The organism is Paraburkholderia sp. A1RI-2L (assembly GCF_048957375.1).
Taxonomy (GTDB): Bacteria; Pseudomonadota; Gammaproteobacteria; order Burkholderiales; family Burkholderiaceae; genus Paraburkholderia.
The window spans coordinates 973,939-1,031,609 of the sequence record NZ_JARBTA010000002.1 but is presented as its reverse complement, the minus strand read 5'-3'; the positions used below and the strand labels follow the sequence as shown (position 1 = coordinate 1,031,609).

The following is a 57,671-nucleotide window of genomic DNA, read 5'->3' as shown; positions in this document are numbered from 1 at the left end:
GGCGCCGCCTTGTCGTGATGAAACTGCACCGGCACGCCAGCAAGCACGAGCCCATCAGTGAAATCGGCGGCGCTGCGCGCAGCGCCGCGCGGCGCGCGCGGCAAGACGCGCTGCGTGCGGCTGCTGTCGTCGATGCGGTAGCAGCCACGCGCGCGGCCTGCGTTCTGCGCGAGATAGCTGCGCGCGGCCACTGCGAGTGCGCGCGCCGCCTGCGGCTGCGCAGTGTCGCCTTCGCGCTCGACCACGCGCGCGACATAGTCGTTCATGCCAAAGCGGCCGACGATGCTCGGCTTGCCGTTCTCGTCCCGCTCGAGCAGCAACTCGCCATGGCTTTCGATGGGCAGCCAGTTGCCGTTCTCGAATCTCACGCTGAATTTGCCGTCGAGCAGACCGGGCTGCGCGGGTCGTCCGCCCGCGCGCATATCGATCACGTTTCGGATCGGATAACGAGAAAAAAAGTCGACGACCACACAGGCACGGTCGTCAGGCACGGCGCTCTGCGCGACCAGCGGCGCAATACGCGGCGCCGCAGCGGCCAGCACGCGCACGCTGCCCCCGCGCCCGCCAAGCCAGACCGGCGTGCCATCGGCCAGCCAGCCGGCCGCGCCGCCTTCGTAGCCGCCGGAGTTCGCTGGATCGGGCATGGTCCAGGTCTTGGCTCGCAACAGGCTGCCATAGAGCGATACGGTGCCCTCGCCGCGCCCGCTCGTGACGACCGACACCAGCGTGCCCCCCGTGTCGTCGCGGGCGCGCGCCGGCACGGCCTGCAAGGCATCGAGCAGATCGGCCACACGCACGCGGCGCTCCGGGCGCAGTGCGTACAGATCCTGCAGCCATGCGGGCGCCTTCCGGGCGCGCCAATACTGGCGCCAGCCCGCCGAATCGAGCTGCAATCTGTGCGGCTCGAAAAAGAGGCCGCATGACTGCACCAGCGCGCGATCGCGGTCGATATGGCGGCCGGTCATGCAGCAGTACACCTCCTCGCGATCTCTGCCATCGCATTGATAGTCGGGTGCGGGAATCCGCTGGTCGACGAGATACGCATATACGAACAGCTTCCAGACGCTGCCGAGCTGCGTCTCGAGCGTCGGCGGCAACGGCGTGCCGGGACCCGGTGCGCTGGCCTCGGCCGCGGCATCGAATGTCCATAGTCGCGCGCTGCCATCGTGCAGCCAGGCAAAGCGCAGGGCCGACGGCGCCGCAGCCTGCGCAGGTCGCGGCAAACTGATTGCAAACGCAACCATTGCGAAGACGAGCGCCGCGCTCAACCCGGCAATACGCATCCTCACGCCGGCCTCACTCGATGCGCAGCGTGACCATGCGGTCGCTGCGGCCGCCTTCATACGCCTTCTGCTCCGGCTGGTACATGCGGAAGTAGCGTGCGGGCGGCATCGTGAACATGCCAGGCAGAGCGAAGCGCACGAGTTGGCGCAGCGCCAAGGGACGATCGAGCAAAGGCACGGGCTGGTGATAGCCGAGCTCGCCCATATCGTAGCTGGCCGCGCGCGCGAACGGCTGCGGACCGCTGCCGCCCTCGCCTGGGCCGGGCAGCCCGGCAATGCTCACGCCCCAGCTCGTCGCCTCCACGGACCCGCCCGGCGGCAGCGGCACGTCGAGCAAGCCGTAATGCAGCGCCGATTTGTCCTGCGGCGTGAGCGTGACTTCGTCGACGTAGAGCGCGTTGCTATCGATGGCGTCGCCGGTCTTCATGCGATGCGCCTCGAACGTGGCGCGACCCGCCTGCTTTTCAGCGTCGCTCGACGGCGCGATCGGATCGAGCCGATAAAGCGTGCGCTCGATCTTCACGGGCAGGCGGCTCGCGTGGCCCGCACGGCTGCGGTACGAAACCAGCGCCGAAACATCAGGATTTGCGCCACCCACGTCGAGCGAAGTTGGCAAAGCCGCGCCCGTCCACTTCCAGAGGGTTGCGCCCGTGGGCGTCGTCGTGCGCGCCCAGCCACTGCCGTGCAGTGCGGGCAACGGCTGTGCCGCATCCCGCGCGCGCGCGCCGCCCAAGGCCTTGCGCAGCCACAGCAACGTGAGCGCGCGGTCGACGGTCGGATAGGTCGCACTGCTCTGCGCGAGCACGGCGTTTGCATCCACGGGTGTGCCTGCGTCGCCGGCCATGGCCAGCAAGCCCTGGATCAGCGGCGTCGGATTCGTCATGAGCGACGCGCGTGCGCGCGCGGCCAGCGCATCGAAACCTTCAGGCAGGCTCGCGTTCGTTGCACGTGCCGTCCACGCAGTCAGCACCACGGCCGTTTGCAGGCCGCGCGGCGAATCTGGCGCGGCAAACACGAGACTGTCTTCCACGCCGTATGCGTCGCGAGATGATTTGGCATCCTGATCGAACATCGACGACGCCCGTTGCGCGAGCTGCCCTGCGACGCCTGACACGGGCGTCGCCACGGGCTGCCCCATCTGCTGCAGCAGCCAGAGCGCCAGCGCACGATGCAGCAACGGCTCTTTCGCGCCGCTGTCGCGATAGATTTCGAGCGCGTGCTGCCAGTTGCTGTCCGGCAGCGAGATGCCGAGGCTGCGGCTCGCGAGCCAGTCCGCGTAGTACGCGTAGGCCGTAATGAACGCGCTGCCCCCTGTGGTGTCGCCCCACCAGCCGAACGCGCCATTGATGCCTGCAAGCAACGCGAGCCGCTGGCGCTGATTACGCAGACGCGCCTCGAGACCCAGCGCCGTGCTCTGAGGCGTAGCGACGCCCGCCGCTGAACCATCGGCATCGCTGCCCAGCGCATCGTGTGCAAGTGCGAGCGGAATCAGACGGCTCGAGGTCTGCTCGGCGCAGCCGTATGGGTAAGCGATGAGATCGTCGGCCACGCGCGCAAACTGGCTCGTTCCCGTCGAAACGATGCGCACACGCACGTCCTGCGCATCGGGTGCGAGCGCGAGCGGCTTCGGATTGGCGTCTAGCGCGACGGGCATTTCGCGTAGATCGAGCCAGCCCGGCGCGCCAAGGCTCACCGAAGTCTGCAGGCGGTCCATCTCCTTGCCGCCCACGCGCAGGCTCGCATCGACGAGCCCCGGCGTGAGCGCCACGCGCGGCAGTGCCAGGTAATTCGCGCCGGGCTTGAGCGTGACCTTGCGATCGAGCGCGAGGCCCGCGCCGTCGACCGTCCATTGCGCATCCACATCGGACGAGCCCTGGTTGAACGCGAGCATGTCGATCGCCGGCTGGTCGCCGCTGCGGAAGCTCGCAGGGCCACTCCATTTCAGATAGAGCGGTTTGTCCGAGTGCACATACGCAGTGCGCTGCCCCACCGTGCCGTCCGCGGAAATCGCCCGCACGGTAATGCGCCAGCGCGCGAGTGCATCGGGCATGCGGAAGGTCATGCGCGTGTGGCCGCTCGCATCGGTTTGCAGATCGGCCTGCCATGCTGCCGTGTCGATGTCGTCGCGACGCGGGCGCTCCAGCACCTTTACGCCGCGTTCGTTGTACTGCCCGCGCTGCGGGCCACCCGGCGCGCCGCGCATCGCCGAAAGCGCGAGGTCGTAGGTAATGAACGAAAGACTCGACGTCGTGCGCACATTGTTGCGGCGCGGATGATAAAAGAAGTCCACGATGTCAGGCGCAATTTCGGGTTGCAGCACGTACACCATTTCGTCGACCACGCTCACGGTGAGACGAGCGGGCAGCGCCTTGCCGCCAAGCGTGCTGCCCAGATCGAGCGTCACGGTTTCGCCCGGCGCGTAGACGGACTTGTCGCTCTTCACGGCGAGATCGATCGACGGCTTCGCGACCACGATGCCAGCGTTCTGGAATACGTATTCGCCGTCGTGCACGTAGAGCACCGAGAACGTCATGTTGGGAGCGAACTCCGGGCCGACCTTGATGCGCGCTTTCCATTGCGCGGGGGCAACGCGCTTGAGCGTCAGCCAGTCCGCGCCCGTCGAAAGCAATGCGCGCGCTTCCACGCTGTCGCGTTCGAGCGTGAGCAACGCATCGTCCACGGCATACGGGAACGTGATGAGCGCTTCGGCCGTATCGCCGATCTTGTAGCGGTCCCGGTCGAACACCACTTCGACGCTGCCGGGAATCGCCTTGAGGCCATCCCCCGCCACCCAGTGGCTGACCGCTGCGAGCAGGTTGCCCGCGTCGTCCTTTACCGAGAGCATGTACGAGCCCGGTTCGTCGAATTGAATCGGGAAGCTCACGCGGCCGTCCGGGCTCGCTGCGGGTAGCGTTGCGTCGGCCTTCGTCTGCGACTCCAGACGCACCCATTCCCACTTCGCCGGTTTGTGCGCCGGCACCGCGTTCGTGTTGCTGCCTGGGTTGGCGCTGGCACTCGCCGCCCCGGCCGACCCAGCCGCTCCGGCCAGCGTGAACGTCACGCGCTCGTGCGGCTGCGAGAATGATTTGGCCGTGTTCAAGCGATACGGCGTCGCGCCGCGCGCGATCAGCACTTCGCGCGTCACGCGCACGCGATACGCGGCGCCGTCCTGCGCGAACAGGGTGAGCGCGTAGCGGCTCGGCTCCTTCGCGGCGGGCAGTGTGAGCGTGACGTTGCCGTCGCTATCGGTCTTCAGTTCCTGCTGTTCGAGCTTCACGGGAAAGAGGCCCGAATAGCGCAACTCGCCGTCCACGATCGCCACTTTCTGTGCGCGCAGCGTGACCGACACCTTGCCGTTTTTCACGGGCTTGCCGTCCGGGTAGCGCAGCTCGATCTTGCCCTTGGGCGCGTCGCCGGTCGCGTAATCGGACTTGTCCATCGTGAGATTGACGTCGAAGTGCGGCTTCACGTACTCCGCTACGCGGAATGCACCGCCGTAGCTATTGCCGTTGTAGTCGAAGCGCAGCGTATAGCCGCCGCCCTGCGCGGTCGCCGGCAGCGTGAAGGTCGTTTCGCCGCCGCTTTCCGATGCGAAATCCACGTTGCGCGTCGCGATCGGCGCGCCGTTCGGATCGAGCACGTCGAGCTTGAGCTGCGCGGGCGCGGCGGGCGTCGACTGATTCGCACTCTGAAACGTGCGGCCGATGAACTTCACGTGGACAGCGTCACCAGGGCGATAGAGCGGCCTGTCCGTTACCGCGTAGATTTTGGTGTTGTAGATCTCGCTGTCGTAGTAGAAGTTTTCCGATACGAAAACACCGCCCTGCGGATCGCTGCCGATCACGTAGCTGCGCTCCGGTGAGACGTGCTGGAGCATCAGCGCGCCATCCGCGCCGGTGGAGCCGCTTTGCAGCACGCCCACGCCATCGGTCCAGCTCACTTCCGTGCCGGCAACCGGCTTGCCGTTGTCGTGCCGCGCCGTCCACACCAGCAAACCGCTCGACGCAGCCTTCACGACCGCGACCGTATCGGAAACGAACAACAGAGTATGCGCGCGGTAATTTCCGATCATCGCCTCGACGAGATAGAGCCCCGGCTGCAGCTTGCCGACCGGAATCATCACGTTGCCCGACTGCGCCTCCAGGAAGTTGCTACTACTGCCTGCGAGGTTCACGCCCTTGGGTGGCTGAATCGTCTTCGCGTTCCAGATCGGATAGCGGAAGCGCGTGACAAGTTCGTAGCCCCGCAGCGGCGCGAAGCGCGCTTGAGGCTCGAAATGCGTGGGCGCGTTCGGTTGCTCGCCGAGCTTGAATTCGGGCTTCGCCTCGGTGACCTTGCTGCGCGTCGCGAACGAAAGTACGCGCTGCCACGCGCGGCGCGCATCGCTGAGCCAGCGGTCCCACAGGTACGAGAGCGTATTCGCGAGACCCTCGCCCTGATAGTTCGGCTTGATGTTCAGTCGATGCAGGTTCTTCTGCGCCTTTAGAAACTCGAGTGGATTCGGCACCCTGTAGACGACGATATCAGCGCCGCCATAGCTTTCGAGCTCCGACTGGAATTCGCGGCCCGGTGCTTCCAGACGCACCTGCGCGAGCTGGTCGCTGCCGTAGCTCGCATCGGAAAGCAGGAAAAACGGCTGGCCCTGCACGACCTGACTGTCGTAGCCGCTGGGCGGCGGCGCGCCCAGCGTGGGATTCGCGTCGATGCTCTGCTGTGCGGCGTTGTCGCCCTCGTCAGCCCAGGCGGGCGCCGCCCCCAGGCCCAGACACAGCGCAAGTAACGCGATCAGTGCTGCAAGCAGCGCCGCAGCGCCCGAACATGCGCCGTATTTCGTATAGGAAATCCGTGCCTGTGCCAAGAATTTCGCATTGGAAACGCGCGGGAAATACGGCGCGGCGGAACGCAGAGAGAAGAGCAGACGTTGCATGGCGGCACTCATGGCGTCAGGAACGAGAAACGAAACACCCCGACGAAGTTCGGATTGCCGTCGAACGGCTGCCAGCGGGAATCTTTCCATTGCATCAGGTCGGAAACGGCGACGGCGCGCAGACCGCTATCGGTCGGCGTGACGGTGCCCGTGTGATAGGCGATGTAGCGGTCCAGCCAGATCATCAGATGCTGGTCGTCGCCTTGATCGAAGAACAGCAGGTCGCCAGGCAGCGCCTGATTGACGTCGCGCGAAACGAAGCGGCTATTGCGTTGAATGAGCGCAATAGCCGAGGCATAGGCGCCCACGCTGCCATCGATGCGCGTCCAGCGGCTCGCGAGCGCGCGCTGCTGCGGGCTCAGTTGCAGTTCGGGCGGCAGCCGGCTTGCGTCGCCCGCGCCGTTCATACCGTTGGCCTTGAGCCAGCGCGCGTCATGCTCGCGCAGCGCCTCAACGGCGGCAAAGCGCACGAGGCCGGCGCAGTCACGCTGGGTCCAGCGCGGCGTGGGACCGCGACGCATCTGCTGATCGACGATGCGCACGAACCACGCACGAAATATCGTCGACTGACCGGGCGTGAGTGCGTCGGGGTCGGGCGCGGATTGCGTTGGCATGAGCGCTCGCACCGGGCCCGCAAGCGCCACGCCGAGCGCGGCCGCTCCGGCCGCCGCGCATCGATGGAAAAAGCGGCGGCGCACGATCAGTCGCCGCTCGCGCCGGGCTGCGCCGGCTGGTCTTCGGCATGCTGTGCGGAGTCTGTGCTGGCGTCGCCGAGGGTGGCTTTGGCGGCATCGTTGTCCGCGTCTTTCGGGCCTGCGCCCAGCGGATGCCCCGCTGCCGCGTCGCCGCGCGGTCCCACGCCCGCTCGCGGCTCGACATGCCACTCCACGGGCACCCAGCCCGCCGACGAAGGCAGCGAGCCCGGCAGGCTCAACGCCAGCGGCGGGTAGCTCGCCACCGCGTGCAGCTTCGGCAGCAAATGCGTGCGCGCGGCGTTGCGGAAGATCGCCTCTTGATCGGCCGGCAATGCACGCCCGGCCTCGCGCTCCACAAGCGCCGCCGCGGTGGACGGCGTGATCGACACCATGGTGGTCGACAGGCGCTGCGGCGAGAGCGTATCGGCAATGGCCGGGTAGCGCTTGTCCAGCACGGCGAGCGTGTCGTCCACGAGATGCGCGTCGGGCGAGAACACCACATAGCCGTGCGCGAGCGCGAGCGTCACCGGAAAGTAGCGCGGCGCGGAAAGCTGCGCCGCGTAGGACGAGCCGGCGCTCTGCGCCGTGCCTGAGCGCGCGCTCACCGCGCGCGTCCACAGCGTGACGCCAGCAGACGGCTCCTTCGTCATCACCGGCAAACGCCGATAGCCTGCCTCATTGGCCGCCTTCGCTTCATACGCGCCAATGGCGTCACCAAAGACGCTCGCAAGCGCGCCTTTGACCACTGCCAGTTGGGCCGGATCCTGCGCCGCCCCGGGTTTGAGGCGCGCCACGAACACGGGCGCCACGACTGTCGACTTCGCATACCAGCACACGCCCGCGGGTCCGGCGAAGCGTTCGCGCAAAACTTTCGACGCCACTTGTTCGCCCTCGCCCAGCTTGCCGAGTAATTCGGCAGCATCGTTCCAGTCGACCGGCAGGCTCGCGCAGGCCGCCGCGTTCGCGGGCAACGCACGCCAGAGATCGGCGCTGTCCCAGTGCTGCGGCAGATGAGCGGGATCGACGAGCGCGGCCGTGCTCCACGCGCCGCTCGCGCTCGCATCGTTCTTGCCCGACGCGCCGAAATCGAAACGCAGCGCATTGACGCCGGAGAAAAAAGCCTGATATCCGAATGAAAGATAATTGACCGAGACGATCAGCCGATGCCCGTTCACCCCGGCAGGCGCGCGTTCGAGACGATACGTGCGCAGAGCATCGTCGCCGCCGTCATCGAGCATCTTCGCAAGCGCCTGCGCGCGCGCGCCGATCGTCTTGCCGTCCGCGTCGAGCAAAATGCCTGGCTCCGACATGATGATGAGCCGCTCGCCCTTCGCCGCGAACAGCAGCGTATGGCCGACCGCGAGCTTGAGCGCGTAGACCGGCACGTCGCCGGAAAGCGTGGCCGCCTGGTTCAACTGGCTGTCGCCGGTCGCGACGTTACCCACGGCCTGCATCACCTTAGCGAGGCCGTTGCGACGCATCGTCATCACCCAATAACCGAGGCGGCCGTCGGGCGAGCGCCATAGCAGCACACGCGAGGGTTCATCGAATACACGCTTGATGAGTTCGTCGCGCCAGTCGAGATCGTGTTCGAATGCGAGCCGCCGGACAGCGCCTTCTGCAGAAAGACGCGTGGAATTGGACTCGTAATAGTCGACAAAATCGCGCGTGAGCAGCGTATGCAGCAACGGCACGCGAATCATGTCGCGCGGCAAACGCGAAAGGGCCGCGCTGTCGATAATGGCGTCGGGATAATGAATATCAAAAGCGACTTCGTGAGACCGAAATGTCGATCTTCCACCGAATGGACGCCAGATCGCCTGAATGGCGACCAGTGCAACGATTAAAACCGCGGCTGTTAGCGCGGCCTTTTTGCGCGTCAACTTCATCGAATCAATCGCCCTGAACTGGAGTATCGGTTTTCTTCTGTACCGGCACCCCTCATTGGCAGGGCGCACGGCCGCTTGCTTGCCGCACGCCGGTTCTCTCTCTGCGAGCGACTATTTTCAGTTGCCAGCGATACTACCGTAAAAATTATCTAAATGCCGCGAATGATTCCGGGTGCGTGAAATATCCATATATTTTCACGTTTTATCGTCGTGCACGTTGCATGACGCATTATTGATTGCCCGAATTGCGGCGCTGAATTGAGTCGATGTGCGCCGTGTGGCAGCGCACTAGAATGAGTTCATCAACAGGGCAAACAGGAGGCGTCATTCACGACAACGCAGCAAGACGACCTTCACTTCGGTCCCACACGTGCTCGCGCGCCGCAATTGCATGGCCTTCGCCGGCGCGACCGCAGAAACCAGGTCGCCAGGCTTCTCACCTCAAAGGTCGTGGCCGCTACCGTATAGAGTCCAGCCATTCTCTGAGTAGTCCAGCAAACTCGCCCACGAACCCAAGGCATGACGCCCGCGCAAGGCAACGGCACCATGCTTCTTTTTGTTGGTGGACACTCGAGGGCTCGAGTAGAGCAAAAAGCTACGCGGATTTGCCCACGCCGTCCCGGGCATACTTGCATTGCGATCAAGTCCGGCAAGGCACTCGAGATCAAGTACGTTCCCGCCGGCAATGCGGTGCGTCAGTCATCCTGCACATGCGCACTGCGCCGGCTCTGCTATTTTCCACGCACGTAAACGCCAGAACCCCGGCGCTCATTCTGAGCCACCGGGGTTCTGGACATACTGCATAAGGAGCCTGACGATTACCTACTTTCACACGGGCAATCCGCACTATCATCGGCGTGGAGCTGTTTCACGGTCCTGTTCGGGATGGGAAGGGGTGGGACCAGCTCGCTATGGTCATCAGGCATGACGGGTTGCTGCGTCGCACGGGTTTGGGTCAACCTGGCGCCACAGCCAATCGGGAAGAAGCGTAAAGAGGTGCTGTTTCTTGGGGTTGTGTTGTTTCCGGCACAACACCGATCTCTCAACCGTGCGTCTGTTCTCAAGACACACCTGTTATAGGATCAAGCCTTACGGGCAATTAGTATCAGTTAGCTTAACGCATTACTGCGCTTCCACACCTGACCTATCAACGTCCTGGTCTCGAACGACCCTTCAAGGGGATCAAGTCCCCGGGGAAGTCTCATCTTGAGGCGAGTTTCCCGCTTAGATGCTTTCAGCGGTTATCTCTTCCGAACATAGCTACCCGGCAATGCCACTGGCGTGACAACCGGTACACCAGAGGTTCGTCCACTCCGGTCCTCTCGTACTAGGAGCAGGCCCCCTCAAACTTCCAGCGCCCACGGCAGATAGGGACCAAACTGTCTCACGACGTTTTAAACCCAGCTCACGTACCTCTTTAAATGGCGAACAGCCATACCCTTGGGACCGGCTACAGCCCCAGGATGAGATGAGCCGACATCGAGGTGCCAAACACCGCCGTCGATATGAACTCTTGGGCGGTATCAGCCTGTTATCCCCAGAGTACCTTTTATCCGTTGAGCGATGGCCCTTCCATACAGAACCACCGGATCACTATGACCTGCTTTCGCACCTGCTCGACTTGTCAGTCTCGCAGTCAAGCACGCTTATGCCATTGCACTATCAGCACGATTTCCGACCGTACCTAGCGTACCTTCGTACTCCTCCGTTACACTTTGGGAGGAGACCGCCCCAGTCAAACTGCCTACCATGCACTGTCCCCGACCCGGATCACGGGCCAAGGTTAGAACCTCAAACAGATCAGGGTGGTATTTCAAGGACGGCTCCATGCAGACTGGCGTCCACACTTCACAGCCTCCCACCTATCCTACACAAACCGGTTCAAAGTCCAATGCAAAGCTACAGTAAAGGTTCATGGGGTCTTTCCGTCTAGCCGCGGGGAGATTGCATCATCACAAACACTTCAACTTCGCTGAGTCTCGGGAGGAGACAGTGTGGCCATCGTTACGCCATTCGTGCAGGTCGGAACTTACCCGACAAGGAATTTCGCTACCTTAGGACCGTTATAGTTACGGCCGCCGTTTACCGGGACTTCAATCAAGAGCTTGCACCCCATCATTTAATCTTCCGGCACCGGGCAGGCGTCACACCCTATACGTCCACTTTCGTGTTTGCAGAGTGCTGTGTTTTTATTAAACAGTCGCAGCCACCAGTTTATTGCAACCCCTTCACCCTCGGAGCGCAGGCTCCTCAAGCTACCAGGGCGTACCTTATCCCGAAGTTACGGTACCAATTTGCCGAGTTCCTTCTCCCGAGTTCTCTCAAGCGCCTTAGAATACTCATCTCGCCCACCTGTGTCGGTTTGCGGTACGGTTAATGTTGAACTGAAGCTTAGAGGCTTTTCCTGGAACCCCTTCCAGTTGCTTCGCTTCCGAAGAAGCTCGCGCCACACCCTTGAATTGCGCGCCCGGATTTGCCAAAGCGCCTTCTCCAATGCAGCGACCGGGACTTCCAACACCCGGACAACCTTCCGCGATCCGTCCCCCCATCGCATTCAACACTAGTGCAGGAATATTGACCTGCTTCCCATCAGCTACGCATTTCTGCCTCGCCTTAGGGGCCGACTCACCCTACGCCGATGAACGTTGCGTAGGAAACCTTGGGCTTACGGCGAGGGGGCCTTTCACCCCCTTTATCGCTACTCATGTCAGCATTCGCACTTCCGATACCTCCAGCACACCTTCCGGTGCACCTTCGCAGGCTTACGGAACGCTCTCCTACCATGCACATAAATGTGCATCCGCAGCTTCGGTATATGGCTTAGCCCCGTTACATCTTCCGCGCAGGACGACTCGATCAGTGAGCTATTACGCTTTCTTTAAAGGGTGGCTGCTTCTAAGCCAACCTCCTGACTGTTTTAGCCTTCCCACTTCGTTTCCCACTTAGCCATATTTGGGGACCTTAGCTGGCGGTCTGGGTTGTTTCCCTCTTGACACCGGACGTTAGCACCCGATGTCTGTCTCCCGTGATTGCACTCTTCGGTATTCGGAGTTTGCTATGGCGACGTAATCCGCAATGGACCCATCAACCATGACAGTGCTCTACCCCCGAAGGTGATACACGAGGCACTACCTAAATAGTTTTCGGAGAGAACCAGCTATTTCCAGGTTTGTTTAGCCTTTCACCCCTATCCACAGCTCATCCCCTAACTTTTCAACGTTAGTGGGTTCGGTCCTCCAGCACGTGTTACCGTGCCTTCAACCTGGCCATGGATAGATCACCTGGTTTCGGGTCTACACCCAGCGACTGGACGCCCTGTTCGGACTCGCTTTCGCTACGCCTGCCCTATTCGGTTAAGCTTGCCACTGAATGTAAGTCGCTGACCCATTATACAAAAGGTACGCCGTCACCCCTCGCGAGGCTCCGACTGTTTGTATGCATGCGGTTTCAGGATCTGTTTCACTCCCCTCCCGGGGTTCTTTTCGCCTTTCCCTCACGGTACTGGTTCACTATCGGTCGATCACGAGTATTTAGCCTTGGAGGATGGTCCCCCCATCTTCAGACAGGATTTCACGTGTCCCGCCCTACTTGTCGCATCCCTAGTTCTTCCGTTCCGTTTTCGTCTACAGGGCTATCACCTGCTATGGCCGCACTTTCCAGAGCGTTCGACTAACGGTACAGATAAAGAATGCAGGCTGATCCCATTTCGCTCGCCACTACTCTGGGAATCTCGGTTGATTTCTTTTCCTGCGGCTACTTAGATGTTTCAGTTCGCCGCGTTCGCTTCACGTGACCTATGTATTCAGTCACGGATACTCCATTCGGAGTGGGTTTCCCCATTCGGACATCCCCGGATCAAAGCTTGTTTGCCAGCTCCCCGGGGCTTTTCGCAGGCTACCGCGTCCTTCATCGCCTGTGATCGCCAAGGCATCCACCACATGCACTTGTTCGCTTGACCCTATAACGGGTGTGTCTCGCCGCGGCTTCCCGCTCCGGACTCACTCGCTACAGGCTGAGTTTTCGCGTTGTGCCGTATTCCAAAGCCCTCTTTCGAGGAACTTAAAAATACATCGATACAATCACAACCCTGATTCACCTACTCCACACCCATCTCTAAGTGTGTTTCAGATAAATCTCTTTACTACTTCTTCCTGATTGTTAAAGAACGACAGCCGATATTTTCATACCGCTCTGACTGGCTCAATCGCCAATGCAAAAGGCTCTGCTGAACTTCAGCAGAACGCTGTGCATTAGGGATTGGTGGAGGATGACGGGATCGAACCGACGACCCCCTGCTTGCAAAGCAGGTGCTCTCCCAGCTGAGCTAATCCCCCAGTCACATACTCAAGGGATTGCCTCCGCCTCTGGCAGACAAAGTGGTGGGTCTGGATGGATTCGAACCATCGACCCCCGCCTTATCAAGACGGTGCTCTAACCGACTGAGCTACAGACCCCTGAGTCTGTCTTTTCTACAGCCGACAAGTGTGAGCGCTTCAATGTGCTTCGCAATGAGCTCTGGAAAGGAGGTGATCCAGCCGCACCTTCCGATACGGCTACCTTGTTACGACTTCACCCCAGTCATGAATCCTGCCGTGGTGACCGTCCTCCTTGCGGTTAGACTAGCCACTTCTGGCAAAACCCACTCCCATGGTGTGACGGGCGGTGTGTACAAGACCCGGGAACGTATTCACCGCGGCATGCTGATCCGCGATTACTAGCGATTCCAGCTTCACGCAGTCGAGTTGCAGACTGCGATCCGGACTACGATCGGTTTTCTGGGATTGGCTCCACCTCGCGGCTTGGCAACCCTCTGTTCCGACCATTGTATGACGTGTGAAGCCCTACCCATAAGGGCCATGAGGACTTGACGTCATCCCCACCTTCCTCCGGTTTGTCACCGGCAGTCTCCCCGGAGTGCTCTTGCGTAGCAACTGGGGACAAGGGTTGCGCTCGTTGCGGGACTTAACCCAACATCTCACGACACGAGCTGACGACAGCCATGCAGCACCTGTGTGACGGCTCCCTTTCGGGCACTCCCGGCTCTCACCAGGATTCCGTCCATGTCAAGGGTAGGTAAGGTTTTTCGCGTTGCATCGAATTAATCCACATCATCCACCGCTTGTGCGGGTCCCCGTCAATTCCTTTGAGTTTTAATCTTGCGACCGTACTCCCCAGGCGGTCAACTTCACGCGTTAGCTACGTTACCAAGCCAATGAAGGCCCGACAACCAGTTGACATCGTTTAGGGCGTGGACTACCAGGGTATCTAATCCTGTTTGCTCCCCACGCTTTCGTGCATGAGCGTCAGTATTGGCCCAGGGGGCTGCCTTCGCCATCGGTATTCCTCCACATCTCTACGCATTTCACTGCTACACGTGGAATTCTACCCCCCTCTGCCATACTCTAGCCTTGCAGTCACCAATGCAGTTCCCAGGTTAAGCCCGGGGATTTCACATCGGTCTTGCAAAACCGCCTGCGCACGCTTTACGCCCAGTAATTCCGATTAACGCTTGCACCCTACGTATTACCGCGGCTGCTGGCACGTAGTTAGCCGGTGCTTATTCTTCCGGTACCGTCATCCCCCCGGGGTATTAACCCAGAGGTTTTCTTTCCGGACAAAAGTGCTTTACAACCCGAAGGCCTTCTTCACACACGCGGCATTGCTGGATCAGGCTTGCGCCCATTGTCCAAAATTCCCCACTGCTGCCTCCCGTAGGAGTCTGGGCCGTGTCTCAGTCCCAGTGTGGCTGGTCGTCCTCTCAGACCAGCTACAGATCGTCGGCTTGGTAGGCCTTTACCCCACCAACTACCTAATCTGCCATCGGCCACCCCAATAGCGCGAGGTCTTGCGATCCCCCGCTTTCATCCACAGATCGTATGCGGTATTAATCCGGCTTTCGCCGGGCTATCCCCCACTACTGGACATGTTCCGATGTATTACTCACCCGTTCGCCACTCGCCACCAGGTGCAAGCACCCGTGCTGCCGTTCGACTTGCATGTGTAAGGCATGCCGCCAGCGTTCAATCTGAGCCAGGATCAAACTCTTCAGTTCAATACCTGTTACTGTTTTCTGTCCCTCTCGAGACAGGTCGCTCACTCAAAGCTGACAGGTTCTGAATAAATTCAAAAACCTGACTTACTTTTGTGTGAGACTCTTGATACTTTCGCTACTCCCGGTCACTCCCGAAAGAGTCACCAGGTCACGAAACCCATCAAGCGCCCACACTTATCGGCTGTAAATTTTTAAAGAGCAATTCGTCTTAATCGCTTCGTTTTCGTTCGCAGCGATCAGCGAAGGAGGCGAATTATGCGGGTCATTCGCGGGGCCGTCAAGCGTCTTTTTGAAAATTTTTTCAGGGCCTATTTTTCCCTCGTTCAACCCGACGGCAAACGCCGCCACGGCCCCTGGCAGCAAACTCGCGGTGCGAAGCCGTCTGAGATCGGGCATGGCGACCGTGCGTGCGCCTCACCTCAACTGACCTGACGCGGCCCAGCCGTTGCATGGGAGCACCCCAGCCGGCAGCATGCGCGCCTGGGGCGCCGCATTGCACACGGCTCTGCTTGTGGGGGCGCTAGTGCGGAGTTTCGAACTCGCCCTGCAGTACGGCAACGACCGCACGCAATTCGGCCGGTCGATCGGCAAATTCCAGGCGATCCAGCACCCGATCGCGACGATGGCCGAACACGTGGCCGCCGCGCGCATCGCCACGGTCAGCGCTTTTTCCCCAAGGTCTTCCGTGCCTTCCTCCTCGCCGCCATCGCCAAAGCGCGCGCCAGCGAGGCGGCGACCCTCGCGGCCTCGGTCGCTCATGCGGTGCACGACGCCATCGGCGTCACGGGGAATACCACCTGCAGCTGTACCCCCGTTGCCTGCACTCGGCGTCTCGCTCATAGCTCGGAGACGCGCTGGCACGAGGTCATCGGTCGGGCGCTGCTCGATGCAAAAGATTCGACGATCGGCGATTTCGTGCGGGGCGTGTGGAGACGCGTCGCGCCAAAGTGGGCTCGCAACTATTCTAGGGAGCCTGGCTAAGGCCACGCGCACCGCACTATTCCACCGTCACCGACTTGGCAAGATTGCGCGGTTTATCGATATCGGTCCCGCGCAAGCACGCCACGTGATACGCGAGCAACTGCAGCGCCACCACGTGAAGCACCGGCGAAAGCGCCCCGAACCACGCCGGCATGTGAATCAGGCGCTGGCCCGACTCCGCCGTCAAACCCGTGTCCGAATCGGCGAGTATGAAAAGGCGCCCGCCTCGCGACCGCACCTCCTCCATATTCGACTTCAGTTTATGCAGCAGCGTATCGTTGGGCGCGGTCACGATCACAGGCATCGCGTCGGTCACGAGCGCGAGCGGCCCGTGCTTGAGTTCTCCGGCGGGATAGCCTTCCGCGTGAATATAGGAAATCTCCTTGAGCTTGAGCGCGCCTTCCAGTGCAATGGGATAGTGCGTGCCGCGCCCGAGAAACAGCGCGTGATCGGATTGATACAACGCTTCTGCCCACGCCATGATCTCCGGCTCCCGCGCCAGCACATTGCGCATCGCGTCCGGCAGCGCAGCGAGCTGGCGCAGGTAGTTCGCGGCTTCGCTCTCGCTCACATGTCCGCGCTGTTTGCCCATCTGGATTGCAAGCATGAACAACGCGACGAGTTGAGTCGTAAAAGCCTTGGTCGAGGCCACTCCCACCTCGGGGCCTGCCTCTGTGATAAATGCCCAGCGGCACTGCCTGACCATCGCGCTTGCCGCGACATTGCAGATCGCCAGCGTTCGCTGCTCGCCCATCGACTGCGTATAGCGCAGCGCCGCAAGCGTATCGGCCGTCTCCCCCGATTGCGAAACCGCGACCACCAGCGTGTTGCCCGGCGATACGTAGTCGCGATAGCGGTATTCGCTGGAGATCTCCGCTCGCGCGGCAACGTTGGCAAAACGCTCGAACCAGCCGCAAGCGGTCAGCGCCGCGTAATGGCTGGTGCCACAGCCGAGCAGCATCACGTTCGTCACGTCGGCCAGATCCTCCGGATTCGGCATGCCTGCCTGATGCGGTTCGCGATCGTTGACTGTCGCGATCGTGCGCGCGACCGCCACCGGCTGCTCGAAGATTTCCTTCTGCATGAAGTGACGGTAAGCGCCCAGCTCCGCATCCGACGCATGGCGCACGAAGGTAATCTCGCGGCGCGCAACCGCCTGCCCTGCCTTGTCGATAATCTTGACGTCCCTACCTTCGATATCGACGAGATCGCCTTCCTCGAGATATACGAATCGTTCGGCACAGCCCGCGAGCGCGAATGTATCCGAGGCAAGAAATACGCCTTCCGCACCGATGCCGACCACCAGCGGCGACCCCTGCCGTGCGCCGATCACCCGTCCGGGCTCGTCGCGGCACATCACGGCGATCGCATATGCGCCTTGCAACAACTGTGTCGCATCGCGTACCGCCGCGAGAATGTCGCCGCGATAGTGTTCGTGAACGAGATGCGCGATCACTTCGGTATCGGTTTGACTCGCGAACTCATAGCCTTTTTCTCGCAGCGCCTGGCGCAGCTGCTCGTGGTTCTCGACGATGCCGTTATGCACGACCGCAATCTGCTCGCCGGAAAAGATGGGATGCGCATTGTCGATCACCGGCATGCCGTGCGTCGCCCAACGGGTATGCGCGATGCCGGTCGCGCCATCGAGGTCGACCGCACGCGCATCGGCCTCCAGCGTGCACACGCGCGAAAGGGTGCGCACCCGGCGCGCCTGGCCGCGCTGGAGCACCGCCACTCCACATGAGTCATACCCGCGGTACTCGAGCCGCTTCAAACCTTCCAGCAACGAAGGAACGATGTTGCGCTGGGACACGCCCGCAACGATTCCGCACATGATCGCCTCCTTTACTCGTTCGACACATTCGATTGTGTGTGCGCGCCTTCGGGGCGGCAGCGATCCGATGCGGAAGGCGCCACTTCGTTGCGCGCGTTAAAGTCCGCTTCACGCAAGCCAACCGGCGAAAGCGAAACAAAATGAATCGTTCCGGGACCGTACGGAATACCGATCGCCCCTGTGTTGCCCCATGCAAACGGCGCACGCATCACGCCGCGCAAGTCGATCGAGTCGCCGGTCAATGCAAGCGCCATCAAGCGGCCATCGCGCGCAGGCACATAGGCAACGTCGCCGTTCACCGCAATGCTCGCTTCGCGCACCGAGGCGGGCAGGCACGCGAGTTTTGCCGTGACGTGTCCCGCTTCGTCGATCAACAGCATCGAAGAGCGTCCGCTCTCCAGCGTTGCTTCGACAATGAAGCGCTTCACGTCCGGCACCCACGCCGCGGCATACGTGTAGTACTGCACGCGGAAAACGTCGACGCCATCATCGGGCCTCGTGAGCTTGCCGCTCACTGGGTCGTACACGGCAAATTCCAGATCTGCGACGAGCTTGCCAGGAATGTACTTCTGCCATACGAGCAGCGCCCGCGTGGGCGAACCCGCGATCATGGGCCACCATTCGCGGACATGCGCCGCCACGTTCTCGCGCCGCAGCAGCTTGCCCGAGCCGTTGTAAACCTTCACATAGACGCCGTTGCCAGTGCCGAGATTGTCGACGCCGCCGCCATTTATCCAGTCTTCCGAATAGAACACGACAAAGCGCTCCCCCACGGCAGCCACATGACCGGAATGCCCCCCCGATTCGACATCGTTCGGATAGGGCTTGATGGGCGTAAGGTTCGAGCGATAAACGCCATAGCGCTGGCTGACTTCGTTTGGCGTATTCCAGCCGTCCTCGAAGCTGACAAAGATATTGCCCTGCGTGTTTTGCGCAATCGATACGGGCTCCTGTGCTTCCGGTCGGCTGATGAATAGGTGAACGTTGGAAATGCGCGCGTGCGCTGGCGACCATTCGCCGACATAAACATCGTGAGGCCAGCTGCCATCACGATGCGCGCCGCGCGGCGGCAACCCGGAACTGCTGAAGAAAACCCAGCGCTTGTCGTCCGCGTCGCTGGCCCAGCCGATGCCGTGCATGAAGCGCCGCTCGTCGCCCACGCCCGGCGCAGGCACCGCAACAACCGCTCCGGCCGGCGCCCGCCGCATGCTGATCATCTGCGCGCCAGCATCGTCGCTATCGCCGGTCGCCGGGTACGCCGCGACCAGCAAAGCAAGTCCGAGCGCCGCCAGCCAGCCGAAGCGGCGCCAGCGATAGAAGCCGCGCCCGGCACGCGCGATGGTGCGATCCATGTCGGCGTCCTGGTCGCCCTGCAATGCACTCGTGTGGCGCGAGCCGCGCTCACTCACTGCCGCGGCGTCCGGCGGGGGGATACGACCGGCGGCGAATACACCGGCGGCTTTGCGTGACCATATGCGCCGCTGCTGGATTGGCGGCCGCCCGCACCGCTTGCCACGTTTGCGCCGTCTGCGGCCGGCCCCGTCACGGACAGCACGCGCAGCGCTGCAATGAGCCCATTGGCATCGTGCGAGGCCACGAACACCCGCGCTACCGCGTTCAATTCGCGAGAAGCCGCACCTGCAAACGGCCCCGGTTCGACCGTCAGCCCGGCTTTGCGGCGCAGCAGCCGCTGCGTACGCGACTTCGAAGCAAACGGGTGCGCCACGCGCGCGAGAATCATCCACATCGTCAAGACCGAAGCGATGGCCCCGATGGCCGCGAAATACGACACCAGCTCGGGCCAGGAGAGATCGCCCTGCTCGAACGGCAACAGATACCGGTATGCGTAGATCGTGATGCCCGCCCACATCGAGCCGACGCAAGCCGGCCGCAGCAGCCGGAACCACAGCAGCAGCACGACGCCGCGCGCGATGCCCTGGTCCGAGATGATTTGCTGCGGAGCGTGAAGTGAGAGGTCAATGACGGGCGTGTTGTTCATGTTGAATTCCTCGATCGGGGCTAGTCCAGACTGCGCGCTTGCCACGGCGCCCGAAGGCGATGACCGGCAGCGCCACGACAGTGGTGACCATGTTGATCAGCCAGAACGCAAGCGGATACCAGACGGTGTCCATCACGTAGAGCAGCAGCTTCTCGTCATAGCGCCGGTCGATCACGCAGCCGACGATGATCTGCAGCACGCAGGTCGCCACCAGCAGCATGCCGTGCCAGTGCGGCAGCAGCGATACGTGCCAGTCCGGCGGCAACGTATAGACAGCATTGAGAAGCGAGAGCAGCAAAATGAATGCCATCGCATAGGCCCATGCGATACCGAGCGCGTACTCGATGAAGAGCGGCCACATCATCACGCGCGGCCCGAACAGAAGTCTTCCCGCGTAGCGGAACAAAACCTGAATCCCACCCTTGGCCCATCGCAAGCGCTGCTTGTAGAGCCCCTTGATCGTCTCGGGCATGAGAATCCAGCTCAGCGCATGCGGCTCGTAGGCAACGCGCCAGTCGTTGCACTGCAGCTTCCAGCTGATATCGATATCTTCGGTCAGCATGTCGGAGCTCCAGTAGCCGACATCGGCGAGCGCGCTCTTGCGAAACATCGTGATCACGCCCGACACCGTGAAGATGCGCCCATAGACCTGCTGCGTGCGCTTGATCAGCCCGACGATCGACGAAAATTCTCCCACCTGCATGCGTCCGAGCAGCGACGTGCGCGTGCGGATACGCGGATTGCCGGTGACCGCGCCCACGTTCTGATCCGAAATGAAGTGCTCGAGCATCCATTCGATCGCATCTTCGCCAAGTAGCGAGTCGCCGTCGATGCACATGAGGAAGGGCGCGTTGGTGATCGCCGCGGCCGTGGTCAGGCCAATCGCCTTGCCCTCGTTCTTCGAATGATGAATCACGGTCAGATGCGCAATCTCGGTGGCAAGCTGGTTCAGGACCTCGCCGGTGCGGTCGCGGCTGCCGTCGTTGACCGCGATGATTTCGTAGTTGGGATAGTTGAGCGTCGCCAGATGACGAAACACGCGGCGCGCATTCATCTCTTCATTGAAGCACGGCACAATGACCGCCACCTTCGGCATCCCCGACATTCTCAGTGCGCTGGGCGAGCGCGACCGTCCGTTCTCCAGCGCGAGGAAATGGACTGTTCCCCCGATCATCCACAGATACGACATGAAGAACGGGTAGAAGAAAACAAAATCCTGCAGCCGGTTGATCACGAGGTGCATCATCGCTGCACTCCTGCGCCAGGGGCGCCCTTGAGCAGAGCATTGATCGACGCGGGATCGAGACGCTGGCGTGTCGACATGACATCGCGTAACGCGACCGCATTCGGCAAGTCGTGCTGGAAGTTATCGGGGTAGTACCCGTAGCTGACCATTCCCACCTCGCGCAGATGACGCATTTGATCAACAAGGCGCGTGCCGGGCACGCTCTCGCCCGTGCGTGAATCGGTTGCTTCGAGCAAAAAGACCGTCCGGCGCGGTCCGTCCGGCGCGGCTTGCACCACCCGGCCGAGCTTGTCGAGCCAGCTGTCCACGGAAGTGATGCCCTGTCGCGACGGCATGGCGAGCAGTCCGACGAAGTCGTATGCGCGCACGAAAGCTGGATAGCTTTGCGCATAGCGCGGCTCGTTGCCGGGGTCGAGCACGGCATCGGGAAAGATCGTGCGCACGGTCAGCACTTCATCGCTGTTCTGGCTGTCGAGCACGATCTGCCGAAGCTCCTTCGTGAAGTCCAGCAAATAGCGGGTTTTCTGCGCGCTCCAATGCTTCATCGCCTCGGGATTGGCGCGAATCTGCTCGACGCCCGCTGGCAAACTCCAGCTCGCGTAGGTTTGACGCGCGTGCCGGCCGTCATCCTCGAAATCGCTGAGCGTCGCGTCCTCGCCGAACAGCACGCCGTTGAATGCGGCGTATTTTCCGAGGTCCTCATAAAGCTCGCGCACATAAGCGCGCGCAGCCGGATCGAAAGGACTGAGCCGCCGCACGCCCGAGGCGCCGGGCGGCAAGGTGCTGCCCGCAGCCGCCGTGACGAACTCGACGCGTCCATTGAGGGCATCCGGTACCGCGAATGCGAGCACCGGCATCCACGCATAAACTTCCACGCTCGCGCGCGTGTTCAGTTGCCACGCCGCGCGGCAGAACAGATCGGAGCGCATCGGCAAATGCCGGTTCGGGAAATACAGCGCCCGCGCAAGCCCCGAGCGCGAAGGGTCCGAATAGGCCTGCAGGTACACCGAGCTCGGCTTCATTCGATACATCCGCTCGATCAGGATGCCGAGTTTCTTTTCCTGCATGTCGGGCGAAGGATCGTAGACATCGTCGAGCGACACCACGACTGCCCGCTCGACCGGATTGATCTGGCCGCGATTTTGCGCGGGCTCGCGCACCGAGCGCTCGAACTCGCCTACGTTGATGTCGTAGGTCGCCAGAATGCGGCGCAGGCGATCGAGCGGAATATCGGGGGTATTCGGGCCGGACTCGAGCGTGAATTGCGTGGGCATGCCAAGACGCGAGGACACGTTGCGCACGGTCAGGTTCTGCGCCCCGTAAGGCCACACCATCGCGCGAATCGACACGCCTGTCTGCTGCTTTACCTGACGCATGCAGTTGCCCAGGTCGCCGCGCACACGCGCTTCGAATTCGGCGTCCGTCTCGTAGCGCTGCTGATCTTTCAGGTACAGATGCGAAGTGGCCGCCGGCAACTCGTTGCCTTGCGGATTCGCAAGCGCGCCGTGATGCAGGTCGTGCGTATGGCACGCCAGCTCGACGAGCCCCGACGCGGCCACATTGCGCACGTCGTCCCATGACATGAAGGTGTCGCGCGGCACGACGACGGTGTCCGAAAGCCGAATGCCAGCGTTGCCCGGCGTATCGATCCACGAGGTCACGATCCCCATGACGCCGGGATATTTGAACTGCTTGAGCAGCGGCAGCACCTTGTCATGGTGGCTCTTGAAGCCGTCGTCGAAAGTCAGCAGCACCGAACGCGGCGGCAGCGGCTTGCCGCCGTTGCGCGATGCCACGATCGCACTGAAGGTGACCGGGTTGTAGTGGTTCGTATCGAGCCACGAAAAAATTGATGTCAACGTGCCCGTATCGACGGCGAACGGATCGATCAGGTTGTTCGCGTTGAACTCGGCACGCAGGTTGTCGCGCACATCGTGGAAGCAGATCACGCGAAAGGTCTTGCCATCGGCGGGGTCGGCCGGCGGGAGGATGTCGATCAGCTTGGCAGAGGCGAGGGATGGAAACAGCGAACAGCCCGCCATCGCACCCAGACAGCTACACACGAAACGTCGACGAGATTGCATCGCAGGCCTCCTCCCAGATTCCGAAGTCAGAATGGCACCGTGAGCGTGGCATAGGCGAGTTCCGAGAATTCGCGCTTGCCGTCGTACGCGTGGCTGAGCACGCCAAGACCGTACCTGAGCGTGACATCGTGGCTGAATGTCCAGTTGTGCTCGATGCGCGCCCCCATCTCCGCACTCGTGCCATAGCCGCGCTCGTTATACGCGCCCCCGATCAGATAAAAGCGCTGCACGAGGGACCTCTCGCCGCTGCGCCAGATCGCCCATTGATGCATGAGGACCACTTCGGCGGTGTAATCGCGCGAAGGCGCGTAATACGCTGCGTCCCGGATGGTGTTGCTCCCGGTGTCGAGATTCAGTGAAACATTCACCAGTTGATTCGCGGTAGTAAATACGCGCTGCGTTCCACTCAACGCAATGTCCTGATTAAAGTTCGAGTCGCTGTAGCGCGCCGCGGAGTAAGACAACGATGCTGAACGCCGGTCACCATCGTTGAAATTAATACTCGCCTGCGCGGTCTTCCCCCAAATATGATTGAGGTACGCCTTCATCGGCAGCGAGTCGCTGTCACTGCTGACGCCTGCACTGGCCGACAAATAATCATTGAACGCATAGGAAACTTCGCCGGTGCCACCGGTGCGCCCATCGCTACCCGTCGAACGCGTGACCTCGCCGCTCACGGTCAACGAGCCGTTGCGATAATCGCCGCCAACGCCGGCACGCGTACGGCTGACATTGCCGAGGTCCGTCACCGCATGAGCGTAGAACGTATGGGCAAATACGCGCCAGTTGTCGAAGATCGGCGGTGAATACAGAGTCGTGTCGATGCTGAACTGGTTGTCCGCCAGCGCCGAGGCGCCATGTTCGCCTTTGACATCAACCGTCAGCACCGGCGCGCGATACGCTTTATAGTCGCGCTGGAAGGCACGCACTGAACCGTTCTCAGGGAACGTGTCGTCGAACGTCGTATTGATCCGGTGCGCGTTCGAGTAATCCTCCAGCGCAAGCGATGCGCGGCCGAGGCCGGCCAGCGCCTCGATGTTGTCCGGGTGATCGGTCAGCGTGGCGACGTACATGTCGCGCGCGCGCCGCGTATGTCCCATGCCTAGCACCGCATCCGCCTGTGCATCGCGCACTTCCGAACTGAACGGCACCTGCTCTTCGAGTTTCTGCAACCCGGCCATGCCCTCGTTCGTCTGACCAATGTAAATCTGGTACTGCGCGAGCAAACGGTAGTAACGCAGGTAATCGTCAGTCGCGGGATCCCCAGGACGCATCTTGTCAGTCGGCGGCAGCGCACCGCGAATATCGTCGAGTACCTGATGTGCCTGCGTATATTTGTTCTGGTCAGTGAGCGAATAGAACAGACCTTCGCGCAGATCGATCAGACGCGTGTGCGAGCCATACTGGTAGCCGAGCGTGGCCGCGTCGGTGGGCTTTGCACGCGTCTCTTCGATGGCGCGCCGATAAACCGCTTCCGATTTCGCCGGCTGCTGCAGATAGGAATATGCGTCGCCCACTGACGCGAGCGCCTCGGGCGACACCTCGAAATTCGACGGGATCGTTTCGAACACGGCAACGGCATCTTCCATCCGCCCACGCGCGGCATACCCAACGGTACGGTCGCTGGCAAGCGACGCACGCACTTGCGCGTACTCCGGTGTATTCGGCAGACGCTTGTCGAACTCTTCCGCATGACGAATAGCGGCATCGAGCGCATCGAAGCGGTCGGTGCTGGTCATCGCGCGAACCTTCGAGCGGCCGCCCCGCACCTCCTGCCGGATGGCGAGTTCTTCGATCTCCGCGAGATCGACCGGCGAAAATACGTCGGGATGCTTTTTGGCTTCGTCGAGCGCGCGGTTCGCCCCTCCGCTCGTTGCAAGGCCGAAGACCTGATGACGCAAATCTTCGCCAGGCTGCGGACCATTACCGGTGGTAGGCAGTTCCATCTGCGGTGTGACAGGTGCCGGCGCCATTTCCGGTGCCGACTGCGTGGGATTGCTCTCCGGTGCTTGCGGCGCGGGCGCAGGGGTCACCGTGGCCGCAGGAGCAGACGCAGGAGCCGCCATCGGCTCGCCCCTCGACGCCTGGGCCACTGTCGCGACAGGTGCCGCCGGACCAGGCTCGGGCGGCGCTGTCACCGGAACGCCCGTGGTGTCGCTCATGGTGTTTTGGGGCACGTCCGTCGAAGCCATGACGGCATAGACGGTGCTCCCCGAGGCCTCGGTCATCACAGGGTGCGCAACAGGATCACGGCTCGCGATGTTGTCCGCGAGCGCGACCATGAAAACCACTGGCTTTGCTGCGTCGGTTTCCTGCGCGAAACCGTTCTTACTTTCAAGCACCGCATAAGCTGACAAAAGCATGACCGCTGCAGGCGCCGCACATGCACAAAGAGGGCGCCGGCGAGGCGACGTGTACAAACGCTTGTTCTCGTCCATTTTCTTTACGCCCCCTGCTGTACGTTGTCGTTGACCACCAGGCACGCGGCTATCGCAAGTCCCGTACCGCTTTCTGTGTACGAATATGCGATCAATAAAACCGATATTTATTGCGGACTCAATCAGTTTTCAATCTGGTTCCAGGAACGGCCGGTCTGCTCTTCGGCTTGCAGCAGCGAAAAGTTCGTCAGCACACTTTGGACTATCGAACGCTTTAGAGCGCTCGTTGAACGGCGAATCTGGAATAGCCGGCTTATGGTGTCCTTGTCGTTGCCTGAACAGGCGACGCCGGAAAGACACACCGGCCAGTAACATCGAAGCGATGTAGAGATGTTTTGTGTTTCACGCATGCGTGATGGTACGTGTGTGCACTTCAATTGCTATGGAACTCGTGCGGCACATGACAACACTCTAGATCACGCTTATGCGTAATCCATCAGCACGTTTCAACCGGTTACAACTGCAGGCTCTTCTTCAGCTAGTTAGCGCAACTGGTCTGCTATGGACGCGGGACTTTTTTCTCCGGCTCGCAAACCCGGCATAAATTACTGACAAACCGTGAACGGTTGCATTTCGCCCTCACCGTTCCTATGCTAGTTGCACATCAAAAGAGGGAGGCAATCATGGGGACCTTGAAGCACCGAGGTCGGCTTGTGCCCGCGAGCGCGCTGCTCATCGCTGGTGCGTATGCGGTGTCTGCCGGGGCACAGATCGCGAGACCCGTTGGAACACAATATTCGCAACCCACTGCGCCAATGGCTGCGCCGACTCCATCGGCCCCCGCGGCGCCAACCGCCCCGCCCCCCACAACCACCACCGCGGCGGCGGCTCGCACGAACACTCCGGCCGCGCCACAGCAAATGCTCTACTACGTCTGCGGAAATATGAATATCGACGGGCACGTGACGTCGCCAGATCCGCAGCATCCGTTCAACCTTGGCGTCTCGTTTATTTCGTCGGGCAATACGCCATTGACCGAGGTTTCGGTCAAGGTAAGACGCCATGGCCGCGTGCTGATGGATTTCGTTGCCGCGGGTCCGCACTGCCTGTTTTCCGTGCCGGATGCAGACTACCGCATCGAAGGGACTTACCGTGGCGAGACGAAATTCGAAATCGTCCAGACCGGCACCATGAATGCTCAGATCAAATGGTAAGTGCCAGCAAGCTCGAATAGCTGACTCCGGCCATGGCAATCCCGAACTCGCCTGAAGATCGGTCGATCGACGAACCCGCTTCTGGCGAAAACACCTTCGAATCCGGCGCCCCCTCACACGCCACCTCGGGAGCCGGATTCACCGTTGCACCGCCCTATCTGATCTTCCTTGCAACAGGCACTGGCTACGATCACATGCATCGGTTGCGTAGTCCACGACCTGATCCGACCGACATACCGGAATTCCTTCCCGACCTGCACCGTCATTGTGTGCGCCGCGCGCCGGGGCACCTCATGCACAGTTCAGAGTATCCCTATTGAAATCGGTGCCATCGCCCATATCGTTAAAATGCGATATATGATTCGCACAGTGACGATGCAATCGCGATGAAAAAACCTCAACCGACCCCAAAGCTCGACCTCGACGCCATCTACAAAGCGCTGGCCAATCCCGTGCGGCGCGAGATCCTCGCGTGCCTGCGCGAGCCGAAGATGCACTTCGCCGGCCAGGCACTCCCGCTCGAACACGGCGTTTGCGCGGGCCAGATCGACGCGTACTGCGCGCTGTCACAGTCCACCGTATCGGCGCATCTGGCTGCCTTGCAAAAAGCCGGGCTCGTTACGTCGAAGCGCGTGGGCCAGTGGGTGTTTTTCAAGCGCAACGAAGCAGTCATCGAGGCATTTCTCGCCTACGCGAACAAGCAGTTGTGAGCGCACGCATCGGCTTCTTTTATTCAAGGCTTCAACGCAGCGGGCCGAGCCCGCAATAAGGTGAACATATGGCAACGCTTTTCGACCCCCTCCAGATCGGCGACCTCAGGCTGCCCAATCGCGTCATCATGGCTCCGCTCACGCGTCAACGCGCAGGCGTGGCGCGCGTGCCTAACGCGCTGATGGCGCAGTACTATGCAGAGCGCGCAACGGCCGGCCTCATCATCAGCGAGGCCACGTCGGTCACGCCGCAAGGCGTGGGCTACGCAGAAACACCGGGCATCTGGTCGCAGGAACAGGTCGAAGGCTGGAAGGTCGTGACCGAAGCCGTGCATGCCGCAGGCGGGCGCATCTTCCTGCAGCTATGGCACGTAGGCCGCATCTCGGACCCACTCTTTCTCGACGGTGAACTGCCCGTCGCGCCAAGCGCGATTGCGGCGCTTGGCCACGTGAGCCTCGTGCGCCCGCAGCGCGCGTACGTCACGCCGCGCGCGCTCGCCATCGACGAAATTCCTGGCGTCGTCGCCGCGTTCCGGCAAGGCGCGATCAACGCGAAAGCCGCGGGCTTCGACGGCGTCGAGATTCACGGCGCCAATGGCTATCTGCTCGACCAGTTCCTGCAAGACAGCACGAATCAGCGCACCGACGCTTACGGCGGCTCGATTGAAAATCGCGCGCGCCTGCTGCTCGAAATCACCGACGCCTGCATCGACGTGTGGGGCGCCCATCGCGTGGGCGTGCATATCGCGCCGCGCGGTGACGCCCACACCATGGGCGACTCCAACCCCGCCGCCACCTTCGGCTACGTGGCGCGCGAGCTCGGCAAGCGCAAGATCGCGTTCCTGTTCGCACGCGAATCGCTCGGCGAAAACCGTCTCGGGCCGCAATTGAAGGCTGAATTCGGCGGCCCGTACATTGCCAACGAGAAGTTCACGCTCGAGTCGGCGCAACGCGTGCTCGCCGACGGCGAAGCCGATGCCGTCGCCTGGGGCCAGCTCTTCATTGCGAACCCGGATCTGCCGCGCCGCTTCGCATTGAACGCACCGCTCAATGCGCCGAATCCGTCGACCTATTACGCGCGCGGCGAAACCGGCTACACGGACTATCCGTCGCTGGAAAGCGTGGCGTAAACCACGGCACGGGCGGCCACGGGGTCGCCCCTTCACTCATATTCACTCATCATTCGTCTGCACGAACGATTTTCTCCGGTATTTTTTTCCGCGATTCCGATAGGCCGATTCAATTGGCGTGGTACGCAAGTTTGTTCTTGAATTCGAACTCCACCTACCCGGCTGATCCGCAGACTGGAGAACCTCCATGCTTCAAGTCGACGCCGAGAAAATCGTCCACAGCATCGCCGAAGAGACCAATACGCCTGAGGAAACCGTAGCCCGCATCTACGCCGACGCACTCGACAGCTACCGCGCCGACGCACGCATCCATGACTATCTCCCGCTCTTCGCCGCGCGCAAAGTGCGCGCGACTTTGCGGCAAAACAGCACCAAGCCGCACTGATGAAGGCGCGCGCACCGCTAGAGCGCCGCGCCCATGCGCCGGAAGCGGCTCTTAAGTCTGGTTTAATTCTTCGCTGCAAACATACGCTCACCCCTGTTGAGCCGCCGGAGCATCGGCGGCGTTTTTTTGCGCAGTTAGCCGCGCAGTTAGTCGAGGAGGAGCGAGGTCATGGTTGATAACGACGATGTGTTGATGCACTTGCAGTCTCTGCTGCGCGACGGCTCGACTAACCGCATCGCGTCATGCCGCGTGTCCACGCCGCTGCAGAATCCGTGGGGCCGTGCGTATCGGCTCGTCGAATGGACCACGCTGCTCGACGACGACGCGCGCCGCCAGGTCGTGCCCGCCGAAAGTTCGGCGCTGGATATCGCGCGCCTCGTGGCGGAGCACGTGCCCGGACGCCGTATCCTGCTCAACGGCGAGACGATGGACACCGAACGCCCGCGCACGCGGCGCCGCTCGCGCAGCCGCGCGAACACAGGCGCAAGCGCGCACATCGCGGGCTAAGGGCGCGCGCGTCCCATACTTCAGGACGCGCCCGTTTTCGCGCGGCAAACCGCGTGATGTTCGGCACGCGGTATTTCCGCCGCTCACGCCACCATCTTTCCCAGCGCTTCCTCCAGCGCGGCGCTCGCGCAAGTCATCGGCGCGCGCAGTTCATTGCGAATGAGCCCGCGCCGCGCGAGCGCCGCCTTCACCGGCCCCGGATTCGGCTCCGCGAACGCCGCCCGCACGAGCGGCACGAGCGCGTGCCAGAGCGCGCGCGCATCGGCGAGACGCGCCTCGCGCAACGCGCGCTCCATCGCTACAAAACGTTCCGGCAACAGATGCGCCGATGCCGCAATCGCGCCGCTCGCGCCCGCGCACAGCGCGCCGAACATCTCGATGTCCTCGCCGCACAGCACCTGCAGGCGGCCGTCGAGAATCAGCGCGAGCGTCTTCGCAAGCGAGCCGCCGCAATCCTTCACCGCGACGATGCGCGCATGGCCCGCGAGGTCGAGCAGCGTCGGCAATTCGAGTTGCACGCCCGTGCGCGCGGGAATGTCGTAGACGATCACGGGCTTGCGGCTCGCATCGGCCAGCGCCGCGAAGTGCCCAGCCACGCCAGCCTGCGACGGGCGAATGTAATACGGCGCGGCCGCCAGCACGCCTGCCACGGGCATCTCGTTGAGCGCGGCAATCCGCTCGCACAGCGACTGTGTGTGATTGCCGCTCACGCCGGCGACCACCGGCAGGCCGCCCGCGCCCGCGAGCACGGTGGCGAGCACGGCGTCCTGCTCGAGTTCGTCGAGCGCGGCCGGCTCGCCGGTCGTGCCGAGCGCGACGAAGCCCGCTACGCCGGCTTGCGCGTAGTGGCGCACGAGCGCATCGAGCGCCTCATGATCGACCGCGCCGCGATTGAACGGCGTGACGAGCGGAATCCAGATACCCGAAAACGAAGACATGATTTTCCCTTGTACGTGACCGTGTGAAAGGTCCGTCGAACCGTACGCGGGAATTGGGCAAGCCAGCAGGGAGAAAGAGGCGGGGCGCCGCCGGCAGGCCGTTCCATCGCACCATCCGACGGAACAGCATGCTCCGGTCAGATGAGCGGCTGTTTTTTGGCTTTGGCTTTCACGCACGCGCACGAGGCCTGCGCGCGCGCCAGCATCGCGCGCGAAGCGGCGACGGCAAATGGCGTGACGAAGGGACTCGGCTGACGTGGCATGTCGGGCAGTGTACTGGAAATCGCACGCGCCCTGGCGCTCAGTCGTGCGCCTCGACGTCGGTGACCGACGTTACCGACGTTACCGAGGTATCGAGCAGCAGTCCCGGCGCGTCGCCCGGGTCGCGCCTGGTGAGCTTGCCATCCACGCTCGCGCCGCAATCCATCCGCAATTGCTGGTAGTAGATGTTGCCGACCACGTGCGCATTCGACTGCAATTCGACGAAATGATCGGCGATCACGTCGCCCACGATGCGCCCGTTGACCACGATGTCGTAGCCATGCACGTTGCCCTGCACGGCGCTGCGCTCGCTCAACACGAGCAGTGTCTGCGCGCCCGGCTTGCTCGTCACGTTGCCGCTCACCTTGCCGTCGAGCCGCAGGCCGTCGGCGAATTCCAGATTGCCCGTGACATGGACATCCTCGGCGATCAGCGTCGCGAGCTTGGTTTGGGCAATGCCCGGCTGGGGTTTCTTCCTGTTGAACATGAGTCGTGCCGTTGCGGTTAATTACGGTTGATTCCAGATGGTCTTGTCGAGGTTGGGTAGAGCCGCGCCCAGCGGGCGGCGGTAATCGGACACCAGCGTCAGCGCGCGTTCGAGCGCGCACCGTGGTTGCGCATGAACACCAGTTCGGCTTGCAGCTTCGCGGTCTCGGCCTGCGCCGCATCCGCGGCTTTCTGCAGGGCCGAGCGCTCCGCGCGCTCCTGCTCCAGCGCGAGTTCCACATTGGAGAGCCGCGTTTGCAGTACATCTGGCTCGACGGCGGGACACTGCCCGGCGTCACCGGCATGCAGCGCCCACGCGGCGAGCCCCGCGCCAGCCGACGCCGCCGCGACGGTCCATGCGAGCGCCACGCCCCAGCGCCATGCGCGCGAGCGCACTGGCTGCAATTCGAATTCGCGCTGCGCGTCGCGACGCTGGCGCGCGAAGCGTCGTGCGTCAGCCATTGCCGTTTCGTCCGGTGCTTTCAGTCCGATAGGCGTCGAACAGCGCGAGATAGTCGCCGGGATCGACCTGAACGCCCTTCACGATCACTTCGAAGTGCAGATGCGGGCCCGTCGAGCGCCCGGTCGAGCCGACGTCGGCGATATGCTCGCGCGGCAGCACGATCTGCCCCACCTGCACGTCGATCTTCGACGCATGCCCATAACGCGTGACGAAGCCGTTGCCGTGATCGATCTCCACCGCATTGCCATAGCCCGACTTCACGCCTGCGAAGATCACGCGGCCTCCCGCGGCGGCGAGAATCGGCGTGCCCCTGGGCGCGACGATATCGAGCCCCGGATGAAAGCTCAGGCGCTGCGTGAACGGATCGAGGCGGTTGCCAAACGGCGAGCCGGGCCGGCCCGCTTCGGTAGGACGACGGCCCGGAAACGCATCCCACGCGGCCTTGTGCTCCGCCACGGACCGCTCGAGCGCGGCGAGCGTGGCCGCCATGCAGTCGACCTCGCCGTTGATGGCATGGGCGTTGGCGCGCGCGGCGGATGCCTCGAGGCAGCGCCTCGGCGCGAGCGCGGGGCCGCCCTCGCCGCCGTCATCGTCGCCGGAGCGCGCGGCGGGCGCGGCAGGCACCGCCGTGGCGCCGCGCGGCGTTTGTGCGCGCAGGCGCTGATCGAACTGGCGCAACTCGGCAATCTGCGAGACCAGACGCTCGATGCGCGGATCGAGCAGCGCAATCGATGCGTTCATGCGGCCGATCTCGCCCACCACGTAATGGTGCGTGGCCGCGCCGGCGGCCGAGCTCGCAAGTGCGGGCGCCGTGCCGCTATAACGGCCGATGGCCACGCCGCCAGCCAGCGCGATGGCCGCCGCCACGCATGCGGCGGCCATCGCCGTGCGGCGCGCCGCGCGGTGCGTGACGAAACGGGTTTCGCCGCTGGAAAGCTCGTCGACCGAGCTGGACCACGGCATCTTCATGGCTGGCTCCGGCGCTGCCGCTTCGCGCGCAGGAGCGCGGCGCACGACACCAGGGTACAGAACAATGCGTACATCTCAGGCTGCGGAAGCCGGCGTGCGCCGGCCCGTCCAAAATCAAAACCGCGATTATGGTGGCGCCTCAAAAATTCCCATCCCGATAAAAGGGGACGCGCCGGGAAAAGAGCACTCAGAACAGCCTGTCAGGCCGCGGATCTGCTGCACTGCGGCACGACCAGCGCCCTCGACAGCGCATTCGGGGAGGCGCTGCGCTACGTTGTCGCACTCGCCCCGGCCACTGCCGCACGAAAGCCCTTGACTTCTCACGCCGCCCCACTAATATACGCAACGCGTACATCAACCCGACATCACAGGTGCCAGTCATGAGCGTTCCGCAACAAGCCTTCCTCCGCGACGCCATGCGGCGTCTGAACATGACCCGCGATGCCTTCGCGAGCCGCATCGGCGTATCGCGCCGGGCGCTGGACACGTGGCTGCTGCCGGAAGAGTCGCAGGAATCGCGCGCCATGCCCGAGATCGTCGAGCGCTTCGTCTCGGAAATCGTGGGCAGCGGCGAGCCGCGCGAAATCTATACGCAAAGCGTAGAGTCTCGTTCGCTGGCGAGCCAGATGGAGTTCGAAGGCAAGCCGCAACTGCTGTCGGTCGACCAGTTCTCGCGCGACTCAGTGGAAGCCCTCTTCCGCGTGGCCGACATCATGCAGCCCATCGCACGCCGCCGGAAAATCTCGCGCGTGCTCGAAGGCGCGGTGCTCGGCAACCTGTTCTTCGAAGCCAGCACGCGCACCCGCGTGAGTTTCGGCGCCGCGTTCTGCCGGCTGGGCGGCTCGGTTTGCGGCACCACGGGTTTCACGTTTTCGTCGATGGCCAAGGGCGAGTCGATCTACGACACGAGCCGCGTGATGGCCGGCTACGTGGATGCGATGGTGATTCGGCATCCTGATCAAGGCTCGGTGGCCGAATTCGCGCGCGCCGTGAACATTCCCGTGATCAACGGCGGCGACGGCCCCGGCGAGCACCCGAGCCAGGCGCTGCTCGACCTCTACACGATCCAGCGCGAGTTCTCGCGCCTCGGCAAGATCGTCGATGGCGCGCATATCGCGCTCGTGGGCGACCTCAAGTACGGCCGCACGGTGCACTCGCTCGTGAAGCTGCTCGCGCTCTATCGCGGCATCAAGTTCACGCTGATCTCGCCGCCGCAGCTCGAAATGCCCGCGTACATCGTCGACAAGATCTCGACCAACGGCCACGTCGTCGAGCAGACGCACGACCTGCGCGCGGGCCTGCGCGGCGCGGACGTGGTCTACGCCACGCGCATCCAGAAGGAGCGCTTCGCCGACGAGTCGTTCGAAGGCTACACGCCCGAGTTCCAGATCAACCAGGCGCTGATGGACGAGTGCTGCAACCCCGAGACGCTCGTGATGCATCCGCTGCCGCGCGACAGCCGCCCCGGCGCGAACGACCTCTCGACCGACCTGAACCATGACCCGCGTCTTGCGATCTTCCGCCAGACCGACAACGGCATCCCGGTGCGCATGGCGATTTTCGCGGTGCTGCTGGGTGTGGAGAATCTCGTGCAGCACTCGATGCGCGATGCCGTATGGCGTGCGCCTGCCTACCTCGGCCCGGACGACGCCGTGTTTCACGGCATCGACTGAGGCACGCCGGGCATGCAAACCGTCACGCACGTCAGCCCCTGTGCCGCTTGCGCCGCGTCGATCGCGGCCTCCAGCGCATCGAGCGCATAGCGCTCGATTTCAATCGCGTCGAGCGGCAGCTGGCCCGAGCGCACGAGCGCGATCAGCGCCCGGTAATCCGCGCCGCTGTACATGAAGTGCCCCATCAACTCCCAGTTGTTGATCAGCATTTCCCGATAGACGATGGGCAGATCCACCTCCATGCTGCCCATCAGCACCATGCGGCCATTGCGGCGCAGGCTGCGCAGCGCGGCGAGCGTCGAGCCCGGGTCGCTCGCGTGGCCGACCATGTCGAAGGCGAGATCGGCGCCGCCACCCGCCGCGTCGCGGATAGCCACGCTATCGCGCGCGCTGTCGCCGCTGAGCGCCACAGTCGCGACGCGACCATTGCCCAGCTCCGCAAGCGGCGCCAGCGCTGCCGCACGCCGCGCCACCGCCACGACCCGGCTCGCGCCCAGCGCGAGCGCATCGAGCACCGCCGCAGCGCCGAACGCGCCGGCCGCACCGTTCACCACCACGGTTTCGCCGGCAGCCAGCCGGCCGCGCCGCAGCCCGCCGAACGGCACCACGAGCTTGCCGAGCGCGGCAAGCCGCACCGACGGCAGGTCATTCAGACCGTCGAGCGGAAACACCGTGGAGGCGGGAAACTCGACCACCTCGCGCAGGGTGCCATGCGCAAAATCGGCCAGCATGGGCGCGCTGTCGGGGCTGATCGTGGTGAGCCCGAGCAGCGACTGGGCGGGCTCGCGCAGAGCCTCGTCGGCGACCCAGTAGGGGCTCAGCGCAACGCGCTGCCCGACGCGGTAGCCGTACACGCCCTCGCCAACGGCGAGCACGCGGCCAATGCCGTTGGTGCCCGGCGAAAACGGCCCGCCGGGATACCCGAAAGGCAGCTTGCCTTCGACATACTGGCGTGTGTAGCTGAGGAGCGGCACGGCCTCCATGCCGACCACCAGCGCGCCCCTGCGCGGATCGGGTTGTGGCACGTCGCGCAGCGCGAGCGGCTGGCCGGGTCGATCGAGCATCCAGGCTTTCATGGCTTCGTTCTCCTTGGTCGGTTTGCCCTGGTTCGGCGAGAGGGGACTTGCACGGTTCGTCTGACGGATTGAACTGTAGGCGACACGCACGTATTCTTGAAATCGATCCCATGCATATGACCCATCACCGTGATCGATCTCTCCGGAATCGACCTGAATCTGCTGGTCACGCTCGACGCCCTGCTCGCGGAATCGAACGTGACGCGCGCGGCCATGCGCCTGAACCTCACGCAACCGGCGGTTTCGGCCCAACTGGCGCGGCTGCGCCAGCTCTTTGACGATCCGCTGCTGATTCCCGCCGCCAACGGCCGCGGCATGACGCGTACGATGCATGCGCTCGAGTTGATGGAGCCCCTGCACGCCGCCTTGCAAACGCTTGAGACCGTGGTGCGCCGCCAGCCCGCGTTCGATCCGCTTACCAGTTCGCGGCGCTTCGTGATCGCCGCGAGCGACCAGTGCGTGGCCGTGCTCGGCCTGCCGCTGATGATCGAATGGGCGCGCCTCGCCGGGACGGCCGTTCAGCTCGCGTTCGTCGCCATTGAGTCCGGCTCGCTCGCGCAGCGCTTCGAGCGCGGCGAAATCGACCTGCTGCTCGGCTCCGCGCAGCAGGTGCCGCCCACGCTCAAGACAAGAAAGCTCTATGACGAGCGCTTCGTCGTCGCGCAACGCAAAGGACACCCGCGCGGCACGGCCGCTTTCGATCTCGACAGCTATTGCGCGCTCGGTCACGTACTGGTCTCGACCAGTGGCGGCAGCTTCTCCGGCTTCATGGACGAGCATCTGGAAGCTCTCGGGAGGCGCCGGCGCGTGGCGCTCTCGGTCCAGCACTTCACGCTCGTGCCAGAAGTGCTCGCGCACACCGACTACGTGGCCACGCTGCCCTACCGGCTCGTTGCACGCAGCCTGGACCGCGTGGACCTGTTCGAGCTGCCATTCGAGGCGCGCGGCTTTTCCATGCATGCGGCCTGGCATCCGCGCAGCCACGCGGACCCCGCGCTGACATGGCTGCGCGAGACGGTGAGCACGCTGGCGCTGGCGCAAGCTGACGCGCAGCGCAGTGCAATCGATTAGCGATCCTGCTTATCCAAAAACGGTTTCGATTGTGGCAGCAGCGCAATTCTGTCCGCCACGCCAGCTTCGCGACAGCTTCATGCCAGCCCTGCGACAGCGTTGCGCCAGCAAGCACTTCGCACCTCGAAAAACGTGCGCCAGCGCTTTACTTTCGCGTTCCACGAGCGCAACGTGCGGTTCTCATAAGGGGCGCAAGGAGAGCACGCCCGACTGAACGCGGCATCGAATTTGCTGCATTCGGACAGCCGCGCCGCGAAGCTCCGCGCATGGCAAATCCGGCCATGCGCTTGTGCTTCATTGCGCGCCTTACGTTCCGTCTTCGTTATGGAGTCTGTCGAACGCCATGTCCAACGCCCCTCCTCCCGCCGACGTCACCCGCCGCCGCTTCCTGCAATCGGCCGCCGCTGCCGCCGCGCTGGGCAGTGTGCCTCATCTGCATGCGCAAGACGCGCCGTCGCAGCACACGCCGTCCCCCGCCGATACCGCCAGGCCACCGCCCTCGCCCGCCACCGCGCAACCGGTCAAGCTCGACATCAACGGTCGCGAATATGTGCTTCATATCGAGCCGCGCGTGACGCTGCTCGACGCGCTGCGCGATTACGCCGGCCTGAGCGGCACGAAGAAAGGCTGCGACCGCGGCCAGTGCGGCGCTTGGACGGTGCTCGTGGAAGGCCGCCGCATCAACAGTTGCCTCACGCTCGCCGCGATGCACGAGGGCCAGCGCATCACCACCGTCGAGGGCCTCGCGGGCGCGGATGCACCCAGCGCCGTGCAACGCGCCTTCATCGAACGCGACGCGCTGCAATGCGGCTACTGCACGCCCGGCCAAGTGTGCTCGGCCACCGCCTGCCTCATGGAATTCGCAGCCGGCGCGGCCAGCGCCGTGACCGCCGATGTGCGCACGCCTCCCACGCAACTGAGCGACGCCGAGATTCGCGAGCGCATGAGCGGCAACCTTTGCCGCTGCGGCGCCTACGCCAACATCGTGGCCGCGGTGCGCGACGCGCACGCGGCCAGCACCTGAAAGAAAGGAGCACCGCAATGGACGCGTTCTCCTTGCAGCGCGCCGACGACATCGACGCCGCCATTGCCGCCGCGCAGCAGCCGGGCGCAGCCTTTATCGGCGGCGGCACGAATCTGCTCGATCTCATGAAAGGCGGCGTCGCGCATCCGCTCAAGCTCATCGACATCACGCGCCTTGCCGCACTCGGGCACATCGAGACCTTGCCCGATGGCGGCCTGCGCATCGGCGCGCTCGTGCGCAATAGCGACGCGGCGAACCACGCGCTCGTGCGCACGCGCTACCCGCTGCTCACGCAGGCCTTGCTCGCGGGCGCGTCGCCGCAACTGCGCAATATGGCCACCGTGGGCGGCAATCTCATGCAGCGCACGCGTTGCGCGTACTTCTACGACACCGCGTTCGCGCAGTGCAACAAGCGCGCGCCCGGCAGCGGCTGCGCCGCGCGCGAGGGCTTCAATCGCATGCACGCGATTCTCGGCGCGAGCGCGCAATGCGTGGCCGTGAATCCATCCGACATGAGTGTGGCGCTCGCGGCGCTCGAGGCCACCGTGCAAGTACGCGGACCGCGCGGCGCACGCGCGATTCCGATCGCGCAGTTTCACCGGCTGCCCGCCGAGCGCCCCGATCAGGACACGACGCTCGCGCCCGGCGAGCTGATCACGTCGGTGGACCTGCCGCCCTCCGCGTTCAGCGATCACACGCACTACCTGAAGCTGCGCGACCGCGCGAGCTACGCGTTCGCGCTCGTCTCCGTCGCGGTGGCCTTGCAGCTCGATGGCCAGCGCGTGCGCGCCGCGCGCATCGCGCTAGGCGGCGTCGCGCACAAGCCGTGGCGCGCCAGCCGCGCCGAGCAGCATCTCGCCGGGCACACGCTCGACGCGGCCACGTTGCGCAGCGCCGCCGCCGCGGAACTCGCGCAAGCACAGCCGCTCTCCGGCAACGCGTTCAAGGTCGAGCTCGCGCAGCGCGCCATGGTGCGCGCCGCCATGCTGGCCGCGTGCAGTCCAGCGACTGGCGCAAGCAGCGCGAGCGTCACGGGAGAACACGCATGGACAAGCTGATCGGACAGCCGGTCGACCGCATCGACGGCATGCTCAAAGTCACAGGCGGCGCGAACTATGCGGCGGATTTTCCCGAGGCGCGTCTCGCGCATGCGGTGCTCGTGACAAGCACCGTGGCGAGCGGCACGATCGCATCGATCGACACGGGCCGTGCACAGGCCATGCCGGGCGTGCTGCTCGTGATGACCTCGCAGAACGCGATGCGCCTGCCGAACGCGGGGCGCCCGCCCGTTTCGCCGCCCGCGGTGCGGCGCCTCACGCTGCTCCAGGACAACGTCGTGCGCTACAGCAACGAGCCCGTCGCGGTCGTGGTCGCGGATACGCTCGAGCACGCCGCCGACGCCGCGCAGCACGTGAGCGTGACCTACGCTGCCACGCCGGCGACGCTCGACTTCGCGCGCGCCAAAGCGCAGGCGCACACGCCGCCCGCCATGCCCGGACGCCCGATGGATTCGCAGCGCGGCAACGTGGAAGCGGGCCTGCACCAAGGCGCGCTGCGCGTCGACGCGGTCTACACCACGCCCACGCAGTTCCACAACCCGATGGAGCCGCACGCGACCATGGCGCGCTGGGACGGTCCCGAACTCACGCTCTACGACGCCACCCAGGGCGTGACGAACGATCGCGCCGCCGTGGCCGCGGTATTCGGCATCCCGGCGGAGCATATCCGCGTGATCTCGCCGTTCATCGGCGGCGGCTTCGGTTGTAAGGGATCCTCATGGTCTCACGTGAGCCTGTGCGCGATGGCCGCGAAGCAAACCGGCCGTCCCGTGCGCCTCGCCCTCACCAGACCGCAGATGTTCGGGCTGGTGGGCTCGCGGCCGCAAACGGAGCAGCATCTCTCGATTGCCGCGCGCGCGGACGGCACGCTCACCGGCGTGCGCCACGACACGCTCTCGCACACCTCGGCGTTCGAGGACTGGGCCGAGATGTCGGGTCTCGTCACGCGCATGATGTATGCATGCCCGAACCTGAGCACGAGCCACCGCGTCGTGCCGCTGAACGTCGGCACGCCCACCTTCATGCGCGCGCCCGGCGAGACCACCGGCTCGTTCGCGCTCGAATCCGCGATGGACGAACTGGCGTGGCGCCTGAAGATGGACCCCATCGCGCTGCGCCTGAAAAACTACGCGGAAGCGGAGCCGCAAGAAGGCCGGCCATGGTCGTCGAAGGCGCTGCGCGAATGCTATACGGCGGGCGCGCAGCGCTTCGGCTGGTCGCGCCGCGTAAACGCGCCGCGCGCGATGCGCGAGGGCAACACGCTGATCGGCCTGGGCATGGCGGGCGCGACCTATCCGGCCAACCGCAGCGAAGCGGCGGCCATCGCGCGCATCCTGCCCGATGGCACCGCGATGGTCGCCTCCGGCACGCAGGACATCGGCACCGGCACGTATACCGTGATGACCCAGGTGGCCGCCGATGCGCTCGGCTTTCCTCCAGAGCGTATCCGCTTCGCGCTCGGCGATTCGACGCTGCCTCGCGCGCCGGTCTCGGGCGGCTCGCAATCGGCGGCGAGCGTCTCGCCCGCCGTGCAGGCGGCGGCACGCGCCGCGCGCGACAAACTGATCGCGCTCGCGATTGCCGACCCCGCTTCGCCAGTCCATGGCGTGGCTCCCGGGGACGTCGCGGTCGCCGACGGCTGGGTTCTGGCGACCCGCGACCCGGCGCGCCGCGACCCGGCCGCCGCCGTCATCGCGCGCGCGGGCGGCGAGCCGATCGAGGCACAAGCCGCGGAGAAGCCGGGCGCGGAGCGGCAGCAATACGCGTTCCACTCGTTCGGCGCGGTCTTCGCCGAGGTGCACGTGGACGCCGAGCTCGGCACGCTGCGCGTGGCGCGCATCGTCGGCGCTTACGACGTGGGGCAGGTGCTCAACGAAAAAACGGCGCGCAGCCAGCTGATGGGCGGCATGGTCTGGGGCGTGGGCACGGCGCTGCACGAAGACGCCATGCTGGACGCGCGCACGGGCCGCTTCGCCAACGGCAACCTCGCCGACTATCACGTGCCCGTGAACGCCGATATCGGCGATCTGGATGTGCTGTTCGTGGGCGCGCCGGACTTGCGCTTCAATCCGCTCGGCGTGCGCGGCATCGGCGAAATCGGCATCACCGGGGTGCCCGCCGCGATCGCCAACGCGGTCTATCACGCAACGGGCGTGCGCGTGCGGGATCTGCCGATCACGCTCGACAAGATGATGCTGCTGCGTCACGCATTCGCGTAACCCGCGCGTGACGATTTAATGACAGGCGCGCGTGACCACGGAATGAACGGAACACGCGGTGCGCCGCGCGTCTTCCCTGGGCTTGCCTCACGCGCGGTTGCACCGCACAATCAACGCCTCCCCCTCTCGCGCGGCTCCCCCCATGGCCTATGCATCGCTCGCCACTGGCGTTTTGCTCGCCGCCGGCACCGGATCTCGCTTCGATCCAGACGGTTTGCGCAACAAGCTTCTCGCGCCGTTGCGCAGCGGCGTCAGCGTGGCTCATGAGGCCGCGCACCGGCTCTTGACGGTCACGCCCAGGGTGATCGCCGTGGTGCGTCCCGGCGCGGAAGCGCTCGCGCACGTCTTGAACGACGCCGGCTGCGACGTGGTGTTCGCCGCCGCCGCCGCGAGAGGCATGGGCGCGAGCCTCGCCGCGGCGATCAAGGCCGACACCGAAGGAGAAAGCTGGATCGTGGCGCTCGCGGACATGCCGCGCATCGCGCCCGCGACCATCGAGGCCGTCGCGCGCGAGCTCGATGCGGGCAAGCCGCTGGTCGCGCCGGTCTATCACGGGCAGCGCGGTCATCCGGTCGGATTCGGGCTCGCGCATCGCGCGGCCTTGCTCGCGCTCGACGGCGACACCGGCGCGCGCGCGCTGCTGAACTCGCCCGCGCTCACGCGCATCGACGTGAACGACCCCGGCATCCTGCGCGACGTCGATACCCCCGCCGATCTGGATGGGCTCTAGGCGCTTGCCGTCTCCGGCGCGTTTCCAGCGCCTCGCGCGCGCATGCGAAATCCCGCACGAGGCGCGCCGATCGCCTAGGCTATAAGGACCATCCACACATCGCGCCCGATTGGCCACGCCTGCTCACGAGGTACCCGCGATGATCTGCTCGCACACCAACCCGCTGCCCGACCCGCTCGCCGATCCCACGCGTGACCCCGAGCGCGATCCGCTCACGCCACCGCCGCCCGGACATCACGGCGAGGAGCCGCAACGTCCGGACGCTCCGCCGAGCAAGGATCCCGTGTAGCGAAGCGCCACCAAGCGCCGGCCGCGCGGCACTCGCCGCCAGCCGAATTTCCCGCCTGCCTCCGCGTCTTCCTGCTTTCGCGAAGCTTGCGTTCGCGCGCGTCTATTTATAGAATGCGAACGATTCGCATTTGCAATCAACATTTCACTCAGCCGGATTCATCCCAACCATCGTGACCGCTTTCCAGACTGCGCCCGCCCGCGCGGACCGCCGCACTCGCTACGATCACCGCGCTCGCGCCCTTCCCGGCGCGCCCGCATGAGAGCCCTGCTGATCCGCCTGCACCGCTGGCTCGGCCTCGGCACGGCGGCGTTCCTGTTTCTCGCCGGCCTCACGGGCGCCGTGATCGCCTGGGACCACGAGCTCGATGCGGCGCTCAATCGGTCTTTTTACCACGCCGATACGCCCGGCGCGCCGCTGCCCGCGCTCACGCTCGCCCAGCGCGTGGAAGCCGCCGATCCGCGCGCGCAGATCAGCTACATGCCGCTCTCGGTCGAGCCCGGCCACACGTTCGTCGTGCGCGTGGAACCGCGCATCGACCCGAAGACCGGCGCGCCCTTCGCGCTCGGCTACAACCAGGTCGCGCTGGACCCGGTCACCGGCGCCGAGCAAGGCCGCCGCATGTGGGGTGCGCCCTCGCTTGCGCGCCTGAATCTGATCCCGTTCCTCTATCAGCTGCACTACACGCTGTTCCTGCCGACCAGGATGGGCATCGACTTCGGCGTCTGGACGATGGGCGTCGTCGGCATGGCCTGGCTGCTGGACGGCTTCGTCGCCATCGTGCTCGCCTTTCCGAACCTCAAGAGTTGGCGCAAATCGCTCGCCTTTCGCGTGAAGCGCGGCGGCTACGCGCTCACCTTCGACCTGCACCGCTCGGGAGGCGTCTGGCTCTGGGGCCTGCTAATAATGGTTGCGCTCACATCGATATCGATGAATCTGGGCACGCAGGTCGTGCGCCCCGTGGTGTCGATGTTCTCGACGCTCGCGCCGGACCCGTTCCGCACCGCCGCGCCCGGTCCCGCGCTCACGCCCGAAGAAACCACTTCGGCGCGCGCGCGCATCGCCGCCATGGCGCCCGCGCTGGGCCGCCGCGAAGGCATTGCCGCGCCGCCGGGCGGCCTGTTCGCGATGCCCGCGCTCGGCGCGTATGGCGTGGGCTACTTTGTGGCGGGCAACGATCACGGCGACGCCGGCCTCGGCAACCCCTGGCTCGTCATGAACGCTCGCACCGGCGAGGTGATCGCCCGGCAAATACCCGGACGCGGCAGCGCCGGCGACCTCTTCATCCAGGCGCAGTTTCCGCTGCACTCGGGCCGCATCGCCGGATTGCCGGGGCGCATCGCCATGAGCTGCATGGGCGTGGCCGTCGCGATGCTCAGCGTGACGGGCGTGCTGATCTGGCTGAAGAAGGCGCGGGCGCGCCGCAAGAGCGCAAGCAAGCCCGCGAAGGAAACCACGGCGCTGCGCGCGGGAGAACGCGTGACGGGGTAAGGCGCCCGTCCGAATCGCGACGGCTACTTCGCGACTGCGTCGAATGCCGCCAGCAGACGCTCGACGTCGGCGGCATGAATATCGCCCATCGTCGAGATGCGGAACAGTTCCTTCGACAAACCGCCCTGCCCCGCATAAATCACGAAGCCGCGCGCCTTGAGCGCGTCGTGCAGCGTCGGATAGTCGATGCCAGCCGGCAGACGGAACGCTCGCAACACCACCGAGGACTCGTCCTTCGGCAACACGCTCGCCATCCCGCGCGCCGCAAGACCCGCGCGCACCTGCTCCGAAAGCGCTGCATAACGCGCGTGACGCGCTTGCCAGCCGCCTTCATCGGCGAGTTCGCGCAGCGCTTCGACGAGCGCGTAATACGCATGCACCGAAGGCGTGAACGGCGTATTGCGCTGATCCTGGAGCGTGGCGAGGCGCTTGAGGTCGAGATAGTACGTGCGGCTCGATGCATTCGCGAGCGCCGCGCGGCGCACCACGACGAAGGCCGCGCCCGGCACGCCGTGCAGGCACTTGTTCGCGGTCGCGGCCACAGCGGCAATACTCGTGTCGGCGAAATCGATGGCTTCGGCGCCGAAGCTGCTCACGCCATCCACGAGCATCTGCACGCCGCGCGCGCGGCACGCCTCGCCCAGCGCACGCAGATCGTTCAGCCGGCCCGTGGTGGTCTCGTGATGGATGATCGCGACATCCGTGATCGCACGGTCGGCGTCGAGCGCCGCGCAAACGCGCGCGAGATCGGGCGCCTGCATCCACTCGTGCTTCACCACTTCGTGTGCGATGTGGTACTGCGTGGCGATCTGCGTGACGCGCTCGCCGTACACGCCGTTCTCGACGATCAGCAGCTTGCCGTTGGCGGGCACGAGCGATGCAATCATGCTCTCGACCGCGGCCGTGCCGGAGCCGGTCATGAGCACCGCCTGCCACTGCGCGAGGTCCAGCTCGTAGACGCCCAGGAGGCGCGTGCGCGCGTCTTCCTGAACGTCGAAGAATTCGCTTTCGCGATGGCAGAGGTCTTCCTGCAGCAGACTACGGCGCACGCGCTCGGTAAGCGTGACGGGACCGGGATTGAGCAACAGCATCGGCAATTCCTTATCGTTCAACGGTATGTTCCGCTGCATGAGCGGGCGCGCCGATGTGGCGCATGAGACGCGCCTTCACCTCGGGCGGCGTGATGGTCGGACGCGGCAGCCCATCGGGCGTGCCGCGGCGGATAGTCAGGCGTACGAAGCGGGTGCCGTTCAGTCCCGAGTCGCCCGCCGCATCGTTCGCGCCAGCGAGCACGGCGTCAAGCGCCGCGAGGTCGTCGCTTTCCACCGCCTCGGCGTAACCGCATGCCGCCGCCACACCCGCGAACGACACTTGCGGCGAAACCGTCGCCTGGCCGCCGGTCGAATCGTGCACGCCGTTGTCGAGCAGCACATGCGTGAGGTTCGACGGGCCGTAAGCGCCCAGCGTCGCGAAAGCGCCCATGCGCATGAGCGCCGCGCCGTCGCCATCGAGCGCCACCACGTTCAGGTCCGGACGCGCAAGCGCGAGCCCGAGCGCGAACGGCGTGACGCAGCCCATCGAGCCCACCATATAGAGCTGGTTGGCGCGGTCGTCTAGCGCGTAGAGCTCGCGTCCGCAGAAACCCGTCGACGCCAGCACCACCGACGATTGCGTGGGCGTAGCCGCAATCACGCGTTCGAGCACCTGCTGGCGCGTGGGCAATTGATCAGGAGTCCGATCCGTCCATTTCGACTGGGCGACGGGCAGCGCATGCTTCTCGGGCATCGCGCCGCCACCCTCGAGTTCGAACGGCGCAACGCTGCCCTTTTGCATCACGAGCGCATAGGGGCGGCCCGTTTCGTCCATATGCCTGAGGGCGCGATCGAGCGCCGGGCCGATGGCTTCCGCTTGCGTCGGGAACAGCTCCCACGGAATCTCCATCGTGTCGAGCATCTGCGGCGTGACGGGACCCATCAGCGCATGCTGCGGCTCGTCGGCCACGCCAGGCTGGCCGCGCCATGTCACGATCAGCAGTTGCGGCAGGCGAAAGGTCCACGTGAGCGAAGTCAGCGGGCTCACGGCGTTGCCTAGCCCGGAGTTCTGCATCATCGAGATTCCGCGCTTGCCGGCGAGCGCCACGCCCGCAATCAGCGCGACGGCATCGCCCTCGTTTGCCGCCGACACGTAATGAAGCGACTCGTCCTGCAGCACGTAATTGATGAACGGCGTGAGGAACGAGCACGGCACGCCCGCGTACCATTCGAAGCCGCGCGAGCGCGCCGCTTCCACAAACTGCGCCGCTTCGATCATGCCTGGCCCTCCGCCTTCGACTGAGCCCGCGTCTGCGTCTGCATAGCAGCGCCCGGCATGACCCCACCCTGCGTAAGGACGCCCTGCGCGAAATCCCCCGCGCGGCGGAAATCTTCGAGATCGTTCACGCCGCGCCAGTGACCGCGCACGTATTGCACTTCGACCTGCTCGCCATCCGCGATCAGCGCATTGAGGAGCGCGGGCATGTCGAGCGTGTCGAAGTCGGCGCGCGTTTGCAGTTGCGCGAGCTTGTTCGCGAGCTTCTCGCGGCCCGCGCCGCGCACGCTCATGAGGCCGATCCAGCGTCCGTGCGGCGCCTCGCCCTCCTCACCCTTCGCGGCCGGCTCGCTCGCGATGCGCGCGAGCAGCACCTTGTTGCCGAAGAGGCCACGATCGTCGCCCGACGAACACCACGCAAAGTCGCGCGTGCTGCTGCTTTCCGACGCCGGCGACGAATCGACCACCACGCTGAAGTCCGCTTCGCTTTCCACCAGATCGCGCAGGATATAGCTGCGGAACAACAGATCGCCATACGAGATCACCGTGTCGTTCTTGAGCGTGTCGATGGCGCACGCGAGCGAGGCGAGCTCGTTGGTCTCGCCATAGCGCTCGTTGCGCACGAGCTTGACGCCTGCCGTGTCGATGGCATCGGCACGATAGCCGCCCACCACCGTGATGTCGTTGACCGACTGCTTCTTGAACGCGTCGACGAGCCAGCGCAACAGCGGCTTGCCCGCCACGGGCAGCATGACCTTGGGCTTGTCTTCGGTGAAGGCATCGAGGCCCGAGCCGCGGCTCGCCGCCAGCACGATCGCCGAGCCCGCCGTACGCGATGCGCTCAGGTAGCGGTTTTCCGCTTCCGAATATTCATCGGCGTCCTGAAGACGGAAGATTTCGTTGACGGGCGCGATGCGGTCTTCCACATCGATGAGCGTCTGCGTCTCGTGAATCGTCTTCGCGACGGACTGCATTGCCGAAGCCGAAGCGCGCACCAGATGGTTTGCCCAGATCACGACGCTGATGCCGGCCTTGCGAAACACATCGGTGGGCGTGCTGTAGTACTTGGTGGGCACGATCACGAGCGGACCCCGCCCCGCCCACTCGCGCGCGAACGTGAGAATCTCGTCGGGCTTCGAGAGCTTGCTGTGGATGAGAATCGCACCCGCGCCCGCGAGGCGATAGGCCTCGGCGCGCTTGAGCGCCTCGTCCATGCCCCAGCCCGCGATCAGCGCTTCCACGCGCGCAACGATCGAGAAGTGTTCGTCGTGCTGCGAATCCTTGCCGGCCTTGATCTTGCCGCAGAACTCGTCCATGTCGGCAAGCGGCTGCGCTTCGCCCTTGATGAAGCTGTTGGTCTTCGGAAACTGCTTGTCCTCGATGCACACGCCCGCAATTCCGCGTTGCTCGAGCTTGCGCACGAGACGGCGCACGTTGTTGAAATTGCCGTAACCGGTGTCGCCGTCGAGCAGGATCGGCAGATCGCTCGCATCGGCCATGAATTCGAGGTTGTCGACCACCTGGGTCCAGCTCGCTTCATTGTTGTCGCGCACGCCGAACTGCGCGGAGATCGACAAGCCCGAGCCCCAGATCGCCTTGAAACCCGCCTCGCGCGCAATCCGCGCGGACAAGCCGTTGTGCGCTTCCATCAGGAATTCGAGTTCGTTGCTCACCAGCATCTGGCGCAGCCGCGCGCTGCGCGATGCGGGAACCGCAGCGGAAAACATGGCGGGTTCGCGTGCGTTCATCGTGTCGCTCCATGGGACGACGCCGCGTCGGCAGCCGTGGCTGCGCCGCGCGCGTCGCATCGTTGGGAAATCGGTTTTGGGACCGCGAAACATGCATCGCGCCGCCGATGGACCATGGCGGCGGCATGGGGCCAAAGCCGCGACTATAACGGAAATGATTCGTATCCGCTTTCAATCACAGCAGAAAGTGGCAAATCATGTAATTCCAGTGAAATTTGTGGTTTTAAAGGGCGCTTTCCGCGCATTTTTGCGCCAACGGCCGCCGCACACAGGGTTCATCCTGACTCGTGCGCTCGCGTGCGCGCGCCGTTATCACAGGCTGGCGAGGCCCTCCCTTTGCAGCAATCGCCGCCCCAACGCAGCCCTGGACCGACCAATCAGAAGATGACCCTCAACCAGAAACTCCGCTCGATGATCGCGATCCTCTGGATCGGCTTGCTCCTCATCGTTGCCTTCGGCGCGTGGCAAAGCCGCGACGGCATGATCCGCGAACGGCGCGCACAGCTCGTCACGCTCGTGCAGGAAGCCACCAGCATCGCCAAGCACTACTACACGCTGTCGCAGCAGCACGCCCTCACTGAAGCCGATGCGCAAAAGCAGGCGCTGGCCGCGCTCGCTGCCGTCCGCTACGGGACGGACGGCTATCTGAGCATCAACAACTCCCAGTCGGTGATGCTGATGCATCCCATCAAGCCCGAGCTCAACGGCAAGAAGCTCACCGACTTCAGCGACCCCTCGGGCAAGCACCTTTTCGTCGAGCTTTCACAGACCGCGAGTCAACCTGGCGGCGGCTTCGTCGATTATCTGTGGTCCAAGCCCGGCCAGACCGAGCCCGTGCCGAAGCTAAGCTACGCCTACCGCTTCGCGCCGTGGGACTGGGTGATCGTCACCGGCATGTACATGGACGACGTGCGCACCGCGTTCTACACGAACCTCGTGCGCTGGCTGCTCGCGACCTTCGTGCTCGGCGCGGCCGCCACGGTCGTGATGGTGTTGGTGGTGCGCAGCGTTCGCAGCAGCATCGGCGGCGAACTCGAAATCGCCGTCGAGACGGCCAACCGCATCGCTCATGGCGATCTCACCTCGCACATTCAGGTTCAGGGCGCCAACGCGAAAAGCCTGATGCGTGCGCTCGCAACCATGCAGGGCGCGCTCGTGCAAACCGTTTCGCGCGTGCGCAGCGGCGCGGAAAACATCAACGTGGGCGCCAACGAAATTGCCGCCGGCAACACCGATCTCTCGCAGCGCACCGAGGAGCAGGCCGCGGCGCTCGTGCAAACCGCATCGAGCATGGACCAGATGACCACCAACGTGCGCCAGAACGCGGACAGCGCGCAGCACGCCGCCACGCTCGCGAGCCAGGCGGCCGAAGTCGCCACGCGCGGCAACGCCGTCGTCGGCGACGTGGTGCGCACGATGGGCGACATCACCACGAGCTCGCGGCAGATTGGCGACATCATCGGCGTGATCGACGGGATTGCTTTTCAAACCAACATCCTGGCGTTGAATGCGGCGGTGGAAGCCGCGCGCGCGGGCGAACAGGGTCGAGGCTTCGCGGTGGTCGCGGCGGAGGTGCGCAGCCTCGCGCAGCGTTCGGCGGCGGCAGCCAAGGAGATCAAGGCGCTGATCGAAAAATCGACGGGCACGGTGGCCGAAGGGCAGCACCTCGTGACCAGCGCGGGCTCGACGATGAACGAGATCGTGCAGTCGGTACGGCGCGTGCACGAAATCCTCGAGGAGATCAGCCACGCGTCGCGCGAGCAGAGCGCGGGCATCGAGCAGGTGAACCGCGCCGTGGGTGAAATGGATCAGGTGACGCAGCAGAATGCGGCGCTGGTCGAGCAGGCCGCGGCGGCGGCGCATTCGCTCAAGGATCAGGTGACGGGGCTGCGCGAATCGATTACGAGTTTCAGATTGCCGGCGGAGGGACTGCACGAGCGCGCGTGAGGATCCAACCAGCGCCGGCAGCATGGCCTTCGATGGGCTTTGCAAGACCGGATCAAAGCTTCTGCAGTACGTATTTACTGCGCCACGTCAATTCCGGGAACAGGCTTCCCGGTTAACTTCTCGTCTTCCCCTGAAATAGAACCCGCCATTCCAGCCGTCGCGGGCTTGCGACGGCCAAATGCGCGTACCACGGACAGACGAGGTAACCCATGACTGCCCAGGCGCTGGACAAGGTGTTGCGCACCGGATACGCGCAACGTGGCCGTCTCGCCAGACTCGACACGCCACTCGGCGAAGACTGGCTCGTACCCCTGTACGTCAAGATCAATGCCCGGCTCGGACGCAATTTCGAGGTGATCGTCGACGCGGCTTCGGCCCACAACACCAAGATCGAACTCAGTGCGCTGATGCTTCGGCCCGTCACGCTCTGGATCCGGCAGACCAATGGCAGCTATCTGCCAATCCATGGCTATGTCCAGCGTGCCCGCAGAATTGGCAGCGATGGCGGCATCACGTACTTCCAGCTGCAATTTTCCTCGTGGCTGAGTTTCCTCAAGCTCGCCAGCGACCGGCGCGACTGGCAGGAAGTCTCTGGCCAGCAAGTGCTGTCTGACGTGTTCCATAAGCACCCCCAGGCGCGCGGAAATTACTCATTCGACCTGCGCACGCCCATGCGCTCGTATTCGAACCGCGTGCAGTGGGAAACCGACTGGAATTTCGTTCACCGCGGCATGGAAGAAGCCGGAGTGTTTGCACGCTTCGACTTCGCGAAGGACGGCAAGTCGCACAAAGTGACCCTCTCGGACGACCTGTACTTCGCCCCGCCCTTGCCGCAACAGACGATGAAATTCAGTCGCGCCGGCACCGATGAGGAGTTCGACGGATTGACTCAACTGAGCGAGCAGCAGGAAGCGCAATGCGCCACGCTCACGACAGCCACGGCCGACTACAAGCGGGCGGACCTGAGCAAGCAGGTCAGCGCATCCGCACTGGACACGGACGAGCTGCCGGGACAAGGAGAAGACTATCTCTACACAGGGTCGCAAAGCTGGGGGGAACGCGACCTGGGCGAGCAGCAGGCGCACATCCGCATCGAAGAATGGGCGTCGCGCGCGAAACGCTATTTCGGCGTCGGCAGTCCGCGCTATGCGTTGCCCGGTTACTGGTTCACGCTGACTGGCCATCCGGACTTCGACAAACTGCCCGAACACGATCGGGAACTGGCGATCATCGCCAGTGACTGGCTGCTCCAGAATAACGTTCCGGGCATGGACACGCTCGCGCGCTTTCCGAAGAGCCTGCGCGCCGAGGTCGAACAGGCGAAGAATGCAAAGGGCGGCGCGAGCGTGCGTCACCCGGACGGCAGCGTAGGCTTCATTCAGGTCGAAATCGAGGCGCAGCGCCGCCGCGCGCCGTTCCGCAGCCCGTTCGACCACCGCAAGCCGGAAATGCACCTCCAGACCGGCATCGTCGCCACGGCGGACAACGAAGAAATATCCACCGACGACGGCAACCGCGTAAAAGTGTGGATGACTTACAGCCGCAAGGATCGCAACAACCGAGCATCGGCGTGGATTCGCGCCGCGATGCCGGACGCGGGCGCAAAGCGTGGCGGCTACTTTCCGCTACGCAAGGGAGATCAGGTGCTTGTCGGCTTCGTGAACGGGGATTGCGACATGCCCGTGATCATCTCGCGGCTGCACGGCGGGGAAACCATGCCGGTGTGGAACACACACGGCCTGCTCTCCGGTTTCCGCTCCCGCGAATACGGCGGAGATGGCTACAACCAGATGGTGATGGACGACGCCAGCGGCCAGAATCGCATCCATCTATACACGACCAGCTACAGCTCCCACCTCCACCTGGGTTACCTCATCGAGCAGACCGACAACACGCGCGGTGCGTTTCTCGGTCGTGGCTTCGACCTGAAGTCGAGCGCCGGTGGTGCCGTGCGTGCGGAACAGGGGCTATATGTCTCGACGCAGCCCGCCAGCGCAGAGCCCATGAACGTGACGGCGGCAACGGAACAGCTTGCGAGCGCGGAGGCGGTGTTCGAAACCGTCTCGAAGGCGAGCGACGCCAACCATGCCGAGAGCCTGCAAGACGGCCACGATGCGCTCAGGGCATTTACCGATGCGACTCAGCACAGGGTTGCGGGCACAACCGTAAACGGCGGACGCACGGCGGGCGGCGGCACGGGCAACGCGAATGGTTTTGCGAAGCCGGTGATGCTGCTTTCGAGCCCGGAAGGCATTGCGGTGTCCACGCAGCAGTCGGCGCATATGGCCGCGAGCCGGCACGCGAACATCGTTGCCGGCAACAACGTCAATGTCGCCACAGGAAAATCGCTGCTGGCGAGCGTCATGGACAAAATCAGCCTGTTCGCACAGAACCTGGGCATCAAGATGATCGCGGCGAAGGGGCCGATCAGTATTCAAGCGCAAAGCGGCCCGGTGGATATGGCGGGCCTGGAAGACGTGACGATCGAGAGTTCGAACGGGCGGGTGGTCATCACCGCCGCAAAGGAAGTCTGGCTGGGCGCAGGTGGTTCGTACATTCGCATCAGAGCGGGATTGATCGAGAACGTAACAACCGGAGAGATTCTTGAGAAGTGCGGAACCTGGAACAAACCAGACGGCGCGAGCGCCACGATTCGCAATCCGCTGCAGTCGACGTCGGTTTCGGTGGATGGCGCGCATGGCTCGCTGTACTCGGGATAAGACACAAGACATTCCCCTTGCTGCCGGTACGCACACCCGAAACAACCACTGATCCGGGAATCCATGAACACGCCCGCCCTTCCTGCCCGACCAGCTGCATCGCCAGCATCCGCCTATACCCCGCTGAACTGGGCCTTTCCATTCACGCCGTCCGGCAATGGTGGCGCCACCGACCCCATGACGTACATGAAGGCGCTGGCGAAGGCCGAGGACGGTTTCTATCCGCTTGGCGTCAGCGGGATATGGCACGGCGGCGTGCACTTCGACCGCAACACCGCCGCGATGCTCAATCAGGATGAAGGCGTGCGCGCCATCGCCGACGGCGAGATCGTGGCCTACCGGCTAGACAGTAAGTATCCCGAACAGATCTGGCGGGACAATCGCAAGGCGCTCTACTCCACGGGCTTCGTGCTGATCCGTCACCGGCTGCCGTTGCCGCCGGCGCCTGGTGTTACGGGCAAGCCCGCGCCGGACGAAACGCTGACGCTCTTCAGCCTGTACATGCACCTGATGGACTGGAACAGCTATCAGGCTGCGAAGAAACAACCCGATCCGGCCACACCGCACCTGGAGCCGATGCCGTTCTGGGAAGGCGAGCGCTACTACCGCGTGGGCGACAGGTCGAACGACATGCAAACGCTGCCGAAACACAAGCCGCCGCAGCCCGTGCCGGTGGACATCGCGAACCGGGACCTGCTTGGCGAATTCATCGATGCGGATTTCGTCGTTCCACCCCAGCCGCCCGTGGCACAACCCGTGGACAACACGCCGCCCCCCGTGCCCGTGAAGGGCATCCACATTCGCGATCTGGCGAACGGCAGAATCATCGGCATCCTGCCCCGTGGCGCTGAACTCCTGCTGTCCGAATCGGACCCGAGACATCCCGGCTGGCGAAAGATCAAGGCGCTCAGAAGCGGCGAGCCGGTCGCCCCGATTGCCGGCCAGCGGGTATCGGAGCATGCACGGTGGAGCTGGGTGTATGCGAAGGAACTCGATGCGGTTCTCGATCCGAAGCCACTCGATACGGTGGTGGTACTGAAACAGCCCTATCCCGTGAAGGCCGGCGACGTGGTGGGCCAGATGGGCCACTACGTGCGCTACACGGAAGCGAAGCTGCTGCCCCCGAAGCCGACCCGGCCGCTGCTGCATCTCGAAGTATTCGCGGGCCCGGAATTGCCGGCGTTCATCGAAAAGAGCCGCGCACGCGCAAAAGCGTTGCCGGCGGCGAAGACGTTTCTGGAGATTTCGCCCGGTGCGCGGTTCGTCATGGAGATCCCCGAGCCGGACCGGACGCTGCCCCAGAGCGCAGGTGGCCTGAAGCTCGTGCCAGTGGGCAAGGCGGAGGGTTCGCGCTGGGTCAGGGTCCAGCCGAAAACGGTGACGTTGCCCGCCCGTGGAGGACACCGGGGCCAGCGCCCAACCCCGACGCTGACGAACGCCGGTTCCCCGGTGTGGGTGGAAGCCCAACTCGCGAACACAACGGCAACCGGTGTCGTAAAGGGATGGTCGAACTTCCCGCTGAACGCCGCCAATGCGACAGGCCCGGGCGCGGACTTCCGCGACGTGTTCCGGCGCGCCGATCTGGACCGGCTGGGCGCAGGTAATGTCGCCGTCGACGACAAGGGGCTGCACTGGTGGAACATCACGATCGGGACGAAGGATGGCTCAACCCTGCAAGGCTGGGTGTGCGAGGCACATCATCCGCTCGCGCGCCTGTGTGGCCCGTGGGACTGGCCGGGGTTCGAACTCGTCGACAACATCAGCTTCAGACCGGTCGACCTGTTCAAACGGCACCTCCATGTCACGGACCAGTATCTGGCCGACGAGGACAAGACGGCGTTCGAGCCGAGCGCGCTGAAGGTGAATGCTGGCGATCTGATCGTCAGGCTGGAGAAGGCGATTGATACGAACCACGACGGCAAGGTGACGGCGTACGAGTTGCAGCAGGCGCGGGAAACCCCGTGGATGGCCGAGGCGATCACGCATCTGGTGGTGCGCTCGGAAACCGAATGGGGCGGCGGGATGGGCAAGTGGGAAGAGATGTCGCCGCTGATGAAGAATCTGCTGTGGCTGTGGCAGTCCGAGATAGAGCGGATCGGCAAGCTGCAGTGGTGGGAGCAGGTGGCTTCCATCGATGGATTTCCGAAGGAGCCAGCGCCGTGGCATTTTCATCCGGTGGGGGTGGTGGGGAATTTTATAACCTCCGATTGCTGTGCAATTACGGTCGACCTCTTGGAAAAAGTTCTGGAAAAATCTGGAGACTGGTTTACAGGAAAAGGAGGCTCGCCATCCTTTGTGTTTCATTTTTCAGAAAAATATCCGAATATCTACAAATTTGATAAATATGAATTTGTTTCACTACTCAATGAAAAAATGAAATCATACGGTATCGTCGAATGCTATCAAAGGGCTCACTTTCTTGCACAATGTTTTCACGAATCCGCAAGATTCGAAACAACAATAGAGTTTGCCTCTGGGGAAGGCTACAATCCGGGAATGCACAGGGATGCCATTAAAAATGGCAATACAGTCATGGGCGATGGACCAAAGTACAAAGGAAAGGGACTAATTCAATTGACATGGAAAAACACATATAAGGCGTACTCAGAGCATAGAGGAGTAGATTTTGTTTCTAACCCTGACCTGATAGCTTTGGACATGGAAAACGCAATTGATGCGTCTTGCTGGTTCTGGCGTCGAAAAGGAGGGATCGAGAAAAAATACAGCGCCAAGGGCGACATTAATGTTCTTATCGAGCATGAGAAAAATAATGTCACCCTGATTACTTTAGCCGTAAATGGTGGAAGCAACGGATTAAACGAGCGTCAAGTGCTTTTTGATAAAATCAAAAAAGAATGGGGGTTGAAGTGAAAGCTCATGAAATCAAACTACTGCTAAGCCAAAGCATAGCTTATACAGTCGCCATAATGGCGATCGCGACTTCTATCGCAGAAGCCAAGAATAGCCCACTCTCGGTCGACGCCGCAGGGGAAATCCAGCTTTGCAGCGAAAATTTTAATTGCAAACGCATCGTTCCGACTGGTGAATTAAAAAAGGTCATCGATAATGGCTATGAGCACATATCCATAGCAGATCTCTACAATGATGGCAATCGGGAGATTGTAGCGACAAGTGGCGGCATCAACGAATGTTCAAAATTTTTCTCATTTGACGAAAAAACTTTTAAATTTTCTCCTCTCAATTTTTCACATAGAGATATATGCAATTATAAAATTTTCGAGAATAATTTGATTAGCTCATACAAGCTCGACGCAAAACAGTATGAAGATATCTACGAGTTGAAAAATGGCACCTATCAACTTGCCTTGAGCGATAGCTGTGTTGGGTGTGATCAGATAACGCGCTCGGTTTACAAGGGCGGCCATCTGACAGAAAAATTTCTGGTTACCAATCAAAAAATCTATTCGCTACGACTACCAGTTACAACGTCCATAATCACCGAAAAAGCATGGTTATACACAGATCATCTTGATTCAGCCAAGACGAAAATGTACTTGGTCAGGGGGGATAATGTTCAGCTTATCGAATTCAACAGCTCGAACGGTTTTTGGTATTTCGTGAGATATCCATCAAAAAGACATGGCATCATTTTAAAATGGATTAAGTGCGAAGATTTGTCCGCGTGTAAATAGCCACGCACTCTCTGAATGGTTTCCGACGAGCGTTGTGTAATTTATTTTACTCATGACCAACCTAATCCGCATCAACGACAAAACCACCCACGGCGGCAAAGTAGAAACCGGCTCGCCAACCATGCGCTTCGAAGGACGCCACGTCGCGCGCAAAGGCGACCGCGTCTCCTGCCCCCAACATCCAGACGTATCACCAAACGTAATCGAAGAAGGCGACCCGTCAATGACTGACGGTGGCATTCCGATCGCCCGCCACGGCCACCGGGCAACCTGCGGCTGCCACCTGATATCAAGCCTGATCTGACCGCCTCATATCAACTGCGAACGTCCCGCACGAAACGGACAGCGCCGTATCTCCGAGCCGTTCGTCTTGGATAACACCACGAGTTGCGTAAAACTGTTCGCCGGCACGTAACGCGCGAAATAGCGATCCATTACGCCGATAAAAGCGGCCATGCTGTGCCCCTGGAATGCCTGCTCATCAAGCGACAGGGTAATTTCCAACCCGGACATGATTGACGCATTCGGCCTGCCCGGAAACATTCGCTGAATCCATTTCTTGCGCACGAACGACACCGTATCGACATGCTGCACCTGCGCTCCTGGCGGCGCGCACTGCCGAAGCAATCGTCTGATCTCCTTCCACCCTTCGGTGCTCAATTGAGTCGGATTCGGCGGCGTCAGCGCAACGATGCGCATGCGCGCGTCCTCCTCGTTCACGGGACGGAATGTGTGTGAGGGCCGCAGCAGCAGCGTGATCCGGCTTCCCGCCGATCCCTTTTCATCGCGCAGATCTCCAAGTGGGCCACCAATTTCCATCCTCGCAGGCAAATCGCGATTAGTGCACGTCACATCGATCTCGATTTGTTCAGGCCACTGCTCGGCCGCCTGTCCGTTTTCCTGCAGCAAGATGAGCGATGTTTCGTACCCCGGATGATGGCGAGCCCGATATTCGTCGTGCCGCCGCAGCCAGTAGCGATCTGCCGCGCCCGCCTTGGCTGTTGCATGAGAAAGCGCGTTGTAGTGTGGAATCACGCTCTTGTCGGCAGCGTCACGAACGCAGCGTATCGCGTAAGTTTCCTGGATCTCGGGATCCGATGACGGCACCACCGGATAGTCGAGAATGAGCCCGCCGCGTCGCGCCTTCACATCGGCCCGCTCGAACAGGTTGACGACTGGCGTGCAGAACAGCCGAAAGTTGTGTGGAGAAAGATCGGCAAGTGCACTCGCTGCCCGACTGTCGGGATGCAGCGCGACGGCGAGATGCAATGTGATCCGCTTCGCCTCGTGCGTCCGAGCAGCCCTTAGCAGCGCGGCGGCATCAAAGTCGATGAAATCGAATTTTTGCGGGAAAGCCATGTATTCGAGCAGCGGGCGAACGAATGATCCGGATGGGCTCTCGTTGGGTAGCAACGCGTCGTTTTGCGCAAAGCCGGCTGCCGTCAACGGAATTCGTTCAAGCGACGTCCAGTGGCCGGCACTGTCCGCTTCGACAAAGGCCTGGCGCGTACGCAAGAGCATCGTGTCCGCCAACGCCGCCACGGTCTGTGGCTGCCCCGCCAAATAAACGCGCATCACAGCCGGCATGGCGACGGAAAGCGCCGCCGTGCCTGTCGGCTCGAACGTGATCGACACGATCAGGGTGGTGTCTGGCGGCAGGCCGGCGCGGCCCGGCGCAACTATACTGGACGACACGCGCACGTCGGCAATCCTGATAGGCGCAGCCGTTATGTCGTACACCGTCCGAAAGCGCAACGTGTCGTCGAGACTTGTGAGCAGCGTTCCGCTCTTGATAACGAGCGGTGTAGAGGGTGGCTCGTTCAACTCGATGCATGCGATCGAGCTCGCGGGAAAGGGACGCAGGTAATGCGGATGCAGCACGTCCAGCAGGGCCTCCGAAAACTTCGGCGCTCCATCGTCCAGTTTCACGCGGGCGTGCGCGGCGAGCAGCGAGAACGCCTGCATGAGGCTTTGCACGTGTGCGTCTTCAGAGTGGCCGCCGGAAATGCTCAACCGCTCGGCGGCCTTGGGATACTTGCGGCCAAAATCGTCAAGCAGGTCGCCCAGCAGGCCGAGTTCCTGCTCGTAGTATTGAAGGAGTTTTTCGAGCATATCCAGTGCGGCATGGCTCGCGCGCGAGGGCCATTTTTCTCAAGTCGCGATTGCAGCCGATTCAACCGTGCATCCACGGTATCGACCACCAGGGGAACAACAGGCAGGCTATTCCCGACGCC

General features: G+C 63.3%; 38 protein-coding genes, 2 tRNA genes, 3 rRNA genes and 2 pseudogenes (1 of these 45 running past the window's edge). 20 read left to right on the top strand and 25 right to left on the bottom strand.

Going from position 1 to position 57,671, the window contains the following annotated elements; translation table 11 throughout:
• From PWP93_RS19445 to PWP93_RS19400, 10 genes are all read right to left on the bottom strand, one after another.
• Positions 1-1,283: the 5' portion of a DUF2300 domain-containing protein gene (locus tag PWP93_RS19445; RefSeq protein WP_421046121.1), read on the bottom strand. 427 nt of this gene lie to the left of the window's left edge; only the first 1,283 of its 1,710 coding nucleotides appear in the window; its start codon is at positions 1,281-1,283; its stop codon lies beyond the left edge, outside the window.
• Positions 1,284-1,296: 13 nt separating this feature from the next.
• The gene (locus tag PWP93_RS19440; protein WP_421045575.1) at positions 1,297-6,210 is read right to left on the bottom strand and encodes an alpha-2-macroglobulin family protein; all 4,914 of its coding nucleotides are present in this window, start codon (positions 6,208-6,210) and stop codon (positions 1,297-1,299) included.
• Positions 6,211-6,218: 8 nt separating this feature from the next.
• Positions 6,219-6,908 carry a DUF1175 domain-containing protein gene (locus PWP93_RS19435; protein WP_421045574.1) on the bottom strand — a complete coding sequence of 230 codons (690 nt, stop codon included), beginning with the start codon at positions 6,906-6,908 and terminating at the stop codon, positions 6,219-6,221.
• A gap of 2 nt (positions 6,909-6,910) precedes the next feature.
• Positions 6,911-8,794 carry a DUF2138 family protein gene (locus PWP93_RS19430; protein ID WP_421045573.1) on the bottom strand — a complete coding sequence of 628 codons (1,884 nt, stop codon included), beginning with the start codon at positions 8,792-8,794 and terminating at the stop codon, positions 6,911-6,913.
• 809 nt (positions 8,795-9,603) lie between these two features.
• Positions 9,604-9,717, bottom strand: a 5S ribosomal RNA gene (gene rrf, locus PWP93_RS19425).
• A 155-nt stretch (positions 9,718-9,872) separates the two neighbouring features.
• Positions 9,873-12,752 (bottom strand): 23S ribosomal RNA (locus PWP93_RS19420).
• A 300-nt stretch (positions 12,753-13,052) separates the two neighbouring features.
• Positions 13,053-13,128: transfer RNA gene (locus tag PWP93_RS19415), tRNA-Ala, on the bottom strand.
• A 43-nt stretch (positions 13,129-13,171) separates the two neighbouring features.
• Positions 13,172-13,248, bottom strand: a tRNA-Ile gene (locus tag PWP93_RS19410).
• A 65-nt stretch (positions 13,249-13,313) separates the two neighbouring features.
• A 16S ribosomal RNA gene (locus tag PWP93_RS19405) occupies positions 13,314-14,846 on the bottom strand.
• The 16S, 23S and 5S rRNA genes sit together here with 2 tRNA genes alongside, the layout of an rRNA operon.
• A 174-nt stretch (positions 14,847-15,020) precedes the next feature.
• Complete coding sequence (locus PWP93_RS19400; RefSeq protein ID WP_421045572.1) at positions 15,021-15,242, bottom strand: hypothetical protein; 222 nt, start codon at positions 15,240-15,242, stop codon at positions 15,021-15,023.
• 76 nt (positions 15,243-15,318) lie between these two features.
• On the opposite strand from PWP93_RS19400, the pseudogene PWP93_RS19395 reads away from it, so the two are divergent.
• Positions 15,319-15,456: pseudogene (locus PWP93_RS19395) on the top strand (acyl-CoA dehydrogenase family protein); the annotation flags it as partial.
• A 387-nt stretch (positions 15,457-15,843) separates the two neighbouring features.
• On the opposite strand, the gene glmS reads toward PWP93_RS19395, so the two are convergent.
• The 6 genes from glmS to PWP93_RS19365 form a co-directional block, all read right to left on the bottom strand.
• On the bottom strand, positions 15,844-17,661 hold the full coding sequence (gene glmS, locus PWP93_RS19390) for a glutamine--fructose-6-phosphate transaminase (isomerizing) (RefSeq protein WP_421045570.1): 1,818 nt from the start codon (positions 17,659-17,661) through the stop codon (positions 15,844-15,846).
• A gap of 11 nt (positions 17,662-17,672) precedes the next feature.
• The gene (locus tag PWP93_RS19385; protein WP_421046120.1) at positions 17,673-18,878 is read right to left on the bottom strand and encodes a hypothetical protein; all 1,206 of its coding nucleotides are present in this window, start codon (positions 18,876-18,878) and stop codon (positions 17,673-17,675) included.
• 188 nt (positions 18,879-19,066) lie between these two features.
• Positions 19,067-19,660, bottom strand: coding sequence for a Biofilm PGA synthesis auxiliary protein PgaD (locus PWP93_RS19380; protein WP_421045569.1), 594 nt, complete (start codon positions 19,658-19,660; stop codon positions 19,067-19,069).
• Positions 19,638-20,906, bottom strand: a complete 1,269-nt coding sequence (gene pgaC, locus PWP93_RS19375; RefSeq protein ID WP_421045568.1) for a poly-beta-1,6-N-acetyl-D-glucosamine synthase — start codon at positions 20,904-20,906, stop codon at positions 19,638-19,640. Before pgaC ends, PWP93_RS19380 begins: the two co-directional genes overlap by 23 nt.
• The gene (gene pgaB, locus PWP93_RS19370; protein ID WP_421026454.1) at positions 20,903-22,990 is read right to left on the bottom strand and encodes a poly-beta-1,6-N-acetyl-D-glucosamine N-deacetylase PgaB; all 2,088 of its coding nucleotides are present in this window, start codon (positions 22,988-22,990) and stop codon (positions 20,903-20,905) included. Before pgaB ends, pgaC begins: the two co-directional genes overlap by 4 nt.
• A gap of 26 nt (positions 22,991-23,016) precedes the next feature.
• The gene (locus PWP93_RS19365; RefSeq protein WP_421045567.1) at positions 23,017-25,353 is read right to left on the bottom strand and encodes a poly-beta-1,6 N-acetyl-D-glucosamine export porin PgaA; all 2,337 of its coding nucleotides are present in this window, start codon (positions 25,351-25,353) and stop codon (positions 23,017-23,019) included.
• Between the two features lie 698 nt (positions 25,354-26,051).
• On the opposite strand from PWP93_RS19365, the gene PWP93_RS19360 reads away from it, so the two are divergent.
• The 6 genes and pseudogenes from PWP93_RS19360 to PWP93_RS19335 form a co-directional block, all read left to right on the top strand.
• Positions 26,052-26,582 carry a hypothetical protein gene (locus PWP93_RS19360; protein ID WP_421045566.1) on the top strand — a complete coding sequence of 177 codons (531 nt, stop codon included), beginning with the start codon at positions 26,052-26,054 and terminating at the stop codon, positions 26,580-26,582.
• 32 nt (positions 26,583-26,614) lie between these two features.
• Positions 26,615-26,902: a hypothetical protein gene (locus PWP93_RS19355; RefSeq protein ID WP_421045565.1), complete on the top strand. Its 288-nt coding sequence runs from the start codon at positions 26,615-26,617 to the stop codon at positions 26,900-26,902.
• Positions 26,903-26,968: 66 nt separating this feature from the next.
• Entirely contained in the window at positions 26,969-27,292 is a 324-nt protein-coding gene (locus tag PWP93_RS19350; protein WP_421045563.1) for an ArsR/SmtB family transcription factor, read from the top strand.
• A 68-nt stretch (positions 27,293-27,360) separates the two neighbouring features.
• Positions 27,361-28,422, top strand: coding sequence for an alkene reductase (locus PWP93_RS19345; protein ID WP_421045562.1), 1,062 nt, complete (start codon positions 27,361-27,363; stop codon positions 28,420-28,422).
• Between the two features lie 187 nt (positions 28,423-28,609).
• The gene (locus PWP93_RS19340; protein ID WP_421045561.1) at positions 28,610-28,807 is read left to right on the top strand and encodes a DUF3562 domain-containing protein; all 198 of its coding nucleotides are present in this window, start codon (positions 28,610-28,612) and stop codon (positions 28,805-28,807) included.
• Positions 28,808-28,975: 168 nt separating this feature from the next.
• Positions 28,976-29,209, top strand: a pseudogene (locus PWP93_RS19335) (DUF2866 domain-containing protein); the annotation flags it as partial.
• Positions 29,210-29,397: 188 nt separating this feature from the next.
• Here the strand turns inward: PWP93_RS19335 and dapA are convergent.
• The 4 genes from dapA to PWP93_RS19315 all read right to left on the bottom strand — a co-directional run bounded on the left by dapA (position 29,398) and on the right by PWP93_RS19315 (position 32,431).
• Complete coding sequence (gene dapA / locus PWP93_RS19330; protein ID WP_421045560.1) at positions 29,398-30,252, bottom strand: 4-hydroxy-tetrahydrodipicolinate synthase; 855 nt, start codon at positions 30,250-30,252, stop codon at positions 29,398-29,400.
• A gap of 301 nt (positions 30,253-30,553) precedes the next feature.
• Positions 30,554-31,000 (bottom strand): bactofilin family protein, encoded by a 447-nt coding sequence (locus PWP93_RS19325; RefSeq protein ID WP_421026447.1) that lies wholly within the window; start codon positions 30,998-31,000, stop codon positions 30,554-30,556.
• Between the two features lie 98 nt (positions 31,001-31,098).
• Complete coding sequence (locus tag PWP93_RS19320) at positions 31,099-31,461, bottom strand: hypothetical protein (RefSeq protein WP_421045559.1); 363 nt, start codon at positions 31,459-31,461, stop codon at positions 31,099-31,101.
• Entirely contained in the window at positions 31,454-32,431 is a 978-nt protein-coding gene (locus PWP93_RS19315; protein WP_421045558.1) for a M23 family metallopeptidase, read from the bottom strand. The genes PWP93_RS19320 and PWP93_RS19315 overlap by 8 nt, the downstream gene beginning before the upstream one ends.
• Before the next feature lie 380 nt (positions 32,432-32,811).
• On the opposite strand from PWP93_RS19315, the gene PWP93_RS19310 reads away from it, so the two are divergent.
• Entirely contained in the window at positions 32,812-34,104 is a 1,293-nt protein-coding gene (locus PWP93_RS19310; RefSeq protein ID WP_421045557.1) for an aspartate carbamoyltransferase, read from the top strand.
• Here the strand turns inward: PWP93_RS19310 and PWP93_RS19305 are convergent.
• Positions 34,089-35,180 carry a zinc-binding dehydrogenase gene (locus tag PWP93_RS19305; RefSeq protein ID WP_421045556.1) on the bottom strand — a complete coding sequence of 364 codons (1,092 nt, stop codon included), beginning with the start codon at positions 35,178-35,180 and terminating at the stop codon, positions 34,089-34,091. The genes PWP93_RS19310 and PWP93_RS19305 overlap by 16 nt on opposite strands.
• Before the next feature lie 129 nt (positions 35,181-35,309).
• Here PWP93_RS19305 and PWP93_RS19300 point away from each other — a divergent pair, with 129 nt between their 5' ends.
• The 7 genes from PWP93_RS19300 to PWP93_RS19270 all read left to right on the top strand — a co-directional run bounded on the left by PWP93_RS19300 (position 35,310) and on the right by PWP93_RS19270 (position 43,062).
• Complete coding sequence (locus tag PWP93_RS19300) at positions 35,310-36,251, top strand: LysR family transcriptional regulator (protein ID WP_421045555.1); 942 nt, start codon at positions 35,310-35,312, stop codon at positions 36,249-36,251.
• A gap of 343 nt (positions 36,252-36,594) precedes the next feature.
• A complete protein-coding gene (locus PWP93_RS19295; RefSeq protein WP_421045554.1) occupies positions 36,595-37,275 on the top strand; it encodes a (2Fe-2S)-binding protein in 681 nt (226 codons plus the stop codon).
• 17 nt (positions 37,276-37,292) lie between these two features.
• A complete protein-coding gene (locus tag PWP93_RS19290) occupies positions 37,293-38,333 on the top strand; it encodes an FAD binding domain-containing protein (RefSeq protein WP_421045553.1) in 1,041 nt (346 codons plus the stop codon).
• Positions 38,321-40,552: a xanthine dehydrogenase family protein molybdopterin-binding subunit gene (locus PWP93_RS19285; RefSeq protein ID WP_421045552.1), complete on the top strand. Its 2,232-nt coding sequence runs from the start codon at positions 38,321-38,323 to the stop codon at positions 40,550-40,552. Before PWP93_RS19290 ends, PWP93_RS19285 begins: the two co-directional genes overlap by 13 nt.
• 142 nt (positions 40,553-40,694) lie before the next feature.
• Positions 40,695-41,282, top strand: a complete 588-nt coding sequence (locus PWP93_RS19280; RefSeq protein ID WP_421045551.1) for a nucleotidyltransferase family protein — start codon at positions 40,695-40,697, stop codon at positions 41,280-41,282.
• 139 nt (positions 41,283-41,421) lie between these two features.
• A complete protein-coding gene (locus PWP93_RS19275; RefSeq protein WP_421026437.1) occupies positions 41,422-41,571 on the top strand; it encodes a hypothetical protein in 150 nt (49 codons plus the stop codon).
• 258 nt (positions 41,572-41,829) lie between these two features.
• Positions 41,830-43,062 (top strand): PepSY-associated TM helix domain-containing protein, encoded by a 1,233-nt coding sequence (locus tag PWP93_RS19270; protein WP_421045550.1) that lies wholly within the window; start codon positions 41,830-41,832, stop codon positions 43,060-43,062.
• Positions 43,063-43,085: 23 nt separating this feature from the next.
• On the opposite strand, the gene PWP93_RS19265 is transcribed toward PWP93_RS19270, so the two are convergent.
• From PWP93_RS19265 to aepX, 3 genes are read right to left on the bottom strand one after another with little or no spacing between them, the layout of a single operon-like run.
• Positions 43,086-44,153, bottom strand: coding sequence for a 2-aminoethylphosphonate aminotransferase (locus PWP93_RS19265; RefSeq protein ID WP_421046119.1), 1,068 nt, complete (start codon positions 44,151-44,153; stop codon positions 43,086-43,088).
• Positions 44,154-44,163: 10 nt separating this feature from the next.
• Positions 44,164-45,372 carry a phosphonopyruvate decarboxylase gene (gene aepY / locus PWP93_RS19260; RefSeq protein ID WP_421045549.1) on the bottom strand — a complete coding sequence of 403 codons (1,209 nt, stop codon included), beginning with the start codon at positions 45,370-45,372 and terminating at the stop codon, positions 44,164-44,166.
• On the bottom strand, positions 45,369-47,117 hold the full coding sequence (gene aepX / locus PWP93_RS19255) for a phosphoenolpyruvate mutase (RefSeq protein WP_421045548.1): 1,749 nt from the start codon (positions 47,115-47,117) through the stop codon (positions 45,369-45,371). Before aepX ends, aepY begins: the two co-directional genes overlap by 4 nt.
• Positions 47,118-47,501: 384 nt before the next feature.
• On the opposite strand from aepX, the gene PWP93_RS19250 reads away from it, so the two are divergent.
• From PWP93_RS19250 to PWP93_RS19230, 5 genes are all read left to right on the top strand, one after another.
• A complete protein-coding gene (locus PWP93_RS19250; protein ID WP_421045547.1) occupies positions 47,502-49,064 on the top strand; it encodes a methyl-accepting chemotaxis protein in 1,563 nt (520 codons plus the stop codon).
• A 209-nt stretch (positions 49,065-49,273) separates the two neighbouring features.
• Positions 49,274-51,784 (top strand): type VI secretion system Vgr family protein, encoded by a 2,511-nt coding sequence (locus tag PWP93_RS19245; RefSeq protein ID WP_421045546.1) that lies wholly within the window; start codon positions 49,274-49,276, stop codon positions 51,782-51,784.
• Positions 51,785-51,847: 63 nt separating this feature from the next.
• Positions 51,848-54,655, top strand: a complete 2,808-nt coding sequence (locus PWP93_RS19240; RefSeq protein WP_421045545.1) for a glycoside hydrolase family 19 protein — start codon at positions 51,848-51,850, stop codon at positions 54,653-54,655.
• Positions 54,652-55,437 carry a hypothetical protein gene (locus PWP93_RS19235; RefSeq protein ID WP_421045544.1) on the top strand — a complete coding sequence of 262 codons (786 nt, stop codon included), beginning with the start codon at positions 54,652-54,654 and terminating at the stop codon, positions 55,435-55,437. The genes PWP93_RS19240 and PWP93_RS19235 overlap by 4 nt, the downstream gene beginning before the upstream one ends.
• A gap of 52 nt (positions 55,438-55,489) precedes the next feature.
• Positions 55,490-55,741: a PAAR domain-containing protein gene (locus PWP93_RS19230; RefSeq protein ID WP_421045543.1), complete on the top strand. Its 252-nt coding sequence runs from the start codon at positions 55,490-55,492 to the stop codon at positions 55,739-55,741.
• Between the two features lie 5 nt (positions 55,742-55,746).
• Here PWP93_RS19230 and tssF read toward each other — a convergent pair whose 3' ends face one another.
• Positions 55,747-57,549, bottom strand: a complete 1,803-nt coding sequence (tssF, locus tag PWP93_RS19225) for a type VI secretion system baseplate subunit TssF (protein WP_421045542.1) — start codon at positions 57,547-57,549, stop codon at positions 55,747-55,749.
• Positions 57,550-57,671 lie beyond the last annotated feature (122 nt).

Bases quoted from the DNA above. Each gene is read 5' to 3' on its own strand.
- PWP93_RS19440 (WP_421045575.1), bottom strand. From the start codon at position 6,210: ATGCAACGTCTGCTCTTCTCTCTGCGTTCCGCCGCGCCGTATTTCCCG.
- PWP93_RS19430 (WP_421045573.1), bottom strand. From the start codon at position 8,794: ATGAAGTTGACGCGCAAAAAGGCCGCGCTAACAGCCGCGGTTTTAATC.
- PWP93_RS19400 (WP_421045572.1), bottom strand. From the start codon at position 15,242: ATGCCCGATCTCAGACGGCTTCGCACCGCGAGTTTGCTGCCAGGGGCC.
- glmS (WP_421045570.1), bottom strand. From the start codon at position 17,661: ATGTGCGGAATCGTTGCGGGCGTGTCCCAGCGCAACATCGTTCCTTCG.
- PWP93_RS19385 (WP_421046120.1), bottom strand. From the start codon at position 18,878: ATGATCAGCATGCGGCGGGCGCCGGCCGGAGCGGTTGTTGCGGTGCCT.
- PWP93_RS19380 (WP_421045569.1), bottom strand. From the start codon at position 19,660: ATGAACAACACGCCCGTCATTGACCTCTCACTTCACGCTCCGCAGCAA.
- pgaC (WP_421045568.1), bottom strand. From the start codon at position 20,906: ATGATGCACCTCGTGATCAACCGGCTGCAGGATTTTGTTTTCTTCTAC.
- pgaB (WP_421026454.1), bottom strand. From the start codon at position 22,990: ATGCAATCTCGTCGACGTTTCGTGTGTAGCTGTCTGGGTGCGATGGCG.
- PWP93_RS19365 (WP_421045567.1), bottom strand. From the start codon at position 25,353: ATGCTTTTGTCAGCTTATGCGGTGCTTGAAAGTAAGAACGGTTTCGCG.
- PWP93_RS19360 (WP_421045566.1), top strand. From the start codon at position 26,052: ATGGGGACCTTGAAGCACCGAGGTCGGCTTGTGCCCGCGAGCGCGCTG.
- PWP93_RS19355 (WP_421045565.1), top strand. From the start codon at position 26,615: ATGGCAATCCCGAACTCGCCTGAAGATCGGTCGATCGACGAACCCGCT.
- PWP93_RS19350 (WP_421045563.1), top strand. From the start codon at position 26,969: ATGAAAAAACCTCAACCGACCCCAAAGCTCGACCTCGACGCCATCTAC.
- PWP93_RS19345 (WP_421045562.1), top strand. From the start codon at position 27,361: ATGGCAACGCTTTTCGACCCCCTCCAGATCGGCGACCTCAGGCTGCCC.
- PWP93_RS19340 (WP_421045561.1), top strand. From the start codon at position 28,610: ATGCTTCAAGTCGACGCCGAGAAAATCGTCCACAGCATCGCCGAAGAG.
- dapA (WP_421045560.1), bottom strand. From the start codon at position 30,252: ATGTCTTCGTTTTCGGGTATCTGGATTCCGCTCGTCACGCCGTTCAAT.
- PWP93_RS19325 (WP_421026447.1), bottom strand. From the start codon at position 31,000: ATGTTCAACAGGAAGAAACCCCAGCCGGGCATTGCCCAAACCAAGCTC.
- PWP93_RS19320 (WP_421045559.1), bottom strand. From the start codon at position 31,461: ATGGCTGACGCACGACGCTTCGCGCGCCAGCGTCGCGACGCGCAGCGC.
- PWP93_RS19315 (WP_421045558.1), bottom strand. From the start codon at position 32,431: ATGAAGATGCCGTGGTCCAGCTCGGTCGACGAGCTTTCCAGCGGCGAA.
- PWP93_RS19310 (WP_421045557.1), top strand. From the start codon at position 32,812: ATGAGCGTTCCGCAACAAGCCTTCCTCCGCGACGCCATGCGGCGTCTG.
- PWP93_RS19305 (WP_421045556.1), bottom strand. From the start codon at position 35,180: ATGAAAGCCTGGATGCTCGATCGACCCGGCCAGCCGCTCGCGCTGCGC.
- PWP93_RS19295 (WP_421045554.1), top strand. From the start codon at position 36,595: ATGTCCAACGCCCCTCCTCCCGCCGACGTCACCCGCCGCCGCTTCCTG.
- PWP93_RS19290 (WP_421045553.1), top strand. From the start codon at position 37,293: ATGGACGCGTTCTCCTTGCAGCGCGCCGACGACATCGACGCCGCCATT.
- PWP93_RS19285 (WP_421045552.1), top strand. From the start codon at position 38,321: ATGGACAAGCTGATCGGACAGCCGGTCGACCGCATCGACGGCATGCTC.
- PWP93_RS19280 (WP_421045551.1), top strand. From the start codon at position 40,695: ATGGCCTATGCATCGCTCGCCACTGGCGTTTTGCTCGCCGCCGGCACC.
- PWP93_RS19275 (WP_421026437.1), top strand. From the start codon at position 41,422: ATGATCTGCTCGCACACCAACCCGCTGCCCGACCCGCTCGCCGATCCC.
- PWP93_RS19270 (WP_421045550.1), top strand. From the start codon at position 41,830: ATGAGAGCCCTGCTGATCCGCCTGCACCGCTGGCTCGGCCTCGGCACG.
- PWP93_RS19265 (WP_421046119.1), bottom strand. From the start codon at position 44,153: ATGCTGTTGCTCAATCCCGGTCCCGTCACGCTTACCGAGCGCGTGCGC.
- aepY (WP_421045549.1), bottom strand. From the start codon at position 45,372: ATGATCGAAGCGGCGCAGTTTGTGGAAGCGGCGCGCTCGCGCGGCTTC.
- aepX (WP_421045548.1), bottom strand. From the start codon at position 47,117: ATGAACGCACGCGAACCCGCCATGTTTTCCGCTGCGGTTCCCGCATCG.
- PWP93_RS19250 (WP_421045547.1), top strand. From the start codon at position 47,502: ATGACCCTCAACCAGAAACTCCGCTCGATGATCGCGATCCTCTGGATC.
- PWP93_RS19245 (WP_421045546.1), top strand. From the start codon at position 49,274: ATGACTGCCCAGGCGCTGGACAAGGTGTTGCGCACCGGATACGCGCAA.
- PWP93_RS19240 (WP_421045545.1), top strand. From the start codon at position 51,848: ATGAACACGCCCGCCCTTCCTGCCCGACCAGCTGCATCGCCAGCATCC.
- PWP93_RS19230 (WP_421045543.1), top strand. From the start codon at position 55,490: ATGACCAACCTAATCCGCATCAACGACAAAACCACCCACGGCGGCAAA.
- tssF (WP_421045542.1), bottom strand. From the start codon at position 57,549: ATGCTCGAAAAACTCCTTCAATACTACGAGCAGGAACTCGGCCTGCTG.